Source organism: Streptomyces exfoliatus (assembly GCF_000725545.1).
Taxonomy (GTDB): domain Bacteria; phylum Actinomycetota; class Actinomycetes; order Streptomycetales; family Streptomycetaceae; genus Streptomyces; species Streptomyces exfoliatus.
On the sequence record NZ_JNZP01000021.1, the window covers coordinates 1 to 57,671 of the forward strand.

43 protein-coding genes (1 of these 43 running past the window's edge) are annotated in these 57,671 nt (G+C 72.1%); 24 read left to right on the plus strand and 19 right to left on the minus strand.

What is annotated here, in order from left to right:
• Positions 1–113 precede the first annotated feature (113 nt).
• From IO20_RS0124715 to IO20_RS0124725, 3 genes are all read left to right on the plus strand, one after another.
• Positions 114–1,145: a zinc-dependent alcohol dehydrogenase gene (locus IO20_RS0124715; RefSeq protein ID WP_030553812.1), complete on the plus strand. Its 1,032-nt coding sequence runs from the start codon at positions 114–116 to the stop codon at positions 1,143–1,145.
• Between the two features lie 83 nt (positions 1,146–1,228).
• Positions 1,229–2,209, plus strand: a complete 981-nt coding sequence (locus IO20_RS0124720; protein WP_030553814.1) for a hypothetical protein — start codon at positions 1,229–1,231, stop codon at positions 2,207–2,209.
• A 147-nt stretch (positions 2,210–2,356) separates the two neighbouring features.
• Complete coding sequence (locus IO20_RS0124725; protein ID WP_030553816.1) at positions 2,357–3,388, plus strand: LacI family DNA-binding transcriptional regulator; 1,032 nt, start codon at positions 2,357–2,359, stop codon at positions 3,386–3,388.
• Between the two features lie 82 nt (positions 3,389–3,470).
• On the opposite strand, the gene IO20_RS0124730 is transcribed toward IO20_RS0124725, so the two are convergent.
• The 4 genes from IO20_RS0124730 to IO20_RS0124750 all read right to left on the minus strand — a co-directional run bounded on the left by IO20_RS0124730 (position 3,471) and on the right by IO20_RS0124750 (position 9,520).
• Positions 3,471–5,672, minus strand: coding sequence for a glycosyl hydrolase family 95 catalytic domain-containing protein (locus IO20_RS0124730; protein ID WP_030553818.1), 2,202 nt, complete (start codon positions 5,670–5,672; stop codon positions 3,471–3,473).
• Between the two features lie 136 nt (positions 5,673–5,808).
• On the minus strand, positions 5,809–6,744 hold the full coding sequence (locus IO20_RS0124740) for a carbohydrate ABC transporter permease (protein WP_030553820.1): 936 nt from the start codon (positions 6,742–6,744) through the stop codon (positions 5,809–5,811).
• Positions 6,741–7,775 (minus strand): ABC transporter permease, encoded by a 1,035-nt coding sequence (locus IO20_RS0124745; RefSeq protein ID WP_051874647.1) that lies wholly within the window; start codon positions 7,773–7,775, stop codon positions 6,741–6,743. The genes IO20_RS0124740 and IO20_RS0124745 overlap by 4 nt, the downstream gene beginning before the upstream one ends.
• A 2-nt stretch (positions 7,776–7,777) precedes the next feature.
• Positions 7,778–9,520, minus strand: coding sequence for a type 2 periplasmic-binding domain-containing protein (locus IO20_RS0124750; protein WP_030553824.1), 1,743 nt, complete (start codon positions 9,518–9,520; stop codon positions 7,778–7,780).
• Positions 9,521–9,873: 353 nt separating this feature from the next.
• Here IO20_RS0124750 and IO20_RS0124755 point away from each other — a divergent pair, with 353 nt between their 5' ends.
• Positions 9,874–12,801 (plus strand): glycoside hydrolase family 3 protein, encoded by a 2,928-nt coding sequence (locus IO20_RS0124755; RefSeq protein WP_030553826.1) that lies wholly within the window; start codon positions 9,874–9,876, stop codon positions 12,799–12,801.
• Between the two features lie 87 nt (positions 12,802–12,888).
• On the opposite strand, the gene IO20_RS0124760 is transcribed toward IO20_RS0124755, so the two are convergent.
• The gene (locus tag IO20_RS0124760; protein WP_030553828.1) at positions 12,889–13,347 is read right to left on the minus strand and encodes a pyridoxamine 5'-phosphate oxidase family protein; all 459 of its coding nucleotides are present in this window, start codon (positions 13,345–13,347) and stop codon (positions 12,889–12,891) included.
• Between the two features lie 153 nt (positions 13,348–13,500).
• Here IO20_RS0124760 and IO20_RS0124765 point away from each other — a divergent pair, with 153 nt between their 5' ends.
• From IO20_RS0124765 to IO20_RS0124820, 12 genes are all read left to right on the plus strand, one after another.
• A complete protein-coding gene (locus IO20_RS0124765; protein WP_030553830.1) occupies positions 13,501–14,151 on the plus strand; it encodes a GntR family transcriptional regulator in 651 nt (216 codons plus the stop codon).
• Entirely contained in the window at positions 14,148–15,056 is a 909-nt protein-coding gene (locus IO20_RS0124770; protein ID WP_030553832.1) for a dihydrodipicolinate synthase family protein, read from the plus strand. Before IO20_RS0124765 ends, IO20_RS0124770 begins: the two co-directional genes overlap by 4 nt.
• A complete protein-coding gene (gene araD, locus IO20_RS0124775) occupies positions 15,053–16,789 on the plus strand; it encodes an L-arabinonate dehydratase (RefSeq protein ID WP_030553834.1) in 1,737 nt (578 codons plus the stop codon). The genes IO20_RS0124770 and araD overlap by 4 nt, the downstream gene beginning before the upstream one ends.
• A 121-nt stretch (positions 16,790–16,910) precedes the next feature.
• Positions 16,911–17,849 carry a carbohydrate ABC transporter permease gene (locus IO20_RS0124780; protein WP_030553836.1) on the plus strand — a complete coding sequence of 313 codons (939 nt, stop codon included), beginning with the start codon at positions 16,911–16,913 and terminating at the stop codon, positions 17,847–17,849.
• 11 nt (positions 17,850–17,860) lie between these two features.
• A complete protein-coding gene (locus IO20_RS0124785) occupies positions 17,861–18,760 on the plus strand; it encodes a carbohydrate ABC transporter permease (RefSeq protein WP_030553838.1) in 900 nt (299 codons plus the stop codon).
• A 26-nt stretch (positions 18,761–18,786) separates the two neighbouring features.
• Complete coding sequence (locus tag IO20_RS0124790; protein WP_030553840.1) at positions 18,787–19,950, plus strand: Gfo/Idh/MocA family protein; 1,164 nt, start codon at positions 18,787–18,789, stop codon at positions 19,948–19,950.
• Entirely contained in the window at positions 19,947–20,792 is an 846-nt protein-coding gene (locus IO20_RS0124795; RefSeq protein ID WP_030553842.1) for a DUF6807 domain-containing protein, read from the plus strand. Before IO20_RS0124790 ends, IO20_RS0124795 begins: the two co-directional genes overlap by 4 nt.
• On the plus strand, positions 20,789–22,369 hold the full coding sequence (locus tag IO20_RS0124800) for a glycoside hydrolase family 43 protein (RefSeq protein WP_245685031.1): 1,581 nt from the start codon (positions 20,789–20,791) through the stop codon (positions 22,367–22,369). The genes IO20_RS0124795 and IO20_RS0124800 overlap by 4 nt, the downstream gene beginning before the upstream one ends.
• Before the next feature lie 61 nt (positions 22,370–22,430).
• A complete protein-coding gene (locus IO20_RS0124805; protein WP_030553846.1) occupies positions 22,431–23,771 on the plus strand; it encodes an ABC transporter substrate-binding protein in 1,341 nt (446 codons plus the stop codon).
• A complete protein-coding gene (locus tag IO20_RS0124810) occupies positions 23,768–24,574 on the plus strand; it encodes a rhamnogalacturonan acetylesterase (RefSeq protein ID WP_030553848.1) in 807 nt (268 codons plus the stop codon). Before IO20_RS0124805 ends, IO20_RS0124810 begins: the two co-directional genes overlap by 4 nt.
• Positions 24,571–25,869, plus strand: coding sequence for a pectate lyase family protein (locus IO20_RS0124815; protein ID WP_030553850.1), 1,299 nt, complete (start codon positions 24,571–24,573; stop codon positions 25,867–25,869). The genes IO20_RS0124810 and IO20_RS0124815 overlap by 4 nt, the downstream gene beginning before the upstream one ends.
• A gap of 88 nt (positions 25,870–25,957) precedes the next feature.
• Positions 25,958–27,103 carry a pectinesterase family protein gene (locus IO20_RS0124820; protein ID WP_030553852.1) on the plus strand — a complete coding sequence of 382 codons (1,146 nt, stop codon included), beginning with the start codon at positions 25,958–25,960 and terminating at the stop codon, positions 27,101–27,103.
• A gap of 47 nt (positions 27,104–27,150) precedes the next feature.
• Here IO20_RS0124820 and IO20_RS0124825 read toward each other — a convergent pair whose 3' ends face one another.
• The gene (locus IO20_RS0124825) at positions 27,151–28,656 is read right to left on the minus strand and encodes a carboxylesterase/lipase family protein (protein ID WP_030553855.1); all 1,506 of its coding nucleotides are present in this window, start codon (positions 28,654–28,656) and stop codon (positions 27,151–27,153) included.
• A gap of 91 nt (positions 28,657–28,747) precedes the next feature.
• On the minus strand, positions 28,748–30,427 hold the full coding sequence (locus IO20_RS0124830; RefSeq protein WP_030553857.1) for a rhamnogalacturonan lyase B N-terminal domain-containing protein: 1,680 nt from the start codon (positions 30,425–30,427) through the stop codon (positions 28,748–28,750).
• A 233-nt stretch (positions 30,428–30,660) separates the two neighbouring features.
• Between IO20_RS0124830 and IO20_RS0124835 the strand changes: the two genes are divergently transcribed.
• Both IO20_RS0124835 and IO20_RS0124840 read left to right on the plus strand, forming a co-directional pair.
• Complete coding sequence (locus IO20_RS0124835) at positions 30,661–32,043, plus strand: pectate lyase family protein (protein WP_030553859.1); 1,383 nt, start codon at positions 30,661–30,663, stop codon at positions 32,041–32,043.
• A 45-nt stretch (positions 32,044–32,088) separates the two neighbouring features.
• The gene (locus IO20_RS0124840) at positions 32,089–33,204 is read left to right on the plus strand and encodes a pectate lyase family protein (RefSeq protein ID WP_245685032.1); all 1,116 of its coding nucleotides are present in this window, start codon (positions 32,089–32,091) and stop codon (positions 33,202–33,204) included.
• 27 nt (positions 33,205–33,231) lie between these two features.
• On the opposite strand, the gene IO20_RS0124845 is transcribed toward IO20_RS0124840, so the two are convergent.
• From IO20_RS0124845 to arfA, 10 genes are all read right to left on the minus strand, one after another.
• Positions 33,232–33,909, minus strand: coding sequence for a hypothetical protein (locus IO20_RS0124845; protein WP_030553861.1), 678 nt, complete (start codon positions 33,907–33,909; stop codon positions 33,232–33,234).
• Between the two features lie 55 nt (positions 33,910–33,964).
• Positions 33,965–34,606: a SigE family RNA polymerase sigma factor gene (locus tag IO20_RS0124850; RefSeq protein WP_245685033.1), complete on the minus strand. Its 642-nt coding sequence runs from the start codon at positions 34,604–34,606 to the stop codon at positions 33,965–33,967.
• Positions 34,587–35,666, minus strand: a complete 1,080-nt coding sequence (locus IO20_RS0124855; protein ID WP_030553863.1) for a LacI family DNA-binding transcriptional regulator — start codon at positions 35,664–35,666, stop codon at positions 34,587–34,589. The genes IO20_RS0124850 and IO20_RS0124855 overlap by 20 nt, the downstream gene beginning before the upstream one ends.
• 321 nt (positions 35,667–35,987) lie before the next feature.
• Positions 35,988–37,037: a rhamnogalacturonan acetylesterase gene (locus tag IO20_RS0124860; RefSeq protein WP_030553864.1), complete on the minus strand. Its 1,050-nt coding sequence runs from the start codon at positions 37,035–37,037 to the stop codon at positions 35,988–35,990.
• 20 nt (positions 37,038–37,057) lie between these two features.
• Positions 37,058–39,799, minus strand: coding sequence for an exo-rhamnogalacturonan lyase family protein (locus IO20_RS0124865; protein WP_030553865.1), 2,742 nt, complete (start codon positions 39,797–39,799; stop codon positions 37,058–37,060).
• 151 nt (positions 39,800–39,950) lie between these two features.
• A complete protein-coding gene (locus IO20_RS0124870; protein WP_037636213.1) occupies positions 39,951–40,541 on the minus strand; it encodes a hypothetical protein in 591 nt (196 codons plus the stop codon).
• Positions 40,542–40,545: 4 nt separating this feature from the next.
• Positions 40,546–41,460: a carbohydrate ABC transporter permease gene (locus tag IO20_RS0124875; protein ID WP_030553869.1), complete on the minus strand. Its 915-nt coding sequence runs from the start codon at positions 41,458–41,460 to the stop codon at positions 40,546–40,548.
• Positions 41,457–42,488: a carbohydrate ABC transporter permease gene (locus IO20_RS0124880; protein WP_030553871.1), complete on the minus strand. Its 1,032-nt coding sequence runs from the start codon at positions 42,486–42,488 to the stop codon at positions 41,457–41,459. The genes IO20_RS0124875 and IO20_RS0124880 overlap by 4 nt, the downstream gene beginning before the upstream one ends.
• Complete coding sequence (locus IO20_RS0124885; RefSeq protein ID WP_030553872.1) at positions 42,488–43,738, minus strand: ABC transporter substrate-binding protein; 1,251 nt, start codon at positions 43,736–43,738, stop codon at positions 42,488–42,490. Before IO20_RS0124885 ends, IO20_RS0124880 begins: the two co-directional genes overlap by 1 nt.
• 193 nt (positions 43,739–43,931) lie before the next feature.
• Complete coding sequence (gene arfA, locus IO20_RS0124890) at positions 43,932–45,455, minus strand: arabinosylfuranosidase ArfA (RefSeq protein WP_030553874.1); 1,524 nt, start codon at positions 45,453–45,455, stop codon at positions 43,932–43,934.
• A 221-nt stretch (positions 45,456–45,676) separates the two neighbouring features.
• Between arfA and IO20_RS0124895 the strand changes: the two genes are divergently transcribed.
• A complete protein-coding gene (locus IO20_RS0124895; RefSeq protein ID WP_030553876.1) occupies positions 45,677–46,804 on the plus strand; it encodes a carboxylate-amine ligase in 1,128 nt (375 codons plus the stop codon).
• A 120-nt stretch (positions 46,805–46,924) separates the two neighbouring features.
• Here the strand turns inward: IO20_RS0124895 and IO20_RS0124900 are convergent, their stop codons facing one another.
• Positions 46,925–49,849, minus strand: coding sequence for a glycoside hydrolase family 48 protein (locus IO20_RS0124900; protein ID WP_051874649.1), 2,925 nt, complete (start codon positions 49,847–49,849; stop codon positions 46,925–46,927).
• A gap of 277 nt (positions 49,850–50,126) precedes the next feature.
• On the opposite strand from IO20_RS0124900, the gene IO20_RS0124905 reads away from it, so the two are divergent.
• The 3 genes from IO20_RS0124905 (at position 50,127) to IO20_RS0124915 (ending at position 54,389) form a co-directional block, all read left to right on the plus strand.
• Positions 50,127–51,671, plus strand: a complete 1,545-nt coding sequence (locus IO20_RS0124905; protein ID WP_030553880.1) for a cellulase family glycosylhydrolase — start codon at positions 50,127–50,129, stop codon at positions 51,669–51,671.
• 17 nt (positions 51,672–51,688) lie between these two features.
• The gene (locus IO20_RS0124910; RefSeq protein WP_030553882.1) at positions 51,689–53,425 is read left to right on the plus strand and encodes a glycoside hydrolase family 6 protein; all 1,737 of its coding nucleotides are present in this window, start codon (positions 51,689–51,691) and stop codon (positions 53,423–53,425) included.
• Positions 53,426–53,639: 214 nt separating this feature from the next.
• A complete protein-coding gene (locus tag IO20_RS0124915) occupies positions 53,640–54,389 on the plus strand; it encodes a D-Ala-D-Ala carboxypeptidase family metallohydrolase (protein WP_051874653.1) in 750 nt (249 codons plus the stop codon).
• A gap of 35 nt (positions 54,390–54,424) precedes the next feature.
• On the opposite strand, the gene IO20_RS0124920 is transcribed toward IO20_RS0124915, so the two are convergent.
• The gene (locus tag IO20_RS0124920; RefSeq protein WP_030553886.1) at positions 54,425–55,447 is read right to left on the minus strand and encodes a LacI family DNA-binding transcriptional regulator; all 1,023 of its coding nucleotides are present in this window, start codon (positions 55,445–55,447) and stop codon (positions 54,425–54,427) included.
• A 369-nt stretch (positions 55,448–55,816) separates the two neighbouring features.
• Between IO20_RS0124920 and IO20_RS0124925 the strand changes: the two genes are divergently transcribed.
• Entirely contained in the window at positions 55,817–57,163 is a 1,347-nt protein-coding gene (locus IO20_RS0124925; protein WP_030553888.1) for an ABC transporter substrate-binding protein, read from the plus strand.
• A 91-nt stretch (positions 57,164–57,254) separates the two neighbouring features.
• A protein-coding gene (locus IO20_RS0124930; protein ID WP_030553891.1) for a carbohydrate ABC transporter permease crosses the window boundary here: on the plus strand, positions 57,255–57,671 show its 5' portion. It continues 588 nt past the right edge of the window; only the first 417 of its 1,005 coding nucleotides appear in the window; it begins with the start codon at positions 57,255–57,257; its stop codon lies off the right edge, out of view.

Here is a 57,671-nt window from a genome sequence, read left to right on the forward strand (position 1 = left end):
TCCCACGCCCCCGGCCTCGGCGTCGAGCTGGACGTGGACGCGGCGGCCGAGTTCCCCCAGCAGCAGGCCCGGTTCGACCTGTGGGCCGAAGGCTGGGAGAAGAGGCAGCCGAAGTGAGCGCCGGTGCCACGGCCGTGAGCCGTGCCGTCCTCGTCGAACGGCCCGGCGCCCACCGGCTGATCGGGCGGGAGGTCCCCTCGCCGGGCCCCGGCGAGGTCCGGGTCCGGGTCGCCGCCGCCGGGATCTGCATGAGCGACCGCGAGCTGTACGAGGGGCACCGCGCCCCTGAGTACGTCCGCTACCCGGTGGTCCCCGGCCACGAGTGGTCCGGCACCGTGGACGCGGTCGGCGCCGGGGTGGATCCCGCGCTCCTCGGCCGGCCGTGCGTCGCCGAGGGCTTCCGGTCGTGCGGCCGGTGCGAGCGATGCCGGTACGGCGAGACCAGCCTGTGCACGGCCGGGTACGCCGAGACCGGCTTCACCGAACCGGGCGCGTTCGCCGACCACCTGCTCGTACCGGCCAGGCTGTTGCACCCGCTGCCGGACGGGGTCGACCTCCGGGCCGCGGCCCTGCTCGAACCGGCCGCGGTCGTCGCGGCGGCGGTGCGGGCCGGACGGCCGCGCCCCGGTGAGCGGATCGCCGTGGTGGGCGCCGGGACGCTCGGCCTGCTCGCCGTCCAGTGGCTCGCCGCCTCCTCCCCCGGCGAGCTCGCCGTCGTGGACCCGCGCGCCCAGCGGGCGGACAAGGCCCTGGGGTTCGGCGCGAGCCGGACCCTCACCCCGCGCGAGGCGGACGGCGAGGCCGGGCGCTTCGACCTCGTCGTGGAGACCGCGGGGGCGCCCCCCACGGCCGCCTCCTCCTGTCTGCTCGCCCGCCGGGGCGGCCGGGTCGTCCTCACCGGCATGTTCACGGCGGGGGCCACCGGCATCGACCCCGTCCACCTGTCCGTCAGCCAGCTGGAGATCCGCAGCGTCTTCGGCGCCTCCTCCGCCGCCTGGGCCGACGCCGTCCGCGCCTTCTCGCTCGGCCTGCTCGACCCGGCTCCGCTCGTCACCCACGAATTCCCCCTCGAACGGTTCGGGGAGGCGCTCGCCCTGGTGGGCGGCGGCGACCCGGGCACGGGCAAGGTCCTCCTCCGCCCCTGAGCCGGCCCCTTTCCCGCAGCCTCCAGACCTCAGCCCCCGGCCCAGCCCTCAACCCTCACCGCAGCCAACGCCAGAGGATCCCGATGACCACGCGACCGGCCCCCCGCCGTCCCGGCGGCGACGCGCTCCGCCGTATCGGCCACCCCGTACCGGCGGACGACCCCGCCGACACCTCCCCGCACTCCTTCCCCGACGGCGGGCTGTGGCGCACCGAGATCCCCTCCGTCGAGAGTCCCGAGGCGCTCGCCGTCGTCCTCGCGGAGAGCGAACGCCTCGGCGTCCCCGTCCACCGCGTCAGCCAGGGCAGCGGCGTCTGGATGCTCACCGACGCCGAGATCGCCGAGATGGCGGGCGCGTGCGCCGAACGGGCCGTGGAACTCTGCCTGTTCACCGGTCCGCGCGGCACCTGGGACACCGGGGCCGCGACCCGTACCGACTCCGGCGGCGCGGGGCTGCGCGCCCGGGGCCAGGACGGGCTCGAGGGCTGCGTCGAGGACGCCCTGCGGGCGGTCGCCCTCGGTGTCCGGTGTCTGCTCGTCGCCGACGAGGGCGTGCTCTGGACCCTGCACCGGCTGCGCGAGGCCGGGACCCTGCCCGCCGACACGACGTTCAAGGTGTCCGCCCTGATCGGGCCGGTCAACCCGGCCGCGTACGCCGTCCACGAGCGGCTGGGAGCGGACTCCCTCAACGTGCCGTCCGACCTGACCCTCGCCCATCTCACCGAGATACGACGGGTCAGCCGGGCCCCGATGGACCTGTACGTCGAGGCCCCCGACGACCTCGGCGGCTACGTCCGGATGTACGAGACGGCCGAGTTGATCCGGCGGGGCGCACCGCTGTACCTCAAGTTCGGGCTGAGCCGGTCGGCCGGCCTCTACCCCTACGGGGCGCATCTGCGGGAGCACGCGCTCGCCACCGCCCGGGAACGGGTCCGGCGCGGCCGGCTGGTCCTCGACCTGCTCGCCCGGCACGGGGCGGACGGGGGGATGTCGCCGGTCGGCTCCCGGAACCCGGGCGAACTCCACCGTTTCGCCTCCGACGTCGAAGCGCTTCGATCTTCCTGAGTCATCTCCCTGGACAGGCCCACACGGCCGCGTTACCGTCTCGCTGAACCGTCCAAGAGATCGTCCGACGGTTTTCGACGGGTTTCGACAGCGTTCGACAGCTGTCGGCACAGCGATTCATTTCAGTCACGGCCGCGGGGAGAGCGGATGGTCACGCTTGCCGAGGTCGCCCGGCACGCCGGAGTGTCGGCCAGCACGGTGAGCTACGTCCTCAGCGGCAGACGGCCCATCTCGGACGCCACCCGGGAGCGGGTGCGGGCCAGCATCGAGCAGCTCGGCTACCAGCCCCACGCAGGCGCCCGCGCGCTCGCCAGCAGCCGTTCGCGGATCATCGCGCTCATGGTGCCGCTGCGCACCGACATGTACGTGCCGGTGATGCTGGAGATCGCGGTCGCCGTCGCCACCACCGCCCGCGCCCACGGCTACGACGTCCTGCTCCTCACCGGAGAGGAGGGCCCCTCGGCGCTGCGCCGGGTCACCGGCAGCGGGCTCGCCGAGGCGGTGATCCTGATGGACATCCACCTCGACGACGAGCGGCTGCCGGTGCTGCGCGCGGCGGGCCCGCCCGCCGTCCTGGTCGGCACGCCCTCCGATCCCACGGGGCTGAACTGCGTCGACCTGGACTTCACGGCGGCCGGGGCGCTGTGCGTGGAGCACCTGGCGGGCCTGGGGCACCGGGAGATCGCGGTGATCGGCGAGGCCCCCGGTGTCTACGCGCGGCACACCGGCTTCGCCGAGCGGACCCTGCGCGGGCTGCGCGACCGGGCCGCCGAGCTCGGCGTCCGTCTGCTGCACCGGCCGTGCGAGGGCGGCCACGACGCCGTGGCGGGAGTGCTGGCCCGGATCTTCGACGAGCGGCCGGACGTGAGCGCCTTCGTCGTGCAGAACGAGACGGCCGTCGAGCCGCTGCTCGCGCTGCTGCGGCGCACCGGCAGGGCCGTGCCGGAGGACGTGTCGGTGATCGCGGTCTGTCCCGACCAGATCGCCACCCAGGCCTCGGTGGCGGTCAGCTCGGTGGCGATCCCTGCCCAGGAACTGGGCCGCAGGGCGGTGGAGCGGCTCGTCGCGCGCCTGGCCCGGCCGGACGGGACGGACGCCGAGGGGGTCGAACTCCTCGTACCCGAGCTGACCGTACGGGACAGCTCGGGCCCGCCGCCACGGCGCGGTCCCGGCGACTGACGGTCCGGGTCTGCGAGGTCCGCACGAGCGGGCCCCGAGGCCGCCCGGTCCACGGGTCCGCGGAACCCGTCGGGCCCCGGGTTCAGGAGCCGACGGTCCGCTCCTCGCCCGCGCGCAGGAGCAGCCGGGCCGCCCCCGCCGGGGTCCTGAGGTCGATCTCCGCGTCCCGGTCGGGGTGGAGGACCGCGTGGTACTCCCCCGGTGACCAGGTCAGGTCCACCCGGGCGCCGAACCGGGTCCGTACGCCCGTGAGGCGGCCGCGCGGGCACCGGGCGGGCGGTGCGGGCAGCAGGACCAGGCGTCCGGGCGTCGACTGCACGAGGGCCTCGATCAGGAGCGCCGGCAGGGCGTGGGCGGCGTCGGCGTTGTAGACGTCGCGCCCCGGGTAGTGCGCGCTCATGAGGGAGTCATGGAAGTAGTCGCCGGTGAGGACGCGCGCGAGCGCCTCCTCGGTGCGCGCGGCCTCCCGCAGGCGGGCGGCGATCAGCCCGTGGTGGAGGTGTCCGTGGGCCGACTCGTTCTCGCTTCCTCGGAGTTCGAGGGCGCGCCGGGCGGCCTCGGCGAGGGCGGGGGTGTCGTACGGGTTGATCTCGTCCAGCGGCCAGACGGGGTAGAGGTGGCTGAGGTGCCGGTGGTCGTACCGGTCGCCGAGGCCGGGCCAGGCCCATTCGGCCACCGCGCCCTCGTCGTTGATCCGGTACTCGGGGAGCCGGTCGGCGAGCGCCCGCAGCCGGCCCGCGTCCTCCGCCGCCGCCCGGTCCGCGGCGGCGCGCAGGGCGTGCCGGGCGGCGGCGATGTCCATCGTGGCGTTCACCGCGCCCCAGCTCCCGCCGCGCGGCCGGTTCTCCGGTGAGTAGGAGGGGACGACGACGATCCGCCCGTCGGGACCGGCGCGGCTGAGGAAGTCCTCGTAGAAGAGGGCGAGTTCGGCGAGTGCGGCCGTGGTCCTCGGGTCCTGCCGTCCGTTCGCCTCGTCGTCGTCGAGGAGGGGTTTGAGCAGCCAGTCGGCGCCTGCCGTCCACAGGTGGAGGGGGTACTCGCGGCTGAAGTGGTACGTGTGCCCCGAGGCGCCGTCCGTGTGGGAGGGGGCGACGATGCCACGGGCGCCGAAGATCACCCGGGCGTTGTCCCGCCAGTCGTCCGACTGGCCGTGGACCAGGTCGGCGTGAGCCCGCGTCACCTCGGGCAGGTCGGCGGCGACGGCGGACGCGGTCTGGAGGTTGAGGTTGGCGTTGGTGGTGAACGCCCCCGACCAGGCCGTGTCCCAGTCCCCCGTCCAGAGCCCGGTGAGCCGGGGCGGCAGGACGCCGGAGGAGGAGAGCAGGTGGTAGCGGCCCGCGGCGAACAGGCGTTCCAGGAGTGCGGGGCTTCCGGGGCGGCGCAGGAGCGTCGAGCCGGGGAGCGCCCGTTCGGCGTCGTCCGCGCCGAGGTCGAGGGTGACGCGCCGGTAGGCGGCGCCGTGCAGGGCGGTGTGGCGGGAGAGCAGCCGGGCGTGGAGGGCGTCGAGATCCCCGGAGGGCGCGTCTTCGGCCAACGCCCGCAGGGCCCGCGTCTCCCGGTTCGTGTCGATGCCTCCCTCGTGGCGGCGCACCCGGGTGAGGAGCAGCAGCCGGCCCGCGCCCTGGACGCGGATGCCGGAGGCGGTGACCGTGGTGCGTCCGGCGTCGGTGAGCAGGAGGGTGAGGCCGGTGTAGCCGAGCGGGCTGTCCGGGTAGCGGGCCCGCAGGGTGAGGACGGTCTCCCGCCGGGCGGTGGCGACGCCGTGGCCGGCGCCGAGTCCGGTGGGGACGCCGGGCAGCCGGTGGTCGAGGTCGATCTCGACGACGGGTCCCGGGGCGGTGACGTACTGGACGACGACGTCGTCGGCGCGGGAGACGAAGACCTCGCTGCGCCGCTCCCCGGACTGCCCGGCGATCACCCCGGTGGTGAAGTCCACGGACCGGCGGACCGGCTGGTCCGGGGCTCCGGGCTCGCGCCTGATCCGGGTCGCGAACCCGGGGTGGAAGGGCTGGACCCAGCGCAGCGGCCGGCCGTCCGTGAACCGCTCGGCCGCCGTCGTGTCTCCGGCCAGCAGGGCGTCCTGGAGGGCGGGGAGCACGGCGGCGAGCCGGGGCGGGGCGGTGTCGGCGGGCGGGTTGTTCGGCCGTACGAGGGTGTGGTGGGTGACGATGACCCGGTCGTCCCCGGGGTCGCCGGGGACCAGGGCGCCGTGCCGGCCGTTCCCGGCGAGGAAGGCGTCCTCCCAGCGGGTGGCGGGCGCGGGTTCCCACGTGCCGTGGATCACGCGCGCTCCTCCGGCGTCGTGGCGGCGCGTCCCTGTGAACGGTTCGTGGTGTCGGCCGGGCGGCCGGTCGGCCGGGTCGGGTCGTCGAGGCTCGGCATCGGACTCTCCGGTAGGGGGTTCGGTGACACGGGTGGGTTCAGCCCTTGACGGCGCCGGTGAGCATGCCCTTCTTGAAGTGCTTCTGGACGAAGGGCGAGAGGACGGCGACGGGCAGCAGGGCGAGGACCATGACGGCCATCTGGACGGCGAGCCCGGAGAGGTTCCCCGCCCGGACGGCCTGGCCGAGGCCGACGGGGATCTCCTGTTTCTGGGCGAGCTGGATGAGGACGTTCTGCAGCGGCATCATGTTCTGGTCGCTGAGGTAGATGGAGGCGTTGAACCAGGCGCTCCAGTAGCCGACCGCGTAGAAGAGGGTGATGACGGCGATCACCGCGCGGGAGAGCGGCATCACGATCTGCCAGAGGATCCGCAGGTCCCCGGCGCCGTCGATGCGCGCGCTGTCGACGAGTTCCTGCGAGACGTTCATGAAGAAGCCGCGCAGGACGAGGATGTTGAAGACGCTGACGGCGCTGGGGAGGATCAGCGCGAGATAGCTGTCGGTGAGGCCGAGGGTCTGCACCAGGAGGTACGTGGGGATCAGGCCGGCGCCGAAGAACATGGTGGCCATCAGAGTGAGCAGGATGAAGCGGTGACCGACCGAGCCGGGCCGGGAGAGACCGTACGCGCCGAGGATCGACACGGCCATGGAGAAGAGGGTGCCGGTCACGGTGACGAGGACGCTGACGACGGCGGCGCGGGTCACCTGGCCGCCGCTGAGGAGCTCCTGGTAGGCGATGAAGGTGATGTCCCTCGGGACGACGACGAGACCACCGGTCTCCGTGATCGTCTTCTTGGACGAGAGGCTGGTGACCACCACGATCCACAGCGGGACGAGGACCGCGAGGCAGGCGAGGACGAGGACCGCGCCCTTGGCGGCGAGTCCGGTCCTGCCGGGCGGTTCCTCCCACACGGGCCGGGCGGGCGCCGCCCACCACGAGGCGGGGCGCGGGGCCGTTTCCGTCGCGCGGGTCACTTCCGGTACACCCCCTGCTCGCCCATGAGGTGGGCGATCTTGTTCGCGGAGAGGACCAGCACCAGGCCGACGACTCCCTTGACCAGTCCGGCTGCGGCCGCGTAGCTGAAGTCCTGGCTGCGCAGGCCGGTCCACCACACGAAGGTGTCGAGGACCTCGGCCGCGCCGGGTCCGACCGCGTCGCGCTGGAGCAGCAGTTGTTCGAACCCGACGGTGAGCGCGTCGCCGACCCGGAGGACGAGCAGCAGCGCGATGACGGGCCGCAGTGCGGGCAGGGTGACGTGCCACATGCGGCGCCAGCGGTTCGCCCCGTCCATGGCGGCGGCCTCGTACAGGTCCTGGTTGACGGCGGCGAGCGCGGCGAGGAAGACGATGACGCCCCAGCCGGCGTCCTTCCAGATGCCCTCGGCGGTGACGAGGAACTTGAAGATCTCCGGGTCGGTCATGAGGTCGAAGCCCTCGTGGCCGTGCTGCCGGAGGGTCTGCGCGATGATGCCGGCGCCGCCGAGGATCTGCTGGAAGACCGTGATGACGAGCACCCAGGAGAAGAAGTGCGGCAGGTAGAGGACGGCCTGGACGAACGCCCTGACCCGGGGCCGCAGCACGCTGTTGACGAGCAGGGCGAGCGCGATGGGCACCGGGAAGAAGAGGACGAGCTGGAGGAGGAAGAGGACCAGGGTGTTCTCGACGGCGTGCCAGAACCCCGGGTCGGAGAAGACCCGTTCGAACTGGGCGAGTCCGACCCAGGGGCTCTGGAAGATGGCGGTGATGCCGTTGGTCGAGACGTACGGGTCGTAGTCCTGGAAGGCGACCACGTTCCCGAGGATCGGGACGTAGTTGAAGACGACGACGAGGGCGAGTACCGGGGCGGTCATGAGGAGGAGCATCCGGTCGCGCCGGAGCCGCCGGCCGAGCGGGACGCGCCCGTCCGTACGGCTCCGGTGCCGGTCCCGGCGGCGGTCGCCGCGCGGGGGCCGGCCGGTGGCGGCCCGCGCGGGCGGGTCCGCCTTCTGCGTGTCGAGCGTGCTCACGGTCAGCCCGCCGCGGAGCCGGTGGTGTCGAGGAGCTTCTTGTACCAGTCGCGCAGCTGGTCCCCGCCCTTGGTCTTCCACTCGGAGACTGCCTGCTGCATGTCGGAGACCTTCTTGCGGCCGCGGACGATGTCCTTCTCCAGCTGCTCGAAGTCGTTCATGAGGCCGGTCCACTGGGAGGGCTCGGTGATGGTCATCCCGTAGAAGGAGGTCTTGGAGGTGAGGGCGCCCATGCGCTGCTGCCACTCGACCATGGCCCGGGTGACCTCGGGGGTGTCGGGGTGGGCCACGTAGGGGGCGGGGCTGGCGACGAACAGCCAGGAGCTGCTGACCTCCTGGTTGCCCTGGTCGGTCTTGACCGGCAGGCCGTCCTTGACGGTGTGGTGGACGCCTTCGACGCCGTAGTCGGTGAGCATCCGCTCCTTGGTGCCGTAGGGGGCGGCGGTGAAGTCGGCGACGGCGAGGGCGTCCTCGATCACGGCCTTGGAGCTGCCCTTCTTCACGAAGGCCCAGATGTTCGCGGGGTTGGTGGCCCAGAGCTTCGGCGCGCCTCCGGCGTGGCCGGGGATGTCCATCGCGGCCATGGCGAACTTCGGGTTCTGCGCGGCCTGTTCGGATGTCTTGGCGTACCAGTGGGAGAGGTCGTTGTTGTAGATGAGGCACTGTCCGGCGGTGAAGCGGAGGCTGGTGTCGCCCTGGTTCTGGGTCTTCTCGTCGGGGTGGACGACTCCGGCGTCGTAGAGCTTGCGGGTCCACTCCAGGGCTTCGAGGTACTCGGGGGTCTCGATGCGGTTGACCAGCTTGCCGTCGACCAGGTGCCAGCCGAGTGCCTTGTCGCTGCCGGGGAACACGCCGAACATGTTGTAGGCGGTCCACGTCATGTCGCCGCAGGCCCACACCTTCGCCCTGGCGCTGGTGATCTCCTTCGCGAGGGCGAGGAACTCGTCCGCGCTCTTGGGGAGTTGCCAGCCCTTCGCGTCGAAGAGGTCCTTGCGGTAGAAGGGCGCGATGTTCGTGACGTACGAGGCGGGCATGGGCAGGCCGCGCAGCTTGCCGCCGAATATCGAGCGTTGCCAGGCGTCGGTGGGGATCGCCGCGAGGTTGGGGTAGGCCTTGACCTTGTCGCCGGAGAGGTACGGGCCGAGGTCCTCGAACTTGGCGTTGACGGCGCTCGGGATCTTGCCGCCGAGGTTCCAGCCGGGGACGACCACCACGTCGGGTATCTCGCTGGAGGCGAGGACGGCGCCGAGCTTCTGGTCGTAGACGTTGCCGTCCTGGTTCTGCCAGGTGGCGCGGACGCCGATGGCCTCGTTCATGGCCTTGTAGTACGGGTTGTCGGGGGCGGGCGGGGGTCCCCAGAACGGGGCCATGATGGTGAGGGCGCCGCCCTTGCCGCGCTTCTCGGCGACGGAGGCCTTGAGTCCGGCGCTCGGGATGGCGCGGGTGAAGCCGGCCGCCGAGCCGTTCTTCGGTGCGATGTCGGGGGTGACGACGGTGCTCGCGACGAAGGCGGGGAGCAGCTTCGCCGCGTCCTTGCCGGTGGTGGTGCCGTCCTTCTTCCCGGAGTCCGCGCCACCGCCGCAGGCCGCGAGGAGCGGCGCGCCGCCGGCGACCGCGAGGGCGACGGCGGTGGTGGAGGCGAGGAAGCCCCTTCGACTCTGCCCGGAGTCGCTCCCGCCCGGGGCGGAACCGCTCCCGTTCGGGGCGGTTCTCCGGGAGTCCGTGGAGACGGCGTTCGGCGTCATTGCGTCAACCCTTCATGGCACACGCCAGGACATACGGCGACCGTGAGGCCGGCCGGCTGCGGTGGTGGAGGTGGTGCGGGCGGGGCGGTGCCCCGGCGCCGTCGACAAAGGTCGAAGCGCTTCGACATTGCTGTGAGGTTAAGTGAACGTCACAGGCGCGGCAAGGGTCGTTCGCAAGAAATCCGGCGGTTACCCAACGAAGACCTCCTCCCCCAAGGGTCCCGAAATGGCCCGCCGGTGACGGGGTGCCCGCCTCCCACACCTTGACACCCGCTGCTTGCGACCTGAGCATCGAAGCGCTTCGAACCGCTTGCCCTGAAGACTTCCGTTCCCCACTGCCAAGGGACCCGCACGTGACCCCGCAACCGCCGCCCTTCCGCGACCCGGCCCTCCCCGTCGACCGGCGCGTCGACGACCTGCTCGACCGGCTCACCGCCGACGAACGCCTGGCCCTGCTGCACCAGTTCACGCCCGCCGTCGACCGGCTCGGCCTGGCCGCCTTCCGCACCGGCCAGGAGGCCCTGCACGGCGTCGCCTGGATGGGTCCCGCGACCGTGTTCCCGCAGGCCGTGGGACTGGGGGCGACCTGGCACCCGGAACTGGTGCGCCGGGTGGGCGAGGCGGTGTCGCGAGAGGTCCGGGCCCTGCGGGCCAAGGACGACCGGGGCGGCCTCAACGTCTGGGCGCCGACGGTGAACCTGCTGCGCAACCCGCTGTGGGGGCGCGGTGAGGAGGGATACGCGGAGGACCCCGCGCTGACCTCCGCCATCGCCACCGCGTTCACGCGCGGGCTGCGCGGCGACCATCCCGTGTACTGGCGCACCGCACCCGTGCTGAAGCACTGGCTCGCGCACAACAACGAGACCGCGCGGGACACCTCCTCGGCGTCCGTACGGCCCCGGGTGCTGCACGAGTACGACCTGCGGGCCTTCCGCGGCCCCGTCGAGGCGGGCGCGGTGGCCGGGGTGATGCCCGCGTACAACCTCGTCAACGGCCGTCCGAACCACCTCTCCCCGTATCTGGAGGACACGCTGCGGGCCTGGACGGACCAGGAGCTGCTCGTCTGCTCGGACGCGGGCGCGCCGTCCAACCTGGTGGAGCCGCAGGGGTACTTCGCCACCCACGAGGAGGCGGTGGCGGCGGCGCTGCGCGCCGGTGTCGACTCCTTCACCGACCACGGCACGGACGCCTCGGTCATCCTGGGGCGGCTGCGCGGGGCGCTGAGTCGCGGTCTGATCGGCCCCGAGGACGTGGAGCGGGCGGCGCGGCGGCAGTTGACCGTGCGGTGCCTGCTCGGCGAGTTCGATCCGGAGGGCGGTCCGTACGCGGACGAGACCCGGTTCGACACCGCCGAGCACCGGGAGCTGGCCCGCGAGGCGGCGGAGGCGGCGGTCGTCCTGCTCGCCAACGAGCCGCAGGCCGGGGAGGGCCCGCTGCTGCCGCTCGGCGAGCCGGAGCGGATCGCCGTGGTCGGACTGCTCGGCGACGCCTGCAAGCTGGACTGGTACAGCGGAGCGCTGCTGCACCGGTCCTCGCCGCTCGACGGACTGCGGGAACGGTTCGGCGCGGACCGGGTGACCTTCGCCGAGGGGGTGGACCGGATCCGGCTGCGCACCGCCTCCGGCGCCCTGCTGCGGGTGCCGGACGGCGGGCCCGCGGACACGGCGCGGGCGGCAGGGGCCGCGCTCGACCCGGCGCTGCTCGCCGGTCGCACCGACCTTCCGCCGCTCACCGCCGACGCCGAGGGCTCGGAACTCGCCCTGGTCGACTGGGGCGACGGGGTGCTGACCCTGCGTGCCCCCGACGGCCGGTACCTGTCGGTCGCCGAGGACGGGTTCGTCCGTGCCTCGGCGGAGGAGCCCGGCGGCTGGGTGGTCCAGGAGACCTTCCGGCTCGAAGCCGCGGGGAGCGACGGGCGCGACGGCGACGACAGGGCGGACGGGGCTCAGGGGTCTCACGGAACTCGCCGGTCCCACGGTGACGGGCACCTCCTTCTGCACCTGGGGTCGGGTGGCTACGTCTCTGTCGCCGCCGACGGCGTGAAGGTTGCCGCCGATCGCGAATCCGCCGAGGTCTTCTCGGTCGAGACCGTCGAGCGCGGCGAGGAAGCGGTCGCCCGGGCCGCCGCGGCGGCGGACGTGGTGGTGGTCGTCGCCGGGAACGACCCGCACATCAACGGGCGGGAGACCGAGGACCGTACGACGCTCGCGCTGCCCGCCCACCAGGACCGGCTGTGGCGGGCCGCGCACGCGGCGAACCCGCGTACCGTCCTCGTCCTCGTCTCGTCCTACCCGTACGCGGTCCCGGACGCCGCCGCGGCGCTTCCCGCCCTGCTGTGGACCGCGCACGGCGGGCAGGCGGCGGGCACGGCGCTCGCCCGGGTCCTGGCCGGTGACGTCTCCCCCGCCGGGCGGCTCCCGCAGACCTGGTACGCGGCGGACGCGGATCTGCCGGACCTCCTCGACTACGACGTGATCGGCGGACGCCAGACCTATCTGTACTTCGACGGGACGCCGCTCTTCCCCTTCGGCCACGGCCTGTCGTACACGACCTTCGACTACGAGGAGCTGACGGCGGCGGTCGACGGGGAGACCGTACGGCTCTCCTGCACTGTGACCAACACCGGCGCCGTCGCCTCGGACGAGGTGGCCCAGGTGTACGCGCGCGCCGTGGCGCCCTCCGTGCCGCGCCCGCACCGCGAGCTGGTCGCCCACGAGCGGGTACGGCTCGCGCCGGGCGCGTCGGCCACGCTCTCCTTCGAGGTGCCGGTGTCGGCACTCGGGTTCTGGGACGTCGCCCGCGGCCGGTGGACGGTGGAGCCGGGCGCGTACGAGTTCCAGGCGGGCGCGTCGAGCGCCGACATCCGGCGTACGGTCCGCGTCGAGACGGCGGGCGGAGCGCCGGGCCCGCGCCCGGTCCTCGTGGCGGGGCTTTCCGCGGCCGACTACGACGAGCAGTCCGGCACCGTGATCGTGGACCGCACGAAGGTCTCGGGCGACGCGGTGACACCGGCGGACCCGGCGGAGGACGGCACGCTGGTCTACCGTTCCTGCGACTTCGCCGGCGGCGGCTCCGGGGCGACGGTGACGGTCGCCGGCGAGGGCACGGTGGACCTGTCCCTCGCCGACGGCACGCCGCTCGCCCGCGTCGAGGTCCCGCCGACGGGCGGACCGTACGCCTACACCACCCTCGGGGTCCCGCTCCTCCTCCAGGGCGTGGTGGACCTCCACATCGCCCTGCGCGGCCCCCTGCGCCTCGCGCACCTCGGCTTCACCGGCTGAGGACCGGCCGCGACAGCGCCGGGAGCCCGGCCCCGAGCGTTCGGGGCCGGGCTCCCGGCATGCCCCGGGGCTGGTGCCGCCCCGGCCTCAGACCGCCCACACCCCGTCCCGCATGAGACGCCGTCCGACGAGTTCGGGCTCCTCGTGCCAGGCCTCCACCGAGGTGGGGCGGACCCGGAACCAGACGTACGAGGGGCCCGACTTCCGGGGGTCCCACTTCGACTTCTCGGCGAACTCCTCGATCGCCGGGGCCGGGACGTCCTCGTGGGAGAGGGTCGTCACCTCGCCGTCGATCAGGACGACGTCCCGGGTGTGCCCGAACGCGAGCCGCGCCCGTCCTCCGGTGCCGAGGTTGCGTCCGGTGGGGTTCGTCAGCCGGGTGCAGAGCCAGATGTGCGCGCCGTCCCAGGAGAAGGCCAGCGGTACCAGGTACGGCGTCCCGTCGTCGCCCGCGGAGGCCACCCAGATGTCCACCTCTTCGGCCAGACGTGCGAGTACGTCCTTCTTGCGCTGTTCCGGACTTCGGATCGCTCGAGTGTGCGTCATGGCTCAGACCCTACGGCCGCACACCCCGCCCCCAAGGCCGTAGAAAACGCTTGCTGGAAGCATTGACGAAACACGAACGCCCCCATAGCTTCATGCCCGTTGCACTTCGTACGTCATATATGAGACGCGATACATGAGATCTGAGAGTGCGCCATGGCCTTCGCCCCCAGCCCCATCCCCTCCAGGACCCAGTACGTCCTGGAAGCGATCAAGCACGACATCCTCACCGGGGGACTCAGACCCGGGCAGGCGCTCGTGGAGACCGAACTGGCCGCGCGGTTCGGGGTGTCGAAGACCCCCGTCCGCGAGGCGCTCAAGACCCTCGCGGGCAGCGGTCTCGTGGTGATGAGCCAGTACAAGGGCGTCACGGTCCGGATGGTCGACGCGGACATGGCCCGCGCCGTCTACGACGTGCGGCTGCTCCTCGAACCCGAGGCGGTGCGCCGCGCCGTCGGCTCCGGGGCCCCGCTCGACGCGGCGCACGAGGCGCTGCGCCGGGCGGCCGGCGCCGAGGACCCGGCCGAACGGTCCCTGGCCAACCGCGACTTCCACCGCGCGCTCTACCTGCCCTGCGGCAACCCGCTGCTCGGCCGGATGCTCGACGAGGTCCGCGACCAGGCCGCTCTGGTCTCCACGGTCGCCTGGGCCGCCGTTCCCTCCTGGGAGCGCGAGGCCGCGGAGCACGAGGAGATCCTGCGGCTCGCCGCCGCGCGCGACGTCGACGGAGCCGGCCGGGCCGTGCACGACCACATCGCCTCGTTCGTCGAGCGCGCCTTCCCCCACTCCCCCCTGGACAGCGAGTGAGCATGGAATTCGAGACCCTGAGGGCCGCCCTCGCCGACGTCGTGGCCATCCCGGTCACCCCGTTCGCCGAGGACGGCTCCGTGGACACCGCCACGCACCGGGCGCTGCTGCGCCGGCTGCTCGACGGCGGGGTCCGCACCCTCACCCCGAACGGCAACACCGGAGAGTTCTACGCCCTCACCCCCGAGGAGCGCCGCCTCGTCACCGAGGTGACCGTCGAGGAGGCCGGCGACCGCGCCGCGATCCTGGTCGGCGTCGGCCACGACGTACCGACGGCGGTCGAGGCCGCCCGGCACGCCCGTTCCCTCGGCGCCCAGATGCTGATGGTCCACCAGCCCGTCCACCCGTACGTCTCCGAGAGCGGCTGGGTCGCCTACCACCGGGCCATCGCCGAGGCCGTGCCGGAACTCGGCGTGGTCCCCTACATCCGCAACCCGCTGCTGAGCGGGGCCCGGCTCGCCGAGCTGGCCGACGACTGCCCCAACGTCATCGGCGTGAAGTACGCGGTGCCGGACGCGGCGCGGTTCGCCGGCTTCGCCCGGGACGCGGGCCTCGACCGGTTCGTGTGGGTCGCGGGCCTGGCCGAGCCGTACGCCCCCTCGTACTTCGCGAGCGGCGCCACCGGCTTCACGTCCGGACTCGTCAACGTCTCCCCCGCGCTCTCCCTGGAGATGCTGGGCGCGCTGCGGGCCGGCGACTACCGGGCCGCGATGAAGGTGTGGGAGCGGATCCGCCGCTTCGAGGAGCTGCGGGCGGCCAACTCGAGCGCCGACAACGTGACCGTCGTCAAGGAGGCCCTCGCCTCGCTCGGACTGTGCCGCCGTGACATCCGGCCGCCGAGCCGTGAACTCCCCGAGAGCGACCGGGCCGAGGTCGCCGCGATAGCCGCCGGCTGGCCGGCATGAGCGACACCGGCACCGCGCGCGGCCCCGAGGAGCTCCGCAGCCACCAGTGGTACGGCACGGACGGGCTGCGTTCGTTCAGCCACCGCGCCCGCACCCGGCAGCTCGGCTATCTGCCCGAGGAGCACCTGGGCAAGCCGGTCATCGCGATCCTCAACACCTGGTCCGACATCAACCCCTGCCACGTCCATCTGCGCGACCGCGCGCAGGCCGTGAAGCGGGGGGTGTGGCAGGCCGGTGGCTTCCCGCTCGAATTCCCGGTCTCGACCCTGTCGGAGACCTTCCAGAAGCCGACCCCGATGCTCTACCGCAACCTCCTCGCCCTGGAGACGGAGGAGCTGCTGCGCTCGTACCCGGTGGACGGGGCGGTCCTCATGGGCGGCTGCGACAAGACGACGCCTGCGCTCCTCATGGGCGCGGCCTCGGTCGACCTGCCGACCGTCTTCGTCCCGGCCGGTCCGATGCTGCCGGGTCACTGGCGGGGCGAGACCCTGGGCTCCGGTACGGACATGTGGAAGTACTGGGACGAGAAGCGGGCCGGTCTGATCGGCGACTGCGAGATGGCGGAGCTGGAGAGCGGTCTGGCCCGTTCTCCCGGGCACTGCATGACGATGGGCACGGCGTCCACGCTGACCGCCGCCGCGGAGACCCTGGGCGTGACCGTGCCGGGTGCCTCCTCGGTGCCGGCGGTGGACTCGGGTCATGACCGGATGGCCGCCGCGTCGGGTCTGCGGATCGTGGAGCTCGTACGGCAGGACCTGCGGCTCTCGCGGTTGCTCACCCGGGAGGCGTACGAGGACGCGGTCGCCGCGGTGCTCGCGCTCGGCGGTTCGACCAACGCGGTCATCCATCTCATCGCCATGGCGGGACGTTCGGGGGTGCAGCTGACGCTCGACGACTTCGACCGGATCGCGCGGACCGTGCCGGTCCTGGCGAACCTGCGGCCGGGTGGGAAGTACCTCATGGAGGACTTCCACTTCGCGGGCGGCATGACGGGCTTCCTGTCCCGGCTCACCGACGTGCTGCACCTGGACCGGCCCACCGTCTCGCACGCCACGCTGCGGGAACAGCTCGACGGCGCGCTCGTGCACGACGATGACGTCATCCGGGAGCGGTCGCGACCGCTGGCCGCCGAGGGCGGGGTGGCGGTGCTGCGCGGCAACCTCTGTCCCGACGGGGCGGTCATCAAGCACATCGCGGCCGAGCCCGGACTGCTCAAGCACACCGGCCCCGCGATCGTCTTCGACGACTACCGGTCGATGCAGCGGACCATCGACGACCCGGCGCTCGGCATCACGCCCGAGCACGTGCTCGTGCTGCGCGGAGCGGGCCCCAAGGGCGGTCCCGGGATGCCGGAGTACGGGATGCTGCCCATCCCCCGGTACCTGCTCGAACAGGGTGTCCGGGACATGGTGCGGATCTCCGACGCCCGGATGAGCGGGACGAGTTACGGGGCGTGTGTGCTGCACGTGGCGCCCGAGTCCCATGTCGGCGGACCCCTTGCCCTCGTCCGTACGGGCGATACGATCACCCTCGACGTCGCCGCGCGCTCCCTCCACCTGCACGTCACGGACGAGGAGCTGGACAGCCGGCGGGCCTCGTGGACACCCCCGCCGGCCCGGTACGAACGCGGTTACGGCGCGCTCTACATGGAGCAGATCTCCCAGGCCGACACCGGCTGCGACTTCGAGTTCCTGGCGCGGCCGGGCGCCACCCCCGATCCGTACGCGGGCTGAGACCCGCCGCCGAACTCCGGGCCGTGGCGGCCCACAAGCCCCATCAGCTCCACCCGCCCCACCTTGTCCGAAATATCGAACGACGTTCGCGAAGCGCTTCACCGAGAACGGAGCCGCCGTCATGGCCTCAGCTGTGACCAAACCGCCCCAAGCCGTCACGGCACGGGGGCGCCGCCGCACGGGAGCGACCCCCCGCCGACTGCCGTACCTGCTGATCGCCCCCGCCGGACTGCTGATGCTGGGCTTCATCGCCTACCCGGTGCTCAGCGTCTTCTACTACAGCCTCCAGCACTACAACCCCACGAAGCCCTGGCGGAACGGCTTCGCCGGCATGGAGAACTTCACCCGGATCTTCACGGACGACCCGCACTTCTGGGGGACGCTGACCTTCAGCCTCAAGTGGGTCGTCGTCGAGGTGACGCTCCAGCTGCTCTTCGGTCTCGCGCTCGCCCTCATCGTGAACCAGACCTTCGTCGGCCGCGCCCTGGGCCGCGCCCTGGTCTTCTCCCCCTGGGCCGTCTCCGGCGTGCTGACCTCCGCGATCTGGGTGCTGCTCTACAACTCCCAGACCGGCATCAGCCGGTACCTGGCGGACATGGGGGTGGGCACGTACGGCACGTCCTGGCTCTCCGACACCGCGACCGTCTTCCCCGCGGCGATCATCGCCGACCTCTGGCGCGGCGTGCCCTTCTTCGCCATCCTCATCCTGGCCGACCTCCAGTCCGTACCGAAGGACCTGTACGAGGCGGCCGAGGTCGACGGGGCGGGCCGGGTCCGCCAGTTCGTCCACATCACGCTGCCCCACATCCGGGACGCGATCGTCCTCTCCACGCTGCTGCGCGCGGTGTGGGAGTTCAACAACGTCGACCTGCTGTACACGCTGACCGGCGGCGGACCCGCGGGCGAGACGACCACGCTGCCGCTGTACATCGCCCACACCAGCGTCGACGCCCACAACTTCGGATACGCCTCCGCCCTCACCACGGTGGCGTTCGTGATTCTTCTCTTCTGCTCGATGGTCTATCTGCGCCTGAGCAAGTTCGGAGGCGACGGCAAGTGACAGCCGAGTCCATCCTCAGCCCGGTCCCGGCCGCCGCCACGCAGTCGGCACCGCCGCCCGACCGGACCCCGCCCGCCGTCCCCCGCGGCAAGCGCCGGGCCTGGGACGAGGTGCCCCGCTGGCAGATCTACCTGCCCCTCGGGATCTACCTGGTCTTCACCCTGGTCCCCTTCTACTGGATCATGCTGTTCGCCGTACGGCCCGCCGGCTCCACCTCGCTGCTGCCCTGGCCGATGACGACCGCCCACTTCGAGAAGGTGTGGAACGAGCGCTCCTTCGGCGTCTTCTTCCAGAACAGCCTGCTCATCGGCGTCGCGGTCCTGGTGATGACCACCGTCGTCGCCCTCGCCGGCGGCTACGCCCTCGCCCGGTTCGACTTCCGGATCAAGAAGGGCTTCATGCTGGCCCTGCTCTGCTCCCAGTTCGTCCCGGGCGCCCTGCTCCTCGTCCCGCTGTTCCAGATCTTCGCCGAACTGAAGATGATCAACTCCCTCGGCAGCGTCATCATCGCCGAGACCGTCTTCCAGCTCCCGCTGTCGATGATCCTCATCAGCGGCTTCATCAGGAACGTGCCGTACTCCCTGGAGGAGGCCGCCTGGGTCGACGGCTGCAACCGGTTCAGCGCCTTCCGGATCGTCGTCCTCCCGCTGCTCAGGCCCGGTCTGGTCGCCGTCGGCTCCTTCGCCTTCGTCCACGCCTGGAACCACTTCCTCTTCGCCCTGATGTTCCTCAGCAGCCAGGACAAGCAGACGATCCCGGTCGGCCTCAACACCCTCATGGGCGCCGACAGCGTCGACCTCGGAGCGCTCGCCGCGGGCGGCGTCATCGCCGCCGTCCCCGTCGTCATCGTCTTCGGCTTCATCCAGAAGTGGCTCGTCACCGGCTTCAGCGCGGGGGCGGTGAAGGGATGAGCGACGACCGTACGAGCAAGGAAGCCATGAACACCGCACGCACCCCGCTGCCCGTGGTCCTCGCGGGCGCCCGCGGCCACGGCCGCAGCCACCTCCTCAACATCCGCCGGCTCGAAGAGCAGGGGCTCGTCCGGCTCGCCGGGGTCTGCGAGCTGCGCCCGCTCGACGCGGCCGAGCTCGACGGCATCGGGGACCCGGCGCAGTCCGCCGACTTCGAGGCGCTGCTCGCCTCGACCGGCGCCCGGATCGTGGTGCTCAGCACCCCCATCCAGACGCACACCGACATGACGCTCGCCGCCGCCCGGCACGGGGCGCACATCCTCCTGGAGAAGCCGCCCGCCCCGTCGTTGGCGGAGTTCCGCCGGATGGCCGACGGGGTCGAGGCCGCCGGGGTGGCCTGCCAGATCGGCTTCCAGTCGCTCGGCTCGCACGCGGTGCCCGCGATCCGCAGGCTGGTCGAGGAAGGCGCCATCGGCGAACTCCTCGGCGTCGGCGGGGCCGGTGCCTGGGTCCGCGACGAGGCCTACTTCCGGCGCGCCCCCTGGGCGGGACACCGGCGGCTCGGCGGGGTCGACGTCGTCGACGGCGCGCTCACCAACCCCCTGGCGCACGCCGTCGCCACGGCGCTCGCGCTGTCCGGCTCCACCCGGGCCGAGGACGTCGAGCACATCGAGACCGAGCTGCTGCACGCCCACGCCATCGAGTCCGACGACACCTCGGCGGTACGGGTCGTGACCTCCGCCGGCACCCAGGTCACCGTCGCGGCGACGCTGTGCGCCGAGAAGTCCTCGGAGCCGTACGTCATCGTCCACGGCAGCCAGGGCCGGATCACCTTCTGGTACCGGCAGGACCGGGTCCTCGTGCAGCGGGCCGGGCACGGCCCCGTGGAGACCGAGTACGGCCGCACCGACCTCCTGGAGAACCTCGTCGCCCATGTCACCGACGGCGAGCCGCTGTGGGTGCCGCCGGCGGAGACCGGCGCGTTCATGCGGGTCGTCGAGGCGGTACGGACGGCTCCCGACCCGCTGGAGCTCCCCGCCGCGCACTGGCACACCGAGCCAGGCGAGAGCGCGCCGCGCCGGGTCGTCGACGGCGTCGACGCCCTGGTCGACGCCAGCGCCGACGGGCTGAGGCTGTTCTCCGAACTCGGCGCCGTCTGGGCACCGCCGGTCCGGGCGGAGGTCCGATGAGCCCCGAGACCCCGACGGTCCTGCGCTGCGCGGGCCGCGCCGTCGCCCACTACACCACCCGGCCCGACCTCGCCCCCGACCACTCGCCCCGGCCCTACCTCCACCCCGTCACCACCCTCGGCGGCCGGCCCGTGACCGAGACGGTGCCCGAGGACCACAGGCACCACCTGGGCGCGGGCGTCGCGGTGCCCGATGTCGACGGACGCAACTTCTGGGGCGGGCGCACCTTCGTCCGCGGCCGCGGCTCCGTCGAGCTCGACAACCACGGGGTGCAGCGGCACGACGGATTCAAGCTCTGCGACCCGGACGGCTTCGTGGAGGAGCTGACCTGGACGGCCGGAGGCGAGCGGCTGCTCCGGGAACACCGGACGGTGGCGGCCGTCGCGCTCACCGACTCCGCCTGGGCGCTCGACCTGACGTTCTCCCTCACCAACGTGGCCGGCCGGGACCTGTCGATCGGCAGCCCCGCGACCAACGGCCGGCCGGGCGCCGCGTACGGCGGCTTCTTCTGGCGCGCGCCGCTGGAGGCCACTCCGCCGGTCGTGTTCGGGGCGGACGCCGACGGCGAGGAGGCGGTGCACGGGGTCCGGTCCGACTGGGTGGCGCTCGCGGGCGAGGGCTGGACCCTGGTGTTCGCCGGGGCGACCGCGCGGACCCGGGAGGACCCGTGGTTCGTGCGCGCCGCCGAGTACCCGGGCGTCGGTTCCTCCCTCGCGTACGGCGAACGGCTCGCGGTGGCGGACGGGGAGACGTTCGTACGGCGGGTGGTGACCGTCGTCGCCGACGGCCGCCTCGACCGGGACGGCGCCGCGGCCCTGGTCCGCAAGGCGGTGGCGTCGTGACCCCCGCGACCACGACCGTCACCGGCGACCTGGGCGACGGCACGTACCGCAACCCCGTCCTGGCCGCCGACTGGTCCGACCCGGACGTCCTGCGGGTGGGCGAGGACTACTACCTCACCGCGTCCAGCTTCGGCCGCGCCCCCGGGCTTCCGCTGCTGCACTCCCGGGACCTGGTCAACTGGACGCTCGTCGGCCACGCCCTCGAACGGCTCGAACCGGCCGCCGCGTTCACGGAGCCCCGGCACGACCGAGGCGTGTGGGCACCTTCGTTCCGGCACCACGACGGACGGTTCTGGATCTTCTGGGGCGACCCCGACCACGGGATCTACCAGGTCAACGCGGCTTCGGTGCGCGGCCCCTGGACGGCGCCGCACCTGGTGAAGGCCGGCCGCGGTCTGATCGACGCCTGCCCCCTGTGGGACGAGGAGTCGGGCGAGGCGTACCTCGTGCACGCCCTGGCCAAGTCCCGCGCGGGAATCAACAACCGGCTGATCGGGCACCGGATGAGCCCGGACGGCTCGAAGGTCCTCGACGAGGGCCAGGTCCTCGTCGACGCCGACCGGATACCCGGCTGGTTCACCCTGGAAGGCCCCAAGCTCTACCGGCACGACGGCTGGTTCTGGATCCTGGCTCCGGCCGGGGGCGTGGCCACCGGCTGGCAGGGCGCGCTCCGGTCGCGGTCGTTCCTCGGCCCGTACGAGGAGCGGATCGTCCTGGCGCAGGGCGACACCGACGTCAACGGCCCGCACCAGGGCGGCTGGGTGCGCACCCAGCACGGCGAGGACTGGTTCCTGCACTTCCAGCAGTCGGGCGCGCACGGCCGGCTCGTCCATCTCCAGCCGATGCGCTGGGACGGGGACGGCTGGCCCGTGCTCGGCGACGACGGGGCACCGGTCCGCGTCCACCGCAAGCCCGACCTGCCGGAGCAACCGCTCGCGCGGCCCGCCGTGGACGACACCTTTCCCGGCGGGCGGTTCGGCCGCCAGTGGCAGTGGACCGCCAACCCGGCCGAGGGCTGGGCCAGTCAGCACACCGGTGACGGCCTGAGGCTCGGCTGTGTGCGGACGGACCGCCTCGACGACCTGCGGAGCGTGCCGCACGTCCTCACCCAGCGGCTGCCCGCCGGGGACCTCGTGGTCGAGGTCGGACTGCGGCTCGACTCCACGGCGCCCGGGTCCCGCGCGGGGCTCGTCGTCCTCGGCGACGCCTACGCCTGGATCGGCCTGGAGCGGGACCCCGACGGCACGGCCCGGCTCGTGCACCGCTTCGCGCCGGCCAACGCCGACGTCGAACGGGACGCGGCGCACCCGCGGCCGGTGTCCGGCGACCGCGTCCTGCTGCGGATCGAGGTCACGGCGGACGCGCGCTGCCGCTTCTCGTACTCGACCGACTCCAACGACTCCACCGACTCCACCCCTGAGGGTGGCGGCGGCGAGGGTCCGGTCCGTCTCGGGCCGGAGTTCGCCGCCACCCCCTGGCGCTGGGTGGGCGCGCTGCTCGGCCTGTTCGCCGGCGCGCCGCGGAGCGCGGGACACGCCGGGACGGCCGTGTTCTCCGCCTTCCGCGTCACCCCCTGAACTCCCCCACACCCCCATCCCCGCAAGTCCCCCGCAACACCCCGAGAGAAGAGAGCCGACGATGACCATCTTCCCCGGCGGACGGCGCAGAGCCGCCCTCGCCCTCGCCCTGTCCGGCGTCCTCGCCCTGACCGCCACCGCCTGCGGTGACGACGGCAGCGGCTCGGGCGGCGAGAAGGGCACCGAAGGATCGGGCAAGGGAAAGATCACCTTCTGGGACAACAACGGCGGTGTCCGCACCGACATCTGGAAGGAGATCATCGCGGACTTCGAGAAGGCGAACCCCGACATCGACGTCGAGTACGTCGGGATCGCCTCCAAGGAGGTCCAGTCGAAGTACGACACCGCGATCCAGGGCGACGGCCTGCCGGACGTGGGCGGAGTGGGCGCCGCGATGCTCGCCGGGATCGCCGCGCAGAACGCCCTGGAGCCGCTCGACGCCCGCGTCGAGGGCAGCTCGCTCAAGGGCAAGCTCAACAACGCCATGCTCAGGAGCGTCACGGCGGCGGGCGGCCAGGACAAGCTGTTCACCGTCCCCACCTCCGCCAGCAACGGCGTGTTGTACTACCGCACCGACCTGTTCAAGGCGGCCGGGCTGCCGGAGCCCACCACGTGGTCGAAGTTCTACGCGGCGGCCGAGAAGCTGACCGCCGTCGACAAGAACAAGTTCGGCTACACGATCCGCGGCGGCGCCGGCTCGATCGCGCAGGCCCTGGACGCCATCTACGGCCAGAGCGGCATCACCAGCTTCTGGGACGGCGACAAGACCACCGTCAACGACCCGAAGAACGTGGCGGCCCTGGAGAAGTACGCCGCCCTGTACAAGAAGACCACCCCGGCCGCCGACGTCAACAACGACTTCACCAAGATGGTCGCGCAGTGGGACAGCGGCGAGATCGGCATGCTGAACCACAACCTGGGCTCCTACCAGGACCACGTGAAGGCGCTGGGCACGGACAAGTTCCGGGGCATCCCCAACCCGACGCTCGACGACGGCACCCGGGTGCAGGTCTCCAACCCGGTCGACGGTCTCGGCCTGTTCTCCACGAGCAAGAACAAGGCCGCCGCCTGGAAGTTCATCGAGTTCGCGGCCTCGCACGCGTCCAACTCCAAGTGGAACAAGTCGGCCGGCGCCATCCCCGCCAACACGGAGGCCGCCAAGGACCCGTGGCTCCAGGAGGCGGAGCCGACGAAGCTGGGCGCCGACGTCCTGTTCAGCGGCGAGGCCACCATCGTCGAGCTGCCGTACTACCTGCCGGACTGGAACACCATCTCCAAGGCCGACAACGAGCCCGGTTTCCAGAAGGTCCTGCTCGGCAAGTCCACGGCCAAGGAGTTCCTCGACGGCCTGGCCGAGCAGCTGAACGCGGCGCAGGCCGAGTGGAAGCAGCAGAACCCGTGAGCGTAGGCCGCCGCGCGGTGGTCACGGCCGGGGCGGGCCTCGCGCTCGCCCTGGCCGGGGCATCCCCGGCCCGTTCCCAAGGACACCCCTCCATGCGCACCCTCTTCATCGCGGGCGACTCCACGGCCGCCCAGAAGTACGCCGACGCCGCGCCCGAGACCGGCTGGGGCATGGCCCTCCCGTTCTTCCTGCACCGGGACGTCCGGGTCTCCAACCACGCGGTCAACGGGCGCAGCACCAAGAGCTTCCTCGACGAGGGACGGCTCGACGCGATCCTGGCGGCGATCCGCCCCGGCGACCTGCTCCTGGTCCAGTTCGGACACAACGACCAGAAGACCGCCGACCCCACCCGCTACACCGAGCCCTGGTCGACCTACCAGGACAACCTGCGGGTCTTCGTCGAGGGCGCGCGCTCCCGCGGCGCGCTCCCGGTGCTCGCCACCTCCGTCGAGCGGCGGAAGTTCGCCGCGGACGGGACCGCGCTGCGCACCCACGGCGCCTACCCGGCGGCGATGCGCGAGGTGGCGCACGCCTCCGACGTGCCGCTCCTCGACATCGAGGCGCTGTCGCTCGACCTGTGGCAGGGGCTCGGCCCCGAGACCACCAAGACGTACTTCAACTGGACCGCGACCGAGCAGGACAACACCCACTTCAACCCGCCGGGCGCGATCGCCGTGGCCCGGCTCGTCACCGCGGAACTGCTCCGCACCCGCGTCCTGACCCCCCGCGAGACCCGGCGCGTGGAGGACGACGTCCCCGCCGACCGGATCACCTGGCCCGCACCCGAGGAGACCCGTTCGTGAACAGACGCAGCAAGCAGCTGGGCCTGGTGGCCGCGACCGCCCTGGTCCTGACCGTCACCGCCCCCGCGGCCGGCGCGCACGCCGGCCACCGGCCCGGCGCCGACCTGGCCCGCGCGACCCTGCCCGCCGGTGACGGCTGGGCGTCCGCCGGGACCGGCACGACCGGCGGGGCCGCCGCCGACGCCTCCCGGGTCTTCACCGTCACCACCTGGGAGGAGCTCCGGGCCGCGCTCGCCGTACCGGGCACCGAGCCGCGGATCGTCAAGGTGGTGGGCACGCTCGACGCCACCGCCGCCGGCTGCGCCGCCTTCGAGGCCCCCGGCTACGACTTCGCCCGCTACCTCGCCGACTACGACCCGGCCGTCTGGGGGTACGAGAACGAGGTCAGCGGCCCCCAGGAGGAGCTGCGGGCGGCGTCGGCGACCGCCCAGGGCCTGGCGATCAAGGTCAAGGTGCCCGCGAACACCACGATCGTCGGGGTCGGCAGGAACGCCGGGATCACCGGCGGCAGCCTCCAGGTGCAGGGCGTCGACAACGTCGTGGTCCGCAACCTCACCCTGGAGAGCCCGCTCGACTGCTTCCCGCAGTGGGACCCGACGGACGGCGCCACCGGGGCGTGGAACTCGGAGTACGACAGCCTCGTCGTGTACGGCTCCACCCACGTGTGGATCGACCACAACACCTTCACCGACGGGGCCACCCCGGACAGTTCGCTGCCCTCCTACTACGGCGAGGTGTACCAGCAGCACGACGGCGAGGTGGACGTCGTGCGGGGCGCGAACCTGGTGACCATCTCCTGGAACGTGTTCACCGACCACGACAAGACCCTGATGATCGGCAACAGCGACAGCGCGGGCGCCACGGACCGGGGCAAGCTGCGGGTCACCCTGCACCACAACCTCTTCGACAACGTGGTCGAGCGGGCGCCCCGGGTCCGCTTCGGTCAGGTCGACGCGTACAACAACCACTTCGTGGTCCCGGACGGCCCGTACGTGTACAGCCTGGGCATCGGGCAGGAGTCCCAGCTGGTCGCGGAGAAGAACGCGTTCACGCTCGCCGCGAGCGTCCCGGCCGGGAAGATCCTGAAGAAGTGGAAGGACGCCCCCGTCACCACGGCGGGCAACTACGTGAACGGCGCGCCGGTGGACCTGCTCGCCGTCCACAACGAGCAGTACCCCGAGGAGCTGCTGCGGGCCGACGCGGGCTGGACCCCCGTCCTGCGGCCCCGGGTCGACCACCCGAGGGCCGTGCCGGGGATCGTCGACCACCGCGCGGGCGCGGGCCGACTGCGCTGAACCGTTCCTGCCGTACCCCGTGGGGAGTCCGGGTCCGCTCCCGGACTCCCCCTCTCCGCCTTCACCCGACCAGCGAAGGAGCACCCGTATGCCCTCGCACGACCCCCGGGCCGTCCTCGGCCGCCGCGTCCTGCTCACCGCCGGGGCCGGCGCGGCCCTCGCGCTCGCCCTGCCGACCGCGTCGGCGTCCGCCTCCACGTCGGCTTCCACACCCCTGAACTCCCCCTTCGGCCGGTACGGTTCACCGGCCGCCCGCCGGGACGCCCGGACCCTGTACGTGCATCCCGGCGGCCTCGGCGACCACACCACCGTGCAGGCGGCGGTCACCGCCGCGAGCGGTTCCGGCTGGACCCTGGTGCTCGCCGCCGGCACGTACCGGGAGACGGTCGCGGTGAGCACGGCCCGTACGGGCATGACGTGGATCGGAGCGACCGGCGACCCGAAGGACGTCGTCGTCGTGTACGACAACGCGGCCGGCACACCGCGCCCCGGGGGCGGCACGTACGGCACCTCCGGTTCGGCGACCACCACCGTCCAGGCGGACGGCTTCACCGCCCACGGGGTCACCTTCGCCAACGACTTCCTCCGCACCGACCTGCCCGGCAACCCCGGCACCCAGGCGGTGGCGATCAAGGTGCAGGGCGACCGTTCGGCGTTCTTCCACTGCCGCTTCCTCGGCCACCAGGACACCCTGTACGCCGACTCCATGGCCCTGTCGGCCTTCGCCCGCCAGTACTTCACGCACTGCTACGTCGAGGGCGACGTCGACTTCGTCTTCGGCCGGGCCACCGCGGTGTTCGAGCACTGCCACTTCCGTACGCTGCTCCGCACGGACCTGGCGGGCGCCCCGCACGGGTTCGTCTTCGCCCCGTCGACGGCGGGCGCCAACCCGTACGGGTTCCTCGCCTCCCGCTGCCGGGTCACCAGCGAGGCCCCGGACGGCTACTACAAGCTGGCCAGGCCGTGGGTGCCGAGTTCCGACCTCACCGCCTGGCCGTCCCTCGTCGTGCGGGACAGCGTCCTCGGCGCGGGCGTCGACGCCGTCGCCCCGTACGCGAACATGCGCGAGGCCCACCCCTGGCAGGCGCAGCGCTTCGCCGAGTACCGCAACGCCGGCCGGGGCGCGGAGGTCACCGTCCCGGAGAACCGTCCCCAGCTCGGGGAGACCCGGGCCGCGTCCGCGACCCGGTCGGTGTACCTCGGCGACTGGGACCCGCGGCGGCTTCTCGCCTGACGGGACGGCCCTTCCACGGGCGGAGTCCATTCTCGGGCGGAGGCCTTTCACGGGCGGAGGACGGGGAACCCCGCCTCCGCCCAGAGGGCGCGGACGGCGGGGGCCGGCTCGCCGGCGGGATCGCCGTCCGCGGTCCAGGTGTGGGCCGGGGCGGCGGATTCGCCGGCCTGCCGCCAGCCCGGGTCGCCGGTGGCGGCGAAGTCGGCCCACGCGCGCACCATGCGGCGCGAGAGGTCGTGGTCGGCGGCGCTGGGGGCGCCTCCGACGAGGAAGGACAGGGCGTCGTTCCCGACGTTGCCGAAGGCGAAGGGGATGTCGGCGCAGTGCCAGGCCCGCACATCCCCGTGCGGTCCGGTGCGCCGGCGGTCGAACCGCGACAGGAACGCCCTGCCGCCCGCGCGGGCGTGCTGCTCGACGAGCCGGTGGGCGTACTCCACGAAGAGCAGGTCGCCGAAGACGGTGAGGTAGGTGTCGGTCACGGGGGCGGCGGGCATCGCGGCGCGATAGCCCGCCACCAGGCCGTCGGGGAGCCCGAAGTCCGCGGCGAAGCGGTCGAGGCGTTCGTCGGTGGTGACCTTCGCGCAGCTGCCGACGGCGTCGAACAGCCAGTACTCCTCCGTGGTGTGGCAGACGAGCAGGTCCACGTCCCGGGTGAGACCCGCGGCCATGCCCGTGAGGGGATCGGTGGGCAGCACGTCGCCGTCGAGGACGGGGGCGTAGAGCGAGGGGTCGTAGTGCCGGGACCCGGAGTGGGGGTCGTGCCGGTAGGCGTCCACGACCCGGTCGGAGGCGATGAGCAGGGCCTGCGGGGTGGCGGATGCCAGACCTTCGGGGGTGGCGGGGCAGCCCGCCGCGGCGGCGACCTCGCGGGTGGTCGCGGCGGCGACGTCGAGCGGGTGGCAGGGGCTGGCGGGGCTGTGGGCGACGGCGCGGTGGAAGAGGCCGCGGGCGCGGTCCATCACCATCAGGCAGGCGACGGAAGCGGCTCCCGAGGAGTGGCCGGCGAGGGTGACGTTGCCGGGGTCGCCGCCGAACGCGGCGATGTTGTCCCGGACCCAGCGGAGGGCCGCGACCTGGTCGAGGAGGCCGCGGTTGTCGGGGTGGGTGTCTCCCCCCGCCGCGGGGACGTGGCCGAAGCCTTCGAAGCCGAGCCGGTAGTTGAGGGTGACGACGACCAGACCGGCGCGGGCGAGGGCGACGCCGTCGAAGTCGGGCTGGGCCGACGATCCGAAGGTGTAGGCACCGCCGTGGAGCCAGACCAGGACGGGCAGCGAGCCGCCGCCGTCCGGGGCGGGGGTCCACAGGTTGACGGTGAGGATGTCCTCGTCACCGGGGGACCACGTGGGCGAGCCGGGCAGCTCCGCCGACTGTGGGGCGATCGGACCGTGGGCCGTGCAGTCGCGCACGCCGGCCCAGTCGGCCGCCGGGGCGGGCTCCCGGAACCGGAGGGCGCCGAACGGCGGTGCGGCGTAGGGGATTCCGAGCACGGCGACCACGTCGGCGGACGCCCGGAAGCCCCGTACCGCACCGCGTGTCGTCTGGAAGATGTCCATGGGCGCAGCCTGCCACCGCGCCCCTGACCGGCACCAACACCAAGATCATGACGATTCACTCACGACCGGTGTCAATGCCGGGGCGCGGGCGTCAGGGCAGCAGGTCGACGCAGTCGATCGCCGTGCCCGGGTTGAGGAAGCCGCTGCCGGTGGAGCCGCTGACGACGTTCAGCCTGAGGACGTTGTACTGGCTCGGATCCGTCTTCCAGGCGCTCGCCGGGACGACGTACGTGAAGGTGTGGTTGTTGCCCCGGTAGGAGCCGTTGGTGAGGGAGCGGGTCGAGGGCTGGGCCGGGGGCGAGGGGATCGCGGAGACCCAGTCGTTGACGGTGACCTGCGGGCGGCCGTTGAGGAAGGCGGTGGTGACCCCGATGCGCAGGGTGTGGGCGGCGGCGGCCTGGGCGGCGGTGAGCCGGAAGTACACCAGGATGCCGTCGTTGACGCCCTTCCAGAGGTAGCAGGGGAAGGAGGCGGCGACGTCGCCGCCGCCGAGGACGACGTTCCCGGTCCACGAGGCGGCGCGGACGTCGGCCGGGTGGGCGTACGTCATGAGGGCGGCGTTCTTGAACCCGGCGGGGGTGCCGTTCCAGTCGCCGATCCGCCAGAGCGCGGGGGCGGTGCTCGGGTCGTTGGTGAGGGTGATCGTGTGGAGGGCGGTGGCGGCACCGGCCGTCACGCTCACCGTGCCCGTGTGGACGGCGAGTTCGCCCTTGTACACGGTGAGGGTGTACGTGCCGGGGAGCATGCCCCGGCAGGAGAAGGCGCCGGTTCCCGCGGCGGCACGGGCCCAGTACTGCGCGTCGGCGTTGGCGAAGCCGACGGTGTACTCGTGTCCCGCGGCCATGCCCTGGAGCCCGACGCCCGCGACCCGGCCCCGGCCCGCGGCGCCCACCCAGCCGGGGATGCCGAGGCCGTCGACCCAGCGCGTGTCGTGGTTCGCGGCGAAGAGGGCGGGGTCGGGGGTGCCGCCGTCGGTGAAGGCGAGCAGGTACGGCCCCTGGAGGCCCAAGCGCATCGGCTCCGTCTGCGACTGGTTGTAGTGGAGGATCTCGTACAGGCCGACGCCGAGTTCGTTGGAGTGGCGGAGCAGGGAGCGGTAGAAGGGGCCGCCCGAGGCCTTCTCGTGGTTGGAGCGGACCATCCAGAGACCGGCCGATCCTGTGGTGTACCCGATGTGGTCGTAGTCCATGACGCGGACGCCGGAGTAGTGCTTGGAGCGGGTCTGCCCGTCGGCGCGCTGCCAGACGTCGCCGGCCTCGATGACGGTGTCGGCGCCCTCCACCCAGGAGTCGGGTCCTTCGTTCGGGAAGATGCCGGGCTTGAGGCGGGCGATGAAGCGGGTGGCCGTGAAGGACGTGTCGGCCTTGTCGGTCCACAGGTAGACGTTGTTCAGGCCGGCGCGGGCCGCCAGGTAGTGGCGGAGCGTGCCGTGGACGACGGTGACGAGGACGGTGGAGCCGGTCTGCGCGAGGGTGACGGTGGAGGCGCCGAGGCCCGACTCGACGTGCGAGTGCTTGCCGCCGTACCCCTCGTACTCCCGGCCCTTGTAGACGAGGGAGGTGAGGTCGCCGGTCGACTTGGAGATCTTGAAGACCAGTCCGGCGCCGGTGTCGACGACGTACTGGCCGCCGTCGTCGCTCCAGCCGAAGCCGGCGGCGGAGGCGGTGCCGGGCGCGGGCCCGCCGGTGGCGGCGACGGCCGTGCCGGCCACGGCGGCCCCGAGGAGGGTACGGCGGCGCAGGGGCTGTGCGGAGGTGTCGTACGGGTTCATCGGCGTGCGGCTCCTTCGGTGGGCGGTGCGGCTGCCCGTAGGTCGCCACCGTCGGGGGAAGGGTTGCCGGAGTGTTTCGAAACGTTTCACACGCTCGACGCCCGGGATTTGTGAACGTCGTTGACTAAAGGGCGGTCGGCTCCTAGCGTCGTCCCCGTTCCAAGGAGAAAGCGCTTACCATCCCGCGCTCACCGCCCTGCTCCGCCGGGACGGATCACAGAGGAGAGAGCACCATGAGAGTCCCCCTCCGCACGCCCGGGGTCCGGCGCGTCGCCCAACTCGCCGCCGTCGCCTGCCTGGTGACCTGCCTCGCCGCGCCCGCCTCGGCCCACCCCCGCGAGGACCGTCCCGACGTCGGCCGGGACGGCGGCCTGGCCACCGGCCACGACCTTGGGCGCGACCTCGGGCGTGAGGTGCTCGCCGCCGGGGACGGCTGGGCCGCCGCCGCGGGCGGCACCACGGGCGGAGCCGCCGCCGATGCCGCCCATGTCCTCACCGTCCGCAACCGCGCCGAACTCGTCCGCGCCCTCGACGGGGCCAGCGCCACCCCGAAGATCATCAAGGTCGTCGGCACCATCGACGCCAACACCGACGACGAGGGCCGCAGGCTCTCCTGCGCGGACTACACCACCGGCGGATACGACCTCGACGCCTACGTCCGGGCCTACGACCCCCGCACCTGGGGCGCGGCGAAGCCCACCGGTCCGCAGGAGGAGGCCCGCAAGGCCTCGGCCGCACGGCAGGCCGAGCGTGTCGTCCTGCCCGTCGGCCCGAACACCACGATCGTCGGCGTGGGTTCCGACGCGCTGCTGCGCGGCGTGAGCCTCCAGGTCCGGAGCGCGGACAACGTCATCATCCGCAACGTCGAACTGCGCGACACCTACGACTGCTTCCCCGCCTGGCAGCCCAACTCCGGTGGCCTCGGCGACTGGAAGTCCGACTACGACGCCATCTGGCTGCGCGACGCCACCCACGTCTGGGTCGACCACGTCACCCTGAGCGACAAGGGCCGCCCGGACGCGGCGGAACCCACCTACTTCGGCCGCAACCTCCTGCGCCACGACGGACTCCTGGACGTCACGAACGGCTCCGACCTCGTCACGGTCAGCTGGAGCCGCTTCGCCGACCACGACAAGGCGATGCTGATCGGCAACGGCGACGGCGTGCTGACCGACCGGGGGAAACTGCGGGTCACCCTGCACCACAACGAGTTCCGGGGCATCGTGCAGCGGGCGCCGAGGGTCCGCTTCGGACAGGTCCACGTCTACAACAACCGGTACGTGGTCCCCGGGGACGCCCACGACTACCGGTACTCGCTGGGGATCTCCACCGAGTCGGCCGTCGTCGCCGAGAACAACGCCTTCACGACGCCGAACCACGTCGAGGTCGCCGACCTGGTGAAGAGCTGGAACGGCAGCGCCCTCACCCAGCGCGGGAACGTCTTCAACGAGTTCCCGGTCGACCTCCTCGCCGTCTACAACTCCTACAACTCCGGCAGCGAGCGCGATCTGACGGCCGACACCGGCTGGACCCCCACGCTGCACGGGCCCGTCGACGACGCGCTCCGGGCCGACCGCGAGGTCGCCCGCCACGCGGGCGCCGGCCGCCTCCGCTGACCCCGCCCCGACCCGCGCACTCCCCCGTCACAGAGGAGCGATCCCGTGCCCCGTCCGACCTCGTCACTCCCGCGCCCGTCCGCTCCTGGGCGCGGACGTCTCCACGTCCTCATCGCCGGCGCGCTGCTGCTCGCCCTGGCGCCGCTGCATCCCGCGAGCGCCGCCGACCCCGAACCGACCGGCGCCGAGACCTCCGCACCGGTCGCGGCGGGCGCCGAGCGGTGGTCCGACACCGCGCACGGCTTCGCCTCCCTCGCCGGTGGCACCACCGGGGGCACGGGCGGCCGGGTCGTCACCGTCACCGACCCGGCCTCGCTCGCCCGGTACGCGGGGGCCGAGGAGCCCTACGTCATCCAGGTGGCGGGCTCGCTCACCCTGGACCCCTTCGGCACCGAGATCACCGTCGCCTCGGACAAGACCGTCATCGGCCTGGGCGACTCGGCCGAACTCGTCCACGGCGGGCTGCACCTCGCCCCCGGTACCCACAACGTCGTCATCCGCAACCTCACCATCCGCGACACGGCGGTCGACGGCGACTGGGACTGCAAGGCGACCGACCACGACGGGATCCAGATGGACTCCGTCCATCACGTCTGGATCGACCACAACCGCTTCTCGCGCGTCTGCGACGGCCAGCTCGACATCCGCAAGGACAGCGAGTACATCACCGTCTCCTACAACCGGTTCGAGGACAACAACAAGACCTTCGGGATCGGATGGACCTCGAACGTCCGCACCCAGATCACCATCGACCACAACCTCTTCGCCCGTACCAAGCAGCGCAATCCCTCGGTGGACAACGCCGCCTACGCCCACCTCTTCAACAACCACCTGACGGCGCAGAACGATCCGGCCGACCCGGTGTGGACGTACGGGAACTGGTCGCGCGGCCGGACGAAGATGGTCATCGAGAACAGCTACTACGACGGGGTCCAGCACCCGTTCCAGGCCGACGCCTCCGCCGAACTGGTCCAGCGGGGCTCGATCCTGAGGAACACCAGCGGCCGGCACGACACCTGGGGCGCCGCCCTCGACCCGCGCGCCTTCTACGCCTACCGGCTCGACCCGGCCGCCGCGGTCCCCGCCCTCGTGAACCGCTTCTCCGGCCCGCGGAAGAAGATCGGTGTCCCCGGGGACACCGGCACCCCGGCCGTCGGCTGAACCGGACGGCGCCCGCTTCCCGGCCCGTCAGCTTCCGGCAGGTGCCCCGAAGCCGCCCCGCAGGGTGGTGCGGCCGCCGTCGCCGCCCGTCAGGACCACGGTGTACGTGTCGGCCGAGGCGTCCCGTACCCCTTCGGCGTGGTTGTACTGGCCCGCGAAGACGTGGGGGCCCGGCGGGACCGCGCGGCCCGGCTTCAGGGTCCAGCGGTAGACCAGGGTGCCGGCCTCCTCGGTCACCTTCGCGGTGAAGTCCTCGGCGGGGCGGGTGCTCCAGTGGCCCGTGCTGACGACGCCTGGGGTGCGGGCGATCCTCAGTTCGACGGTGAGGCCCGTGACGGGCGTGTCCGTCGTCAGGGCGAGGTCGCTCTGCGCCCACCAGCGGTTGCTGCCGGGGTCGATCGTGCCGGTCGCCCGTGCCGTCGGGCCGGGCGCCGGCAGCGTGGTGGCGGGCAGCGCGGGCCCGGCGGGCCGGTCGGCGAGCACGGTCGCCGTGAGACCGCCGAGGCCGAGCACGCCGGCGACGGCCGCGGTCACCGCCACGATCACGAGCCGGCGGCCCGCCCACCGGTTCGGCGGCCGGACCGGCCGGACGGCCGGGGCGGGCGCGGCGATGCCCCGTTCCACCCGGGCGAGGATGCGGGCGTGGTCGGGCCGGTGCGCGAGCGCCGCGTCCCGCAGTTCGCGGCGGAGCCGTGCCTCGTCCATCAGCGCCTCCCGGCGAGTTCGGTGGCGGCGTGGGGGCCTGGGCCTGTCGTCTGGATCATGCCGGGCTCGCGGGGTCGGGTGCCGCGCCTCGCCGCGTTGTCGTCGGTTGCCATGGCTCCGCCATGGCGCCCTCCTCCGCCTTGCGATCCACGGCACCCGACCCCGCTCCCTCATCCGGCCTGATCCAGACGACAGGCCCTAGCAACCGCTGGAGTTCCGCCATGCCCTTGGCGGTCTGGCTCTTGACGGTACCGACCGAGACGCCGAGCGCGAGGGCGGTGTCGCGTTCGGAGAGGTCGAAGGCGTGCCGCAGGACGACGCAGGCGCGCTTGCGGAAGGGCAGGGCGCGCAGGGCCGCGCGGACGTCGACGACCGCCGGGACGTCCGGGTCCTCGGTGTGGTCGGGGCGCCGGTCCCAGAAGGCGGCGATGCGGCGCCGTTCACGGACGGTGCCCCGGATCCGGGTGCGGACGAGGTTGGCGACGACGCCCCGGGCATAGGCGGCGGGGTGGTCGGCGGCGCGGACCCGGTCCCAGCGGTGCCAGAGGGCGAGCATGGCGTCGGCGGCGAGGTCGTCGGCGGCGTCGGTCTCGCCGGTCAGCAGGTGGGCGAGACGGGCGAGTTCGGCGTAGTGGCGCTCGAAGAAGGCCCGGAACTCCGTCGCGCTGTCGCCGGTCTCAGTGTCCGCCGTGACCACGACCGTCCTCGGTGGGTGCGGAGAGGGACGACGAGGGCGCGGGGGCGGGTCCGGTGCTGGCGCGCGGGGTCAGCCGGGGCGCGATCAGCTCCGTTCCCCCGGACCGCTCGCCCTCCAGTCGTCGGACGATCCGCTCGACGGCGAGCCGGCCCATCTCCTGGGCGGGTACGGAGACGGCGGTGAGCGGTACGGAGGCGTGCGTCGCGACCTGGTCGGGGCAGATGGCGACGACGGAGACGTCCTCGGGGACGGCGCGGCCCTGGTGGCGCAGGAGCGCGAGGAGGGGTTCCACGGCGGCTTCGTTCTGGACGACGATCCCGGTGGTGCCGGGGCGTTCCTCGAAGACGCGGGTGACGGCGGCGGCGACGGCCGCGTAGGTGCCGTCGACGGGCCGGTGGAGCAGGCCGACGCCGTGGCCGCTCGCGGCGGCGCGGAAGCCGGTGAGGGTGCGGGCGGCGAATCCCGTACCGCGTTCGTACACGGCGGGAGGTTCGCCGAGTACGGCGATGGCGGTGTGGCCGAGGCCCGCGAGGTGTTCGACGCAGCGGGCGCCGGCGGCCTCGAAGTCGAGGTCGACGCAGTCGAGTCCCTCGGTGTCGGCGGCTTCCGCGCTCTCGGTGGGAAGTCCGATGAGGACGGCGGGCCGTTCGGCCGCGCGGAGGTACGGGAGCCGCGGGTCGTCGAGCCCGACGTCCATGACGATCATGGCGTCGGCGATGGCGCTGCCCTCGACGCGGCGGACGGCCTCGGGGCCCTCCTCGCCGGTGAGCAGGAGGACGTCGTAGCCGTGGGAGCGGGCCGTGGTGGTGACGGCCATGGCGATCTCCATCAGGACCGGCACGTAGAGGCCGGTGCGGAGCGGCATCATCAGGGCGAGGACGTCGGTGCGGCTGCTGGCGAGCGCGCGGGCGCCGGCGTGCGGCCGGTAGCCGAGGGTGTCGATGCTGTGCTGGATCCGCTCGCGGGTGGGGGCGGATATGGAGCGTTTGCCGCTGAGCACGTAACTGACGGTGCTGGCCGACACCCCGGCGTGGCGGGCGACATCGGCGAGGGTGACCACGTGTGCGCTCCTCGGCAGTTCCCGGTGTTCCGGGCGTACGACGCCCGTGGATGATTCGGACCCCGACAGTAAGCGGCCGCTCGGCGAGCTGTCCAGGTGGGCCGCTGAGAGACCAAGGGTCCGGTGGTCGCGCGGGGTTGTGCGGGCCCCCGCGCGAGGGGACGGACGCCGGTCGGCAAGCGCTTTCACCGCTCCTGGCGACCGACGCCGGGCCCCGTACCCGCGACCGCGGGAGAGCGGGGCCCGGATCGACAACGGCTGGGGTCTTTCGTTCGGATCAGGCCGGACCCCGCGAGCCCGGCCTGATCCGAACGAACGTCCCTAGCGCAGGAGGGAGTCCGGGAGGATGTCCCGGGCCCGCAGCTCGGCCGCGACGAGGGCCGCGTACTCCGTGGCCCCGCGCACCGAGGTGTGGGTGTTGTCCCGCTTCTCCGTCGTCAGGTAGAGCGCCTTGGACGCCTCGGGACCCAGCTCCTCGACCCGCGCCTTCGTGAGGGCGGTGAGGTCGATCAGCGGAGTGCCGAGGGAGCCCGCGAGGGCGCGGACCTCGGCGGGGTGGTCCACACCGAGGCCGTTGACGAGCAGGGCGGTGCCGTTGTCCAGGGTGCCGTCGGCGTTGAACCAGCGGCGGACGATCGGGGTGACGAGGACGGGTTCGCCGCCCTTGGCCCGTACCCGCTCGACCAGGCTGGTCAGGTTGGCCCGGTAGGTGGCCGCGTCCGTCTGCTTGTCGTTGTGGGCGAGCTGGACGAGGACGGGGTCGCCGGGCCGGATCGCGGCCTCGACCCGGTCGAAGAGGGCCGGGTTCGCGAGGAAGGTGACGGTGCTCTCGCCGGAGTCGGCGTGGTTGGCGACCGCGATCCCCCGCCTCAGATGGGCCGGAAGCATCTGGCCCCAGCCGGTGTAGGGGTCGCCCGGCTGGTCGCAGACGGTGGAGTCGCCGACGAGGAAGAGCCGTTGGGCCCCGGCGGCGGGGGTGACCCGGAGCGAGGCCACGCGCGGGGCGGAGCCGCCGAGGACGAGGTCGAGGCCGGGGCTGCCGGCGGCTCCGGTGGGCTCGCCCTCCGGGTCGCGGACGTCCACGGTGAACGAGCGCCGGACGTGCTGCCCGGCACCGGTCGCGGTCTCGGCGAGCAGGGCGCGCCGGGTCTCGCCGGTGACGGCGGTGGACCCGGCCTCCGCCCCGCCGAGGACCACGGAGACGTCGTACGTGCCGGGCGCGACGTCGAAGTGGCAGGCGAGGGTCCCGTCGGCGGCGGGGGCGCAGTGGTCGAGTCCCTGGCCGTAGGGGCCTTCGGCGTGGGCTGCGGGGGCGGCGGCCAGCGATCCGAGGAGGGTCGCGGCGGCGGCGAGGAGTGCGGTCCTTCGCATGGTCCTGTTCCTCTCGGTGCTCACGCGGGCAGGTGGTCGCCGACGAGGGCGAGGTTCTGGATGGCGGCGAGGCCGTACAGGGCCGTGGTGTTGGTGCTGATCCAGAGGTGCTCGTAGCCCGGTTCGAGGGCGGCGGAGCCCTGGACGGGGGTCTTGTCCCAGACCATGGCCGCCGTGTAGCCGTCGCTCTTGTCGAACTTGGCCCAGGCGCGCTGGGCGAGCTTGGCGTCGTTCAGCTGGGCGGCGGCGTAGGCGTCCTGGCGCGAGTGGCCCTGGAAGAGCAGGAGCGTGCCGAAGTTCTTGCCGTAGCGGGCGGCCTGTTCGGTCTTGGAGGCGTTGAAGTAGCGGCAGTAGTCGAGCCAGGCCGCCTTGAACCGCGGCAGGTCGACGAGGTCGATGAGCTCGGCGCACATCTCGACGAGGCCGAACATGGCGGAGAGGTGGGAGACGCCGACGACGGGTTCGGTCGCGACGGCGAAGCGGCCGGTGTCGAGGTCGTAGAGGCCTGTCCCCTGGACGAAGCCGTTGGGCTGGGCGGCGATGGTCTCCATGGTGGAGCGCAGCCGCGCCTCGGCCTTGGCCGCCTTGGGGCCGCCGCGTTCCCACTCGGTGAGCCAGGCGGCGGCGAGGCCGCTCCAGTCGGTGCCGAAGCCGATGGAGAGGGCGTGGCGGTCGGGCGTGTAGGGCTCGGTGCGGATCTTGCGGATGGGGTCGAGGACGAGGAAGGTCTCGTCGGAGTCGACGAGGTCGTGCATGAGGTCGCCGACGCGTTCGTCGGCGGTGAGGAAGTAGTACGGCCTGCGGTAGACGGCGGTGGAGATGCGCTGCTGCTTGGCGCTGCAGGCGAAGTGCTGGACGCCGTGGCGGGTGCCGAGGCCGGCCCACTGGCCGAGGTGGTAGACGTCGACCTCGCCGGTGTGGCGGGTCATGGCCTCGGCGAAGCGGAAGACGTCGGCGCGGCCGGAGCGCAGGTAGGCGTACCAGAGCCACAGGTCGGGCGAGAGTTCGGAGTTGTCCCAGGCGTAGCCGCCGACGTCGTACCGCCACTGGTGCCGGTCCTCGTCGTAGGTGTGCATGATGTCGCCGTAGTCCCAGAAGCCGTACCAACGGCGCTGCTCCGCCTGGTCCTTGTAGTAGGTGAAGAGGTAGTCGAGGTGGTCCTCGATCTTCGCCTTGGCGGGGGTCGAGCGGTCGACGGGCGAGAACAGACCGCCGAACACGCGGGCGCGGACGAGGTCCTCGGGGCTGACGGCGAGCTGGGGCGGGGTGCGGACGGCGGCGGACTGCTCGACGAGGGCGGCGGCGGTGGGGGTGGCGGCGTTGGCCCAGAACATCAGCTCGCTGGTGCGGGCGATGCCGTAGGGGGTGCCGAAGCCGGGTTCGTAGTCCTCGTAGGTGATGTTGAGGCCTTCGAGCTGCTCGGGGAAGGCGTCCTGGCCCATGCCATCGTGGTAGAAGCGCAGGTCCATGGGCTGGGCCTCGGGCGACCAGAGCCAGAGGGTGACCTCGGCCTCGTCGCCGGCCGCGTTCCTGATGTCGAGCTGGGCGGGGTGCTTCTGCCAGAAGTCCCGCAGGCCGAAGGAGAGTCCGCCGGTGACGCCGCCGACGTAGCCGAAGCCGCTCGCGCGTCGGCCGCCGCCCGCGGGGATCCAGCCGTGGCCGGCCTTGGTGCGCTTGCGCAGGGCGAAGCCGTCGGCGGAGAGCTGGGAGAGGGTGTAGTCGCCCCAGGTGGGGACGTACTGCATGCGGGTGGTGACGCGCTGGTCCCAGGTTGCGGGGTCGGGCAGCTTCTCGCCCTTGACCTGGGCGGTGCGGACGGCGGCGCCGGGGTCGCGGCGCAGTCCCGTGATGCCCTGGACGGCCTCGGTGAGGAATCCGGCGCCCTCGCCGGCGATCCGGACGTGCCGGTCGTAGGCGGCGTCGCGCATGGGGACGGTGAAGCGGACGCCGAGGCCGCGGATGAAGTCCTTGTTCTGGTCGCCGTCGTAGGTGATGGTGTGGACCATGCGGAAGGACTCGGAGCCCGCGTAGAAGTAGAGGCGGACCGAGAAGGGCAGCCAACTGCGGCTTCCCTTGCGGTGCTTGCCGTCGATGCGGACCACGGCCCGGACGGGGCCGGTCTGTTCGACGACGGCGCCGGAGATCTCGCCGTCGAACCGCTCCCACTTGGCGTTGCCCTGGTCGCCGTCGTCGAGGTCGCTCTGCCGGAGCAGGACGAGCCGGCCGTCGGTGGCGATCTTCACGCCGTCGCGGGTGACGGACTCGACGAGCTTCCCGCCGTCCTTGGAGACGACGGCCCGGACGGTGCCGGTGTCGAGGGTGATCCGGCGGTCGGTCTGGGTGACGGTCACGGTCTTCGCGGCGGTCGCCGGGGTCCCGGGGGCGAGGGTGAAGCGCTCGGCGCCCGCGGCCTCGGGCCCGACGGCGTGCGCGGTCCACTTGAGGGAGCCGTCGGGCCAGCGGGCGGTGGTCCAGGTCTGTACGGGGATGTTCTCGCCGTCGGCGGTGGTGAGCGCGAAGGCCTGGTCGCCGGGGTGGACGCCCTTGGGCCAGGCGGCGCCGAAGGTGGAGCCGGCCGCGGCGCCCAGCCCACCGGGCTCCAGCCAGGTGACGGTCGCGGGCCTCCCTTCCCCGGCCGCCTCGGCGGCCTCGGCGGCCGGGGCGGCCTGCGCCTGCTCGCGCCCGAGGACCCAGCTGAACTGCGCGGCTGCTCCGGCCACGGCGGCGGCCTTGAGGAGGGAACGGCGAGGTATCGAGGACACGGAAACTCCTTTCATGGGCAGGCCGACGGCATGCCCGAGGAATCGGGAGGTTGCGGGGGGGGCGCCGGGAAGCGACGCGGCGGCCCTCGGGACGGGAGCCCCGTCACGGCCGAGGGCCGGGCCCGGGGTCGGGCCCCCGCGGGCGGGTGGATCAGACGGCTGCCGGGGCCGCCCGGCGCCGCTCGGCCGCCAGGGCCGAGGCGACGAGGATGCCGAGGGCAGGCAGGGCCAGTGGTGCGGAGAACCAGGCCGACGCGGCGATCACCGCGAGACCGCAGACGACGAGCAGGGAACCGGCCGGGTCACGCAGCGTGCGGCGGGCGGCGGGGCCGAGCAGGGGACGCCAGCGCAGGCCCGGGCGCCAGGCCGTGGCCGCTCGCAGGAGGGTGACCGTCAGCCAGAGCGCCGCGACGATCGCGAGGGTCCCGGCCGCCCGCCCGCCGGGCACGGGCAGCGCCCGTACGAACGCGAGGTCGGCGCCCACCAGGGCGAGCGCGGCACCGTAGCCGAGCCCCGCCGACCAGCCACCGCCCCGCAGGGCCGCGCGCAGATCGGCGGCGAAGTACCGCAGGCCGGCCTGCTCGTCACCCGTCCAGCGCCGCAGATGCGCCGCCCCGGCGGCGAGCGCCGCGGGGAGCGTCACCAGCGGGAGTGCGGCGACGGCGATCCACACCCCCACCAGGAGGCATTCGGCGAAGATCCCGAACCGGGCCAGGAACCGTTCCCTCATCGCGACGGCCACCCCCTCAGCCCTTGAGGCCCGAGGTGGCCATGCCGTCGATGAGGTACCGCTGGAAGGCGAGGAAGAAGGCCACCACCGGGAGCAGCGCCACGAGCGACATCGCGATCATGCCGCCGTAGTTGGCGACGCCGTCCTGGTCGACGAACATCTTCAGGCCGAGCGAGACCGTGTACTTCTCGGGTTCGTTGAGATAGATCAGCGGGCCCATGAAGTCGTTCCACGCGTTGATGAACGTGAAGATCGCGCTGGTGATGAGCGCCGGCCGGCACAGCGGAAGCACGATCGACCAGTACGTCCGCAGGTGCCCGCAGCCGTCGAGGCGCGCGGCCTCGTCCAGCTCCTTGGGGAGTCCCCGCATGAACTGGAGCATCAGGAAGACGAAGAAGGCGTCCGTCGCCAGGTACTTGCCGAGCAGCAACGGCGTGTAGGTGTTGATGAGTTCGAGCTTCTGGAACAGCACGTACTGCGGGATGAGCAGCACGTGGTACGGAAGCAGCAGGGTGCCGATCATCAGGGTGAAGAGCACTCCGCGTCCGGCGAAACCGATCTTGGCGAAGGCGTACGCGGAGAGCGAGCTGGAGATCAGCACGCCCACCACCGAACCGACGGCCAGGAAGAGGGAGTTGCCGAAGAAGGTGGAGATGGGGATGTCGGCGATGCCGTCGGCGAGCCGCTGGTAGTTGTCGGTGAGGGGGTCGGTGGGGAAGAGCGTCAGGCTGCCGACGATCTCGTCGTTCGGCTTGAAGGAGCCGCCGATCACCCACACCACGGGATAGAGGATGACGGCGAGGACGGCCAGGGACCCGAGGTGCCAGGCGATCGAGCCCGCCGTGCGCTTCTTCCCGTTCCGTGTGCCGGTCGTCTCCGGTCCGGTCGTCCGCGGTCCGGTCGTCCGTGCGCCGGTGCGTGCGAGGCTCATCGGGCCCCCTCCTCGTAGTGCACCCAGCGCCGCTGGGACCAGAACAGCACCGCCGTGACCAGGCCGACGGCGAGCAGCAGCATCCAGGCCATCGCAGAGGCGAGACCCATCCGGCTGTTCTCGAAGCCCTGGATGTACAGGTAGCAGGTGTAGACGAGCGTGCCGTCGGCCGGCCCGCAGGCGTTGCCCTGGCTGCCGATGATGTAGGCGGAGCCGAAGATCTGGAAGGAGTGGATGGTCTCCAGGAGCACGTTGAAGAAGAGCACCGGGGAGATCATCGGCAGGGTGATGTGCCAGAACCTCCGCCACGGGCTCGCCCCGTCGACCTGCGCCGCCTCGTAGAGCTCGCGTGGCACCTGCTTGAGTCCGGCCAGGAAGATGACCATCGGGGCGCCGAACTGCCAGACGGTGAGCGCGACCAGGGCGTAGATGATGCGGTCGGGGTCGCCGATCCAGCCTCCGGCCTCCATGCCGAAGACCTGCTGCGCCCGGTCGACGGCCGCGCCGTCGGAGAAGATGGCGCGCCAGACGATGGCGATGGAGACGCTGGCCCCGATGAGCGAGGGCGCGTAGAACGCGGCCCGGTAGAAGCCCTGCCCGCGCCGGCTCTGGTTGAGCAGCAGGGCGACGCCGAGCGCGGCGGCCAGTTTCAGCGGGGTGCCGATCACCACGTACCAGCCGGTGATCTCGACCGAGGTCCGCCAGCGGGCGTCGCCGAACATCTCGGTGAAGTTGTCGAGGCCGATCCACTTCGGGGCGTCGAACAGGTTGTAGTCGGTGAAGGCGAAGTACAGGGAGGCCACCATGGGCCCCGCGGTGAGCAGGAGGAAGCCCGCTATCCAGGGGGACATGAAGAGGTAGCCGGCGAGGTTCTCGCGGCGGGCCCGGTGGGGGCGGGCGGTGCGGCCCGGCGCCCCGGGCGGGCGCCCGCCGGACGCGGAGCCCGCGGGCGCGGTCTCCACGTCCTGGCGGGTCACCCGCTCGGGCCGCGGTGCGGGGTTCGGTGCGGAGGTCACGGCGGCGCCCATCAGGAGGAGAGCGCCGTCTTCGCCTCGGTGAAGTACTGCTTCACCGCGTCCGCCACCGGCCGCTCGCCCAGTGACATCTCCTCGGCGAGCCGCATGAACGCCGCCTCGCAGACGTCGGCGCCTGCCGGGTGCGGGGTGATCGGCTCCAGGACGCGGGACTCGACGAGCTGCTTCTCGTACGCGGCGATCTGCTTGCCGACCTCGTCGGAGGGCACGTACGCGTCGTTCTGGGCGGTGGTGGCCGGGACGCCCCGGTCGTAGCCCATGATCTTGCCGACCTCGGGGTCGTGGACCATGAAGTCGATGAACTGGGCGGCCTCCTTGGGGTGCTTGGTGCGCTTGGAGGCGCTGAGCATGAGGGAGCCGAGGTACTGGCCGGTCTTGCGGCCGTCCGTGGTGGGGATGGGGGCGAGGCCGTACTGGCTCTTGCCCTCGGAGGTGTAGCGGACGGCGAAGTTGTCCCAGGTGAACTCGCAGCCCGCGAGTTCGGCGGTCACCGCCGACTTGGGCTTGACCGGGATGGTCTTCTTCGGGTCGGCGTAGACGCCGGACTTCACCCGGGTGACGGCCTTGCTCCACCAGTCCGTCAGGTCCGCCTCGGTGAAGCCGAGGCCGGAGGTGGTGAAGAAGGCCTTGCCCTGCTGGCGCAGGTAGAGGTCGTACAGGTACATGATCCCGTAAGGGCCCGCGTCGCCCGCCCGGCCCTGCGTCTCCTGGATCTTGGCGAGGGCCGCGTGGTACTCGTCCCAGGTCCAGCCGGGCTTCGGGGTGACCCCGGCCTTGGTGAAGACGGCCTGGTCGACGACGAGGGCCATCGAGTTGCTGCCGACGGGGACGCCGAGCAGCTTGCCGTCGACCTCGCCGAACTTCTCCAGGCCGGCCCGGAAGCCGTCGAGGCGGAGGTTCCCCGCCGCGGCCTGCTCCCGCAGGTCGAGGAGGACGTTCTTCGCGTCGTACTTGCGCAGGAAGCCGATGGCGTTCTGGAAGACGTCCGGCGCGTTGCCGCCGGACGCCTGGGTGTTGAACTTCTTCCAGAAGTCGGCGTAGGGCTGGAAGTCGGTCTTGATCTTGATCTTCGGGAACTTCTTCTCGAAGAGCGCGATCGACTGGTTGATCCGCTTGGCCCGGTCCTCCGAGCCCCACCAGCTGTACCGAATCGTGACGGTGCCGTCTCCGGAGCCCGAGCCGGTGCCGCAGCCCGCCGCGGTCAGGCCGAGAGCCGCCAACGAGCCGCCGGCGACCTTCAGCATGCTCCGACGGTCAACAGTGCCTTGCGTACGCACAGTTCGTCCTCCGCGCGTTAATGGAACGTTTCAGGAAAGCGCTTGCTGGGACAAAGTAGGGTCGTCCGCCAGCCACGTCAACGCTTCCGACCGGATCTTTCGAAGCGCTTCGCGCGGGGAGTCGCGACGGTTCTTGTGAAAGGATTCAACAGAGGGCCCGTCAGAGCAGCCTGATGACGTTCCACGACATCGGCTCCAGGACGGCCCTCAGGGTGCCGTCCACCAGCGTCGTGCCCTCCACCGCGTGCGGCACGACCCGCTCCGGCTCGTCGAGGGTGTTCCGCGCTTCCGGGTCCGCGTCGGCGAGCGCGCTGTGCTCGACGACCCGGGTCGGATGGAGACCGCGCAGCGCCACCTCGAGCGGCAGGGACGCGTCCCTGCCACGGTTCACCGCGAAGACGGTCACGACGCCGTCCTCACCCCGTACGGCCGTGGCCTGCAGCAGCGGGACGTCCCCGTACCTCTCCGTGGCGTACGTCGGCGCGTCCACGCGCACGTCGAGGACCGTCCCCCGGCCGTACCGGGAGGCCTGCGCGAAGGGGAAGAAGGTCGTCTGGCGCCAGGCGGGGCCGCCCGGCTCCGTCATGATCGGCGCGATCACGTTGACGAGCTGGGCGAGACAGGCCACCGCGATCCGGTCGGCGTGCCGCAACAGGGCGATCAGGAGGGTGCCGGACACCACGGCGTCGGTGACGGTGTAGACGTCCTCCAGGAGTCGCGGGGCCTCCTGCCAGTCCTCCACCGGATGCGGGTTGGGCCGGCGCTGGTACCAGACGTTCCACTCGTCGAAGGACAGGGTGAGGCGCTTCGCCGACTTCAGCCGGGCACCCACGTGGTCGCAGGTGGCGACGACCTCCTCGATGAAGGCCTCCATCTCGACGGCGGAGGCGAGGAAGGAGTCGCCGTCGCCGTCGACCTCCTCGTAGTAGGCGTGCAGCGAGACGTGGTCGACGACCTCGTACGTCTCCGCGAGGACGGTCGCCTCCCAGGCGGCGAAGGTCGGCATGCCGCGCGCCGAGCTGCCGCAGGCGACGAGTTCGAGATCGGGGTCGATCTGGCGCAGGGCGCGCGCGGTCTGCGCGGCGAGCCGGCCGTACTCCTCCGCGGTCTTCTGCCCGGTCTGCCAGGGGCCGTCCATCTCGTTGCCCAGGCACCACAGGCGGATGCCGAAGGGGTCCTTGTCGCCGTGGGCGACGCGCCGCTCGGAGAGTTCGGTGCCGCCGGGGTGGTTGGCGTACTCGACGAGGTCCATGGCCTCGGTGACGCCACGGGTGCCGAGGTTGAGCGCCATCATGGGCTCGGCCTCCGGGCCGACCTTCCGGAGGAAGGCGATGAACTCGCTCAGCCCGAAGCGGTTGGTCTCGGTGGACCGCCAGGCCACGTCGAGGCGGCGCGGGCGCTGCTCGACCGGGCCGACGCCGTCCTCCCAGCGGTACCCGGAGACGAAGTTGCCGCCGGGGTAGCGGATCGCGGTGACACCCAGCTCGCGGACGAGTTCCAGGACGTCGGTGCGCAGCCCGTCCTCGTCGGCGGCCGGGTGGCCGGGCTCGTGGATGCCGGTGTGGACGCAGCGTCCGAGGTGCTCGACGAAGGAGCCGAAGAGCCGGGGGTCGACGGGACCGACCGTGAAGTCGGGGTCGAGAGTGAAACGGGCGGCGCGGGTGGTTCGATCGGCGTGGGACACGCGATGTCCTCTCGTGCGAAGCGTTCGAAATTTCGACCAACGGCCGTATGTCCGAACGAGAACGTAGGAGTGTGGCCCGCGCGCGTCAATGGACCCGTTCCCCGTGAATCCAGCAGGTGGCGGGTGCGCGGCGGCGCGGGCCTCCCGGCCGGGCCCGTCATGGCGCGCGGAAGGCACCCGCACAACGGAGCTGACACACCGTCACTGGATATGCTCGGGCCGTGACCAAACCTGCCGCACAGGCCGCCGCCCTGCCCAGGATCGGAGTGGAGGAGGAGTTCCTCCTCGTCGACCGGACCAGCCGGACCCCGTTCGGCTCCGCGGCCACGGTGGTGAAGCGCGCGCGTGACCGGCTGGCCGACCGGGTCGGGCCCGAGATCCTCACCGACATGGTGGAGACCCGCACCCGGCCGGTCGTCGATCTGCTCGGTCTGCGCACGGAGCTGGCCGAGCTGCGGGCGGGGGTGGCAGGCGCCGCCGAGGAGACGGGCTGCCTGGCGCTGGCGTCCGGGACCGCCCCGCTGGCCTCGCGCGGCGGCCAGGAGCTCACCGACGAGGTGCGGTACCGGAGGATCGCCGACCGCTACGGCCCCCTGGTGACCGCCGAGAGCGGGATCGGGGTGTGCGGCTGCCATGTGCACCTGGAGGTGGCGGACCGCGAGGAGGCGGTGCGACTCGGCAACCGGTTGCGCCCGTGGCTGCCCACACTGCAGTCGCTGGCCGCCAACTCCCCGTTCCACTGCGGCCGGGACAGCGGCTACGCGAGCTGGCGGTTCATGCGCTGGGCCCAGCTGCCGGGAGCGGGACCGGCCCCGCTCCTCGCTGACGCCGCCGCGTACGACCTGCTGGTGGACCAGCTGGTCGGCTCCGGCATGCTGGTCGACCGGCGGACGGTCTACTGGCACTGCCGGCCCAACGAGCACTGGCCGACCCTGGAGGTCCGGGTCGCCGACGTCTGCACGGAGCTCGACACCGTCCTGCTCCTGGCAGGGTTGCTGCGCGGGCTCGCGGCCGCGTTGCTGACCGACATCCGCCAGGAGGTCCCCGCGCCGGAGATCAGCGACGCGTTGTTGCGCGCCGCCCACTGGCGGTCGGCGCGCGACGGTCTGGCGGGGCACGGTCTGGACCCGGCGAACGGGGCGCCGCGCCCGGCGGTGGATCTGGTCGAGGACCTCCTCGCGAAGGCCGCCCCCTCCCTCGCGGCGGCCGGCGAGCTCGACCTGGTGCGGGAGCTGTGGACGAGCCAACAGGCCGCGGGGTGCGGCGCCGCCCGGCAGCGTGCGGTGTTCGCGCGGCGGGGCTCGCTCGCCGACGTGGTCGACGAGGTGGCGCTCCGCGCGGACGCGTGAAGCCTGCGCCTCGGGCGGGGCGGGTCGGCGGCATCGGGGAGACGGCCGAAGACCGGGCGGCCCCCTCGCGGGGTCCGCCCGGTCTCGTCGTACGCGGAGCCTCTCCGTGCGGGGCGGCTGCTATTCGAGCAGCTCCGCGTACGAGCCCATGGCCAGGGCGATGTCCGCCTGGGCCCAGAACCGGTGGTACGTGAAGACGGGGGCCGCGCCGCCCGCCAGATAGGCCTCGACCTTCGGCCAGGCCGGGTCGTCCTGGTAGAAGCTGCGGATCGAGGCGAAGGTGGAGGAGCTGTTCACCGTGTCGCCGTTCGGCATGGTGCCGGTCCAGGCGCTCGGTACGGAGATCGGGTCGTCGAAGCGGTTGTAGTCGGCGCGGGTTTCCTCGACGGCGATGCCCAGCGGGTCCTGGTGGTGGTCCCACATGCCGTCGAGCAGGGCCTTGGCGACCCGCTTGGCCTCGGCGTGGCCGGACTTGGCCGCGTAGTAGGTCAGGGTCTTGGCGTAGGCGGCGGCGACACCGACGTCGTTCGTGTAGTCGGCGACGGTGACGTGCAGGCCGGCGTTGGCGCCGGGGTTCGCCGCGTTCCAGGTGTCGGGCTTGCCGGACCACTGGAGGGTGGAGGGGACGCGGTAGGTCCCGTCCGGGTTGATCGTGGTCTCGGACAGCGCCCAGGAGACCCACTTGTCGAGGACGGTCTTCGCCTCGGCGTCACCGGTCTGCTGGTAGTACTCGGCGACCCGCTCCATCGACCAGGCCTGGAAGCCGAACCACTGGTTCGACGCCGGGTCGTGGTAGACGGGCTTCTCGTCGTAGAACAGGCCGTGGAAGGTGGGGGTGCCGGCCGGCGGGGTGGCGTAGCGTCCCTGCCAGCTGTTGGTGGCGCCGCCCGCGATGCCGCCCTCGGCGGACTGCAGCCAGCGGTAGAACTCCAGCTGCCGGTCGAGGCTGGTCGCCCAGTCCGCCGCGCCGGTCGCCGACTTGGGCTTGAGCGGGGCGTAGGAGCTGAGCGCGTAGGCGGCCAGCGGGTTCTGGTAGCCGCCGTGGGCGTGGCTGGATCCGATGCGCCAGGACCAGCCGGCCGAGGTGTCGGTGGCGCCGCCCCAGGCGTAGTACCAGGACATCAGGTAGTGCGCGCTGTCCTTGCCGGTGCCGGCCGGGCAGGTGGTCGGGCCGACGCAGTTCCCGGACTTCTTGAAGTACTTGTCGAACATCGAGTACCGCAGGTAGTCACCCATCTTGGCGGCCTTCCCGACGGTCGCGGAGACCTGGGTGCCCTTGCCCTGCTCCTTGGCCCAGAGGTCGGCCCAGTAGGCGGCCTGAACGGCCCGGGCGTCGGCGTCGGGGGCGTTGGTGAACTTCCACTGCTTGGCGTAGGAGGCGTCCCCGGTGAACAGGTCGAGGTAGCCGTTCTTGCCGCCGTAGGTGAAGTTGTCGCACGTGGGGTGGGTGACGGTCTCCCAGACGGACTCCTGCGGGCCGCGCTGGAAGGTGTTGATGTACGAGGGGCCGGACGCCGTCGGGCCCGCGGAGCACTTGCCGGGCTCGTTGCCGAAGCCGTAGACGTTGTCGACGTCCTGGATCCAGTGCATGCCGTAGATGTCGTCGGTGCCGTAGGCGCTCTTGAGCTCGGCGGCGATCGGGTCGGAGCCCGAGGTCACACCGGAGTCGAGCCGGGCGGGGTACTGCGAGGGCAGGTCCCACTCGGGGGCGTACGTCGCCGGCTTCGAGGCGTTGTAATTGCCGGTGGTGGGCGTGTCGGCGTGGGTCGGGATCATGAATTTCTCCATGGTGTCCCAGGCGCCGTTGAACTTGGTCCAGTCGCCGGTGATCTTGCCGTACATGGCCTGGAGCCAGATGAGGTAGCTGTACGCCTCCGAGGTCGTCTCGTGCCCGTGGTCGGGGGCCTCGACGATCAGCGTCTCGACGGAGTGGTACGGGATGCCCTCGGGCGAGAAGTAGCCGTTGGCCGGGTTGGTGATCTTCCCGTGGAGGTCGAGGAAGCGGGCGTCGTACGTGGAGTTCGCCGCCAGCTGGGCGACGGTGACCTCGGCCTTGGCGTGGCCGGGGGCGCTCGCGGTGAAGACGGCGGAGCCGGTGCCGGTGGCCGCGGCGGCGACGGTCACCTTCTGGGCGGTGTTCCAGTTCGCCGGGGTGAAGGTGAGCGAGGCCGGGGTCGCGGTGAGGTTGGTGTTGCCCGAGGTGCGGGCGACGCTCACCGTGACGTTCGCGGTGGGGGCCGTGGACAGCTTCAGGTCGAAGGTGCCGGTGGCGCCCTGGCGCACGCCGAGCTGGCTCGGGGAGGCGACGAGCGCGGCTCCGGCGGCGACGGTGATGCCGACGGGGGCCGACTCCGCGGAGGCGCCGAGGGTGTCGTAGGCCTTGGCGTAGAGGGAGTGGGCGCCGGCCGCGAGTCCGGTGGCGCTGTGGGTGAAGGGCGCGGTGGTGTCCGTGCCCAGGAGCGTGGTGTCGCTGTAGAACTCCACCTTGTTCACGGTGGCGCTGTCGGCCGCGGCGGCGGTCGCGGCGAGCGGCACCGCGTCGCCCACGGTGTAGACGGCCCCGGGCGCGGGGCTGGTGAGGACGGCGACGGGGGGCTGGTGCGCGCCGGCGCAGGTGGTGCCGTTGACGGCGAAGCCGGTCGGCGCGGTGTTGGCCCCGCTGTAGGTGAACTGGGCGCCGGTGGACGTGGCGGCGCCCGCGGCGAGCGTGCCGTTCCAGGCCGCGTTGGTCACGGTGACGTTCTTGCCCGACTGGGACCAGACGCCGCTCCAGCCGCTGGTGAGCTTCTGGTCGCCGGCGTAGGAGTAGGTCAGCGTCCAGCCGTTCAGGGGCTCGGTGGACCGGTTGGTGAGCGTGAGTTCGGCGGTGAAGCCCGAACCCCAGTCGTTGGTCTTGTAGTCGACGCTGCACTGGACGGCGGCGGCCTGGGCCGTGGTGGCGCCGACGGCCGTGAGGCCGAGGGGGAGGGAGAGCGCGGCGGCCAGCGCGGTGAGCTGCAGGCGTGGTCGCGTTCTGGGGCTCGTTCTGGGGCGAAGACGTGGCATGCGGGTGGTTCTCCTCGCGGCTCGGGGGGTCGGGGATGCGAAGAGCTGAATCGTTCGACAGTCAAGCTTTGAACCAGTGGGAGCGCTCCCACTGTGCAGTTGGGGCGCTACGCCGTCAAGGTGTGTGAGAAGTCGAAGTCAAAACGCAGGGAATTTACTCAACGCCTCTTTTGCTTGGCGTCAGTTGCCGCTACGGTCTGCCCCGACCCCAGTGGGAGCGATTCCATCCAGTCGGCGCACCGTCACCGGTGCGCCCTCGCTGCGAGGACTCGCTTCGATGCGACATCCCCCACGTCTGTCCGCGCTGCTCTCCGGAGCGGCGCTCACGATGGCGAGCACCGCGTTCGCCCTCATGGGAACGGCCCCAGGAGCCGCGGCCGAACCCGCATGCACGGTGGAGTACTCGGTCTCCGGCCAATGGGCCGGCGGCTACCAGGGTGCCGTCACCGTCACCAACAACAGTGCCGCGCTGAGCGGTTGGAGCCTCGGCTTCGACTTCCCGGCCGGACAGGTGGTCAGCCAGGGCTGGGGCGGCAAGTGGTCCCAGTCCGCCGCCACCGTGACCGTCACGAACGAGAGCTGGAACGGCTCGCTCGGCACGGGCGCGAAGGCTACGGCCGGCTTCATCGCCTCGTGGACGGGGACCAACACGGCCCCCACCGCGTTCTCGCTCAACGGCGCTCCGTGCACCACCGACGGAGCCGGCCCGACCCCGACCCCGACCACTTCACCCACCACTCCCCCGACCACCCCACCGACCACTCCCCCGACGACCCCGCCGACCCTGCCGCCGCCGACTCCGGTCACCGGCGCTCCCGAACTCGGCGTCGTCGGGAACAAGTTCGTCGACCAGTACGGCGCGGTCCGCCGCCTGCTCGGCGTCAACCGCTCCGGCGGCGAGTTCATGTGCGTCCAGGGCCACGGCATCTGGGACGGTCCCGTCGACGACGCCTCGGTGAAGGCGATCGCCGACTGGAAGGCCAACACGGTCCGCATTCCCCTCAACGAGGAATGCTGGCTCGGCCTGGACAACATCAAGCCCGAATACCGGGGCACGAACTACGTGAACGCCGTGAAGGACCTGGTGACCAAGGTCCTCGCGCACGGCATGACCCCGGTCGTGGAGCTGCACTGGACGTACGGCCAGTACACCGGTAACTCCTCGGGCTGCTCCGACGTGCACGCCTCGTGCCAGAAGCCGATGCCGAACGCGCGGTACACCCCGGCGTTCTGGACCTCGGTGGCGAACACGTTCAAGAATGACGAGCGGGTCGTCTTCGACCTGTTCAACGAGCCCTACCCGGACCGGGCGACCTCCACCGCGGCACAGGCCTGGTCCTGTTGGCGCGACGGCGGCACCTGCCCCGGCATCGGTTACGAAGTCGCCGGCATGCAGGACCTGTTGGACACCGTGCGTGCCACGGGGGCGAAGAACCTCGTCCTCGTCCCCGGCATCGCGTACTCCAACGACCTGAGCCAGTGGCTCACGTACCGCCCCACGGATTCGGCGGCGAATCTGGCCGCCGCCTGGCACGTCTACAACTTCAACACCTGCTCCAACGAGACGTGCTGGAACGACACCCTCGCCCCGGTAGCCGCACAGGTACCTCTGCTGGCGGGCGAGATCGGTGAGAACACCTGCGGACACGCGTTCATCGACCGCGTCATGAAGTGGTTCGACGACCGCGGGCTCTCGTACCTCGGCTGGACCTGGAACACCTGGAACTGCAACTCCGGTCCCGCGCTGATCAGTTCGTACGACGGCACACCCACCGCATTCGGCATCGGGCTGCGCGACCACCTGCGCAGCCTCACCCCCTGAAAGGAATCCCCACCCGCATGAGCCGCACCAGTCGCACCGCCCTCCTGGCGGCGCTCGGCCTCATCACGGCCACCGGCGCCACCGCCACCGTCTTCGGCACCGCCACCGCCGGCGCCGCCACCCCCGGCTGCAAGGTCGACTACCAGGTCACCAACCAGTGGAGCACCGGCTTCGGCGCCAACGTGACCGTCACCAACACCGGTGACCCGGTCTCCGCCTGGACCCTGGAGTGGTCCTACGGCGGCAACCAGCAGGTCACCCAGGGCTGGAACGCCACCATCACCCAGGCCGGCGCCGCCGTCACCGCCAAGAACGCCTCCTACAACGGCGCCCTGGCCACCGGCGGTTCCACCTCCTTCGGCTTCAACGGCACGTACAGCGGCACCAACGCCGTGCCCGCCACCTTCAAGCTGAACGGCGTCACCTGCAACGGGGCCACCGAGCCGACCGAGCCCCCGACCACCCCGCCCACCACTCCCCCGACGACCCCGCCGCCGGCCGGCAGCAAGGTCGACAACCCGTACGCCGGCGCCAAGGTGTACGTGAACCCCGACTGGAGCGCGAAGGCCGCCGCCGAGCCCGGCGGCAGCAGGATCGCCAACCAGCCCACCGGCGTATGGATGGACCGGATCGCCGCCATCAACGGCACCCCCGGCGCCAGGGGCCTGCGCGCCCACCTCGACGAGGCCCTGAAGCAGAAGGGCACCGGAGAGATCGTCGTCCAGCTGGTCATCTACAACCTGCCGGGCCGCGACTGCGCGGCGCTCGCCTCCAACGGCGAGCTCGGCGCCACGGAGATCGGCCGCTACAAGACCGAGTACATCGACCCGATCGCCGCGATCCTCGCCGACCCCAAGTACGCGGGCCTGCGGATCGTCAACGCGGTCGAGATCGACTCGCTGCCGAACCTGGTCACCAACGTCTCCGGCCGTCCGACGGCCACCGCCAACTGTGACGTCATGAAGGCCAACGGCAACTACATCACCGGTGTCGGCTACGCCCTCAACAAGCTGGGCTCGATCGGCAACGTATACAACTACGTCGACGCCGGTCACCACGGCTGGCTGGGCTGGGACAGCAACTTCGGCCCGTCCGCCGAGCTGTTCAAGACCGCTGCCACGGCCGAGGGCTCCACGGTCGACAGGGTGCACGGCTTCATCGTCAACACCGCCAACTACAGCGCCCTGAAGGAGGACCACTTCAAGATCGGGGACTCCGTCAACGGCACCTCGGTGCGCACGTCGAAGTGGATCGACTGGAACCAGTACACCGACGAGCTGTCGTACGCCCAGGCGATGCGCGACAAGCTCGTCTCGATCGGCTTCAACAGCAACCTCGGCATGCTGATCGACACCTCCCGCAACGGCTGGGGCGGCACCCAGCGGCCCACCGGTCCGGGCGCGCTGACCAGCGTCGACACGTACGTCAACGGAGGCAAGTACGACCGCCGCATCCACCTCGGCAACTGGTGCAACCAGTCCGGTGCCGGTCTCGGCGAACGGCCCCAGGCGGCGCCCGCCGCGGGCATCGACGCGTACGTCTGGATGAAGCCCCCGGGCGAGTCCGACGGCGCCTCCAAGGAGATCCCGAACACCGAGGGCAAGGGCTTCGACCGCATGTGCGACCCGACGTACACGGGCAACGCCCGTAACGGGAACAGCATGTCGGGCGCGCTGCCGGACTCCCCGCTCGCGGGCCAGTGGTTCTCGGCCCAGTTCCAGGAGCTCATGAAGAACGCCCACCCGGCGCTGTAAGGAAACACGGGCCGAGAGGCCCCTCGGTGCCGCATCCGTCCGGCGGGACGGATGCGGCACCTTCGCGCGCCGTGCGGTGTCCCCGCACGGCCCCGCGGCGGCGCCGTCATTGGTCGGACGAATGGCGGCGCCCCGGCGTGGTTGACGCGCGTCGACCTGAGCCGCCACTCTGCGCATGGCAGGTGCACATCAATCCCAGATGGAGGCCCGCACGATGCACGGACGCGCTCTCAGTTCACTCCTACCGCGGTTCCTGCTCGCCTTCGCCTTGCTGGTCACCGGCCTGGCGGGCGTCGTCGCCACCGCCGGGACCGCCCGGGCGGACGGCTGCTACACCTGGTCACGCACCCTCTCCCAGGGAGCGTCCGGCGCCGACGTGAGCCAGCTCCAGATCCGCGTGGCCGGCTACCCCGGCTACGGCGGGGTGCTCGCGATCGACGGGTCCTACGGGCCCGCCACCGTCGCCGCCGTGAAGCGCTTCCAGAGCGCGTACGGGCTCGGCGCCGACGGCGTCGCGGGACCCGCCACCTTCGGGAAGATCTACGAGCTCCAGGACGACGACTGCACCCCGGTCCACTTCACGTACGCCGAACTGAACAACTGCAACAGCACCTGGGAGGGCGGCGCGGTGAGCGCGGCCACCGCCCGGTCGAACGCGCTGCGCACCATGTGGAAGCTGGAGGCGCTGCGCCACGCCCTCGGCGACGAGCCCATCCGGGTCACCAGCGGCTTCCGCAGCCACGCCTGCAACAACGCGGTCGGCGGCGCCACGTCGAGCCGCCATCTGTACGGCGACGCAGCGGACCTGGGCTCCGGACCGCACTCGCTGTGCCGGCTCGCCCAGCAGGCCAGGAACCACGGCTTCAACGGCATCCTCGGCCCGGGTTACCCGGGCCACGGCGACCACACCCACGTGGACCACCGCGCCAGTCGCTTCTGGTCCGCCTCCAGCTGCGGCATCTGACCCGCCCTGCCGGGCGAGGACCTCAGGGCCCGCGGTCAACAGGACCGACGCACCACGAGCTCCGTCGGCAGCACGTGCCGACGGGGCTCGTCCGGTCCCTCGGCGATCTCCTGGATCAGCATCCGGGCCATGGTGCGGCCCATCTCCTCGATGGGCTGGCGCACGCTGGTGAGCGGCGGGTCCATGAGGCGCGCCACCGGGGAGTCGTCGACGCCCACCAGGGCCACGTCCTCCGGGACCCGGCGGCCCGCCTCGCGCAGCACGCTCCGGGCGCCTGCCGCCATCACGTCGGACGCGGCGAAGACGGCGTCCAGGTCGGGGCGTCGGTCGAGCAGCAGCCGCATGGCCCGCCGACCGCCCTCCTCGGTGAAGTCGCCCGTCGAGACCAGTGCCTCGTCGGGCGCGAGGCCGGCCTCCGCGAGGCCCGCCCGGTAGCCGCCGAGCCGTGCGCGGGCCACGTACATGTCGAGCGGTCCCGTGACGGTCGCGATCCTGCCGCGCCCGCGTCCCACGAGGTGCGCGACGGCGGCCCGGCCGGCCCCGATGTTGTCGGAGTCGACGTACGGCACGGGTTCTGCCTCCGAGCGGCGTCCGTTCATGACGACCGGGAGGCCGAGTTCCCTGATCCGATCGGGGAGCGGGTCGTCTCCGTGGACGGAGGCGAGGAGCACGCCGTCGACGCGCTGGGCGGCGAGGTACTGCTCGAAGCGCTGCCGCTCCTGTTCGCTGCGGACGAGTGTGAGCAGCAGCTGCTTGTCGGCCTCGGCGAGTTCGGCGCTGACACCACGGATGAGGTCGAGGAAGTAGGGCTCGGCGAAGAGGCGGGCCTCTGCCTCGGGGATGACGAGGGCGATGGCGTCGGTGCGGCTGCCGGCCAGGGCGCGGGCGGCCTGGTTGGGGACGTAGCCGAGTTCGGCGACGGCTCTGGCGACGGCCGTTCTGGTCTGCTCGCTCACCCGGGGGGAGCCGTTGATCACCCGGGAGACCGTGCCCCGTCCGACCCCGGCCCTGGCGGCCACCTGCTCCAGGGTGGGTCTGCCGCTCTGCCGTCCACTCACAACTCCCGAACTCCCCTCGTAGGACAACGCGCCGCTCCTCAGCCCGTCGCGTAAAACCGAAACAGAGGTGGGAGCGCTCCCACCGTAGTCCACCCCCACGCCCGCGCGCCACGAGGGCGCGTTCAGGAGATGACGCGACCGTGACGGCCAGGAGGCCGCGAAACCCCCGGAAAACCTTCCGGTAACGAATCCGCGTTCATGTCTTGACACCCATACCCGCTAGGCAGCAACCTTCCGGCAACGACGTGGGAGCGCTCCCATCCGGGGCGCGCACAGCCTTGCATCGGGTCTGGCAGGCGCCGCCGAGCCGCGTACAGCCGGCCGGGCCTCTTGGCGCACAACGAGCACACCTTGGACGAGGAGAGTGGAATGCGCACTTCCAGCAGCAGACGTGGACGCCGGGCGGCGATCGCGGCGGTCGCCACCGTCGTGACCGGCACGGTCCTGCTCACCGGTTGCGGCAGCGACGAGGACAACGGCAAGGCCGGCGACGGCAAGAGCGCCGGGAAGATCACGCTGCGGATCGGGACCTTCGGTTCCTTCGGCTACGACAACAAGACCGGCGCCAAGCTCTACGCCGAGTACGAGCGGCTCCACCCGAACATCAAGATCGAAGAGTCGAACGTCTCCGACGGTCAGAAGTACTGGGACACCCTGAAGCTCCGCCTCGCCCAGAACAGCGGCGTCGCCGACATCCAGGCCGTCGAGGTCGGCTACATCGCCGAGGCGACCGGCCCGACCATGGCCGGCAAGTGGGTCGACCTGGGCAAGGAGGGCGGCGCCAAGACCGACGACTTCCTCGAGTGGAAGGTCAAGCAGGCGACGACCGCCGACGGCAAGCTCATCGCCCTCGGCACCGACATCGGCCCCATGGCCATCTGCTACAACAAGGACCTCTTCGCCAAGGCCAAGCTGCCCACCGACCGCGAGGCCGTCTCCAAGCTGTGGTCCGGCGACTGGGCCAAGTTCCTCGCCACCGGCGAGAAGTACAAGGCGGCCGCGCCCGCCGGCACCGCCTTCCACGACTCGGCGAGCGGCCTCTTCAACGCCGTCGTCTCCAGCGACCCGGTGCAGTACGCCAACACGAGCGGCGAACTCGACTGGGAGAACAGCCCCGGCGTCAAGAAGGCCTGGGACACCGCCGTCAAGGCGGCCGAGGGCGGCCTCACCGCCAAGCTCCGCCAGTTCGACGAGAAGGGCACCTGGAACGCGGCCTTCAAGAACTCGAAGTTCGCCACCGTCGCCTGCCCCAGCTGGATGACCGGCATCATCAAGGACCAGGCAGGCCCCGGCAACCAGGGCAAGTGGGACATCGCCTCCCCGCCGGTCGCCGGCAACTGGGGCGGCTCCTTCCTCGCCGTGCCCAAGGCGGGCAAGCACACCAAGGAGGCCGCCGAGCTCGCCGCCTGGCTGACCGCCCCCGAGCAGCACGCCAAGGTGTTCGCGGTCAACGGCAACATCCCCTCGTCCAAGGACACGCTGGCCTCCACGGCCGTCCAGGAGGCGAAGCTTCCGTACTTCGGTGACACCCCGGTCGGCAAGATCTTCTCCAGCGCCGCGGCCGGCATCACCCCCGCCGTCATCAGCCGTTACGACGGCCAGGTGAAGACCTTCCTCACCGACAACGGCATCCTCGACATCGAGCAGCGCGGCACCGACCCGGCCAAGGCCTGGGACAACGTCAAGAAGCTGGTCGACGACAAGATCGACCAGTAGCGGGGACGTCTGCCGGTCCGCCGCCCGCCCGCGGGCGGCGGACCGGCACCGTCCGCACCACCGCACGCATCGACCTGGAAGGACGCCCCTCGTGGCCACCTCCGTTCGGGCGAAGCCGGACGGCTCCCAGCCGCCCGCCGCACCGCCCTCCTCCCCCCGCTCCCGGAGCCACCGCTCCCCCTCGGGCGGCTGGCGCAGCACGCTCTACCGCTGGGACCTCAAGGCGATCCCGTACGTCTTCATCGCCCCCTTCTTCCTCACCTTCGCCGCCTTCGGCCTCTTCCCGCTGATCTACACCGGCTGGCTGTCGCTCAACCGGGTCGAACTCGGCGGTGACCCGACCTGGAAGGGTCTGGAGAACTACACCGACCTCGCGACCAGCGAGTTCTTCTGGAACGCGCTCTTCAACACCTTCACCATCGGCGTCATCGCGACCGTTCCCCAGCTGCTCATGGCGCTGGGCCTGGCGCACCTGCTCAACTACAAGCTCCGCGGCCGGGGATTCTTC

Coding starts and splice junctions, on each gene's coding strand:
- IO20_RS0124720 (WP_030553814.1), top strand. CDS start 1,229: ATGACCACGCGACCGGCCCCCCGCCGTCCCGGCGGCGACGCGCTCCGC.
- IO20_RS0124725 (WP_030553816.1), top strand. CDS start 2,357: ATGGTCACGCTTGCCGAGGTCGCCCGGCACGCCGGAGTGTCGGCCAGC.
- IO20_RS0124750 (WP_030553824.1), bottom strand. CDS start 9,520: ATGACGCCGAACGCCGTCTCCACGGACTCCCGGAGAACCGCCCCGAAC.
- IO20_RS0124760 (WP_030553828.1), bottom strand. CDS start 13,347: ATGACGCACACTCGAGCGATCCGAAGTCCGGAACAGCGCAAGAAGGAC.
- IO20_RS0124765 (WP_030553830.1), top strand. CDS start 13,501: ATGGCCTTCGCCCCCAGCCCCATCCCCTCCAGGACCCAGTACGTCCTG.
- araD (WP_030553834.1), top strand. CDS start 15,053: ATGAGCGACACCGGCACCGCGCGCGGCCCCGAGGAGCTCCGCAGCCAC.
- IO20_RS0124780 (WP_030553836.1), top strand. CDS start 16,911: ATGGCCTCAGCTGTGACCAAACCGCCCCAAGCCGTCACGGCACGGGGG.
- IO20_RS0124790 (WP_030553840.1), top strand. CDS start 18,787: ATGAACACCGCACGCACCCCGCTGCCCGTGGTCCTCGCGGGCGCCCGC.
- IO20_RS0124795 (WP_030553842.1), top strand. CDS start 19,947: ATGAGCCCCGAGACCCCGACGGTCCTGCGCTGCGCGGGCCGCGCCGTC.
- IO20_RS0124805 (WP_030553846.1), top strand. CDS start 22,431: ATGACCATCTTCCCCGGCGGACGGCGCAGAGCCGCCCTCGCCCTCGCC.
- IO20_RS0124820 (WP_030553852.1), top strand. CDS start 25,958: ATGCCCTCGCACGACCCCCGGGCCGTCCTCGGCCGCCGCGTCCTGCTC.
- IO20_RS0124825 (WP_030553855.1), bottom strand. CDS start 28,656: ATGGACATCTTCCAGACGACACGCGGTGCGGTACGGGGCTTCCGGGCG.
- IO20_RS0124830 (WP_030553857.1), bottom strand. CDS start 30,427: ATGAACCCGTACGACACCTCCGCACAGCCCCTGCGCCGCCGTACCCTC.
- IO20_RS0124835 (WP_030553859.1), top strand. CDS start 30,661: ATGAGAGTCCCCCTCCGCACGCCCGGGGTCCGGCGCGTCGCCCAACTC.
- IO20_RS0124845 (WP_030553861.1), bottom strand. CDS start 33,909: ATGGACGAGGCACGGCTCCGCCGCGAACTGCGGGACGCGGCGCTCGCG.
- IO20_RS0124860 (WP_030553864.1), bottom strand. CDS start 37,037: ATGCGAAGGACCGCACTCCTCGCCGCCGCCGCGACCCTCCTCGGATCG.
- IO20_RS0124875 (WP_030553869.1), bottom strand. CDS start 41,460: ATGAGCCTCGCACGCACCGGCGCACGGACGACCGGACCGCGGACGACC.
- IO20_RS0124880 (WP_030553871.1), bottom strand. CDS start 42,488: ATGGGCGCCGCCGTGACCTCCGCACCGAACCCCGCACCGCGGCCCGAG.
- IO20_RS0124885 (WP_030553872.1), bottom strand. CDS start 43,738: ATGCTGAAGGTCGCCGGCGGCTCGTTGGCGGCTCTCGGCCTGACCGCG.
- IO20_RS0124900 (WP_051874649.1), bottom strand. CDS start 49,849: ATGCCACGTCTTCGCCCCAGAACGAGCCCCAGAACGCGACCACGCCTG.
- IO20_RS0124905 (WP_030553880.1), top strand. CDS start 50,127: ATGCGACATCCCCCACGTCTGTCCGCGCTGCTCTCCGGAGCGGCGCTC.
- IO20_RS0124910 (WP_030553882.1), top strand. CDS start 51,689: ATGAGCCGCACCAGTCGCACCGCCCTCCTGGCGGCGCTCGGCCTCATC.
- IO20_RS0124915 (WP_051874653.1), top strand. CDS start 53,640: ATGCACGGACGCGCTCTCAGTTCACTCCTACCGCGGTTCCTGCTCGCC.
- IO20_RS0124925 (WP_030553888.1), top strand. CDS start 55,817: ATGCGCACTTCCAGCAGCAGACGTGGACGCCGGGCGGCGATCGCGGCG.